A 57,671-nucleotide genomic window follows, 5' to 3' on the forward strand; every position below is an offset into this window, starting at 1 on the left:
AGTGCGACTCTCCAAAAGCCTCCCTGGTGAAATTAGCGCTGTGGAACCACCCGATCCCATCCCGAACTCGGAAGTGAAACGCAGCTGCGCCGATGGTAGTGTGGCTCAAGCCATGCGAGAGTAGGTCATCGCCAGGGTTTATACCCAAAACCCCGCTGCTCACGCAGCGGGGTTTTTCTTTGTGCGCAGAACATGCGGGTAGTGCCGGCCGCTGGTCGGCAACCCCATGGCCCGGCATCGTCCCGGGAGGTTCACGCGATGCGTGGAGGGGGCTCCACGCGCGACCCCAGTGCCCACCAAGGTTGGCGGCTACCGAGGGCAGGCGGATCAAGAGTAGATCCACGCCATGCGTGGATGGGGTGTTCCTGCAAAAAGCGATGCCAACCAAGGTTGGCAGCTACGCTTCGCAGGCCCAGCCGGCCAGCGGCCGGCACTACCGTTAGAACCACGTCATGCGTGCATGGGTTGTTCCTGCGACAAGCCTAAGCCATAAAAAAAACGGCGCCCTGCGGGCGCCGTTTTCCTCAACGTGCGACGCAGGGCCTCATCACGCCGCCCGCGACACTCCGTGCAGTTCCTGCTGGCGGAACACCGACACCGCCTCGGTGAGCGTGCCTGCCTGCGACTGCAGCTCGCGTGCGGCGGCGGTCGCTTCCTCCACCAGCGCGGCATTCTGCTGCGTGGCCTGGTCCATCTGCACGACGGTCTGGTTGATCTGCTCGATGCCGATCGACTGCTCCTGCGAGGCCGCGGAGATCTCATGCATCAAGTGGCTGACATTCTCCACGCCGCCGACAATGCCCTGCATGCGCAGGCCGGCATCGGCCACCAGCTGGGCACCCTCGCCGACCTGGCGGCCGGCCTCATCGATCAGCTTCTTGATCTCCTGTGCCGCGGCGGCCGATCGCTGCGCCAGCACGCGCACCTCACTGGCGACCACCGCGAAGCCGCGGCCCTGCTCACCGGCGCGTGCGGCCTCGACCGCTGCGTTGAGCGCGAGGATGTTGGTCTGGAACGCGATGCCATCGATGACGCCGGTGATGTCGCCGATCCGCTTCGAGGCGCCTTCGATCGCCTGCATGGTGTCGACCACCCGCTGCATGGCGACATTGCCGTCGCTGGCGGCGGCCTGGGTAGTGACCGCCAGCTGGCTGGCCTCGCGTGCATGGGCGGCATTCTGGCGCACGGTGGCGGTCAGCTCTTCCATCGACGCAGCGGTCTCCTGCAGATGCGCGGCCTGGCGCTCGCTGCGCTCGGACAGCGCGCCGTTGCCGGCAGCGATCTCGCTGGCCGCGGTACTGATCGAAGACGCGCATTCCTGGATGCGACCGACCATGCGTGCCAACTGGGCGGCGGTGGCGTTGGCATCACGCTGGATCGCGGCGAACGCACCGTGATACTCGCCATGCATGCGCCGATCAAGATCGCCGCTGGCCAGCGCCGAGAGCATCTGCCGCACTTCGTCGACAGTGCTGCCCAGCGTATCCAGCAGCTGGTTGATGCCACCGGTCAGGCCATCCAGGAAGCTGGCGCCCTCCGCTGGCTGCAGGCGCTGGTCAAGGTCGCCAGCGGCGGCGGCGGCGACGATGTCCGCGACGGCATTCTCCAGCTTGAGCTCCTGGGTGCGGTCATGCCACTCCACGGCAAAGCCCAGGCGCACGCCTTGCGCGTCGAACACCGGTGTGACCACCTGCGCGAAGTGCACCGGGCCGATCTGCACCTTGCCGTTGTGCGCGACCTGCAGGCCGTTGAGGATCGCGCGGATGCGGTCCGGGTTGGCGTGGAAGCGATGGATGCTGCTGCCGACCAGGCGCTCGGCATCGAAATCAGGAAAGGCCTGGCGCAACGTCGCCTGCTGGTTGCGCAGCAGTGCCACCACCGAGCGGTTCACATAGCGGATCACATGGTCGTTGTCGGCAATCATCATCGCGGTGCGCGACGCATCCAGCGCCTGGCGGATCTGCGCGTTCTCGGCATGCGACGCGGCTTCCCGTCCCCGCTGGGCCTGCACGTGGCGCGCAGTGTCGGCCAGGGCGTGGGCCAGCGAACCCGGTGCATAGGCGCCGGTATCGGCATGTGCCCCAAGATCGGCACCCGTGGCGATATCGCGTGCGAGTGCGGCAAGCCGACGCGGGCCATGGCCCAGTGCTTCGGTCTGCTGGCGCAGCCGCTGCGCGACCTGGCCGAGGAACAGGGTCAGCCCCGTGAGCATCGCGGCCTGCAGCAGCGTCGGCCACAGTGCAGCGCCCGCCTGCGGCGGTACCAGCAGCGCGAGCGTGCCGACGCTGCCGGCCAGCCACACCGGCCAACGATCGCGATGGCCGAGCAGCACCCCCAGCAGCACGGCGATCGGCAACGCCGGCGACAGGCCGACGATCGCGCATGCCAGGGCCAACTGCAGCGCGACCAGGACCGCCAGGCCGTTGCGGGCGATGCTGCGGCCGGCCAATGGACCTGCCAGCCACAGCGCCGGCAGCGCCGCAGCCGCCATGCACGCAGCGGCCACGACCTGCGGGCCACGCAGGGCCAACGCCAGGCCTGCGACGGCCAGTGTCGCGCTGCCGATCAACAGTCGACGGTCAGCGCCGCGGGCGAGTTGCTGCAGATGCGGCAGGCGGGCGGCATCGGGGGGACGGGAGGATGCAATGGACATCGGAGGCTCCTGGATCAGCAGACGACAACGACCACGCCGCAGCGCACGCAGCAGGGCGTGACCGGGGCATGTGTCGGGAATTCGAGGAATGCGGCGCGATCAGCGACGCGGAGACGGGACACCGTGGCCACTTCCTGTGGGTGACGGTGCAGCGGAGCGGGCATGCGGACTTCCTTGCAGAACCAGACACACGCCGCAGGCCCGACCGGGCCCGCGTGCAGCGGGCGCAAGGGCCCGCAACTGGTGTATCGGCCGCGAACGCGCAGAGTGAAGCGTGTGCTCGCCTGCGCTCAGCCGGCGTTGTCGTTGCTGAAGAAGCGCAGGATCACTTCGGCGACCTTGGCCGGGTCTTCCATGTGCAGGTGATGGTTGCCGGGAAACACCGCCAGCCGTCCATCGCGCAGGTGCCGCAGGCGATCGCTGCGCATCGGTTCGGGATAGTAGGGCTGCGCGGGAGTGGCGTAGATCACCTGCGTCGGGCAGGTGATCGCCTGCAGCAGGTTGTCGATCTGGCCCTCGCTGAGGCGGATCGCCGTGGGCAGCATCAACCGTGGATCACTGCACCAGCGATAGCCACCCTCGACGGGCTCCACGCCACGTTCGACCAGCAGCCGCGCGCAGTGTTCGCTGAGCTGATTGGTCATCATCCGCGCGCGGATCGGCGCAGCGAGGTCGGGGAACACGCGCAGCTGCTTGCGTGCCAGCGCCCGCGTCGCGTTCACGTGTTCGCGCAGGCGATGCGCGGTGTCCTCTTCGGGGCCACGCAGGCCACCGAGTGCTTCGATCGCCACCAGGCGCTCGACGCGGTCACTGACGGCGGCGGTGAGGCTGGCGATGCCGGCGCCCATCGAATGGCCGAGCAGGCTGAAGCGGTCCCAGCCCAACGCGTCGGCGACGTCGAGTACGTGGCAGATGGCAGCGGCCGTGGTGTAGCTTGCGCCGGCCGGAAGATGGGCGCTGTGGCCGTGGCCAGGCAGGTCGACCGCCACCAGCTGCAACGACGGCAGGTGCGGGGCCAGCGGCACGAAGCTGGCGGCGTTGTCGAGCCAGCCATGCAGGGCCAGCACGCGCGGGCCGTCACCGGCGGTGCGCAGGCCGGCGACGCGTGCGCCCCCGACCTGGAGTTCAAACGGTTGCAGACTCATGCCAGCGAGGACACGGCCAGCCGCGCCAGCGCGCGCGCGTGCTCCGGATCGGCGTTGAGGCAAGGAATGTAGCGCATCGTTGCGCCGCGCTCGGCCAGCGTTTCGGTGAAGCCCAGCGCGACCTCTTCCAGCGTTTCCAGGCAGTCGGTGGCGAATCCGGGGCAGACCACATCGATCTGCTTCACGCCGGATTCGGCCAGCGCCCACAGGCTGGGTTCGGCATACGGCTGCAGCCAGCGCTCGCGGCCGAAGCGCGACTGGTAACCCATCTGCCAGTCGTCCTTGCCCAGGCCCAGTGCATGGGCGATGGCCTGCGCGCTGGCCGCGCAGCGCTGCGGATACGGATCACCCGCGTCGGCCAGGCGCTGCGGGATGCCGTGGAAGGAGAACATCAGTTTCTGGCCGCGGCCGTGCTGTTCCCAGTAGCGGCGGATCGAGCCGGCAACGGCCTCGACCCAGCCCGGGTCGACCGAGTAGTCGCGTACCAGGCTGACGGTCACGCCCGGGTTGCGCCGCTGCCAGGCATCGACCCGGTCCTCGACCGAGGCGGTGGTGGTGGTGGAGTACTGCGGGTACAGCGGCAGCACCACGATGCGGCGTGCGCCTTCGGCGGCGAGGCGGTCGAGCTCGCCGGCCAGTGCCGGTTCGCCGTAGCGCATCGCATGGCGGACCTTCAGCGTCGGCAGCAGGGACTGCATCGCCTCCGCCAGTTGACGGGTATGAACCATCAACGGCGACCCGTCCGGTAGCCAGACCTGCGCATACTTGGCCGCGGACCGGCCGCTGCGCAGCGGCAGGATCAGGCCGCGCAGCAGCGGCTGCCACAGCAGCGCCGGAATCGCGACCACACGGGGATCGGACAGGAATTCGGCCAGGTAACGACGTACGGCGGGGGCCGTCGGCGTCTCGGGCGTGCCTAGGTTGACCGCCAGCACGGCGGTATCGGGTGCGTCGAGCATGGGAGCATTGTCGCCGATCCGGCGCCGCGCCGGGATGCAGGGTTCGGATGGCCGGCATAGGCCGCGTCAATGCGGGCAGGCAACGCTCATTGGCGATTCATGACAACGCCACTAATTTCAGTCACTTGCTATATCTTTCTATGGACTGACTTCTGGAGCCTGCCATGCGTCGCCCGATCCAAGCCCTGCTGATCGCCGCCAGCCTGCTGTCCAGCCAGGCCATGGCCGGACCGCAGGAAGACCAGCGCGCCCGCAACGCCGTGCGCGTGCTGGCCGAAATCCAGGAAATCCCTGAACAGGGTATTCCGGACAAATTGCTCGACGAAGGCCGCGCAGTCATCGTCATTCCCGACACGATCAAGGCCGGCCTGGTCATTGGCGGTCGTCGCGGCCACGGCCTGATGTCGGTGCGCATGCCCAACGGCGCGTGGTCGAGCCCGGTGTTCGTCAAGCTGACCGGTGGCAGCATCGGCTTCCAGGCCGGCGTCCAGTCTTCGGACGTGGTGCTGGTGTTCCGCAACGACCGCAGCCTGGACAACCTGGTCAACGGTAAATTCACCCTCGGTGCCGATGCCGGCGTTGCCGCCGGCCCGGTGGGCCGCAATGCCGCGGCGGCCACCGACGGCCAACTGAAGGCCGAGATCTGGTCGTGGTCGCGCGCCCGCGGCCTGTTCGCCGGTGTCGCCCTGGATGGCGCGGTGCTGCAGATCGACGATGCCGCCAACCTGGAGGCTTATGGCAGCAACACCACGCCGCGGATGATCTTCGAAGGGCGGGTTGCCGGTTCGCCGTCGATGGATGTGGTCGCCTTCCGCGATCGCCTGGAGGAGGCCACCTACGCCGCGCGCAACAACCGCAACGGCACGGCTGGCACTGCGCCGCGTCCGGCCCCGGCGGCGGCTCCTGTGCCTGTTCAGGCAGCCCCTGCGGCCCCGGCCGAAGCGACCACTGCGCCGCTGCAGAACGTGCCGCAGACGCCGCCGCCGCAGCAGCAGGGCTTCCAGCCGGTCAACGACGGCGAAATCCGCACGGAAACGCTGGGCGGGAACTGACTTTCGTCACGCGCGCCGGCTAACAGCCGGTGCGCTATGCTCGACAGCCTGATCACTAACGTAACGAGCGTCTTTATGGGCAGTTTCAGCATCTGGCATTGGTTGGTCGTGCTGGCCATCGTCCTGCTGGTGTTCGGCACCAAGCGCCTGACCAGCGGCGCCAAGGACCTCGGTTCGGCGGTCAAGGAATTCAAGAAGGGCATGCGCGACGACGACAAGCCGAACGCGCAGCTGGGCGATGAATCGCGCAGCCAGGACGCCTCGCGCACCGCGCAGGACGAGCACGACCGCAGCCCTCGCTGATCCGGAGCGGTCGCGGTGTTTGATATCGGCTTCAGCGAACTGCTGGTGATCGCGGTGGTCGCCCTGGTGGTGCTCGGTCCCGAGCGCCTGCCCAAGGCGGCCCGCTTCGCCGGCCTGTGGGTACGGCGTGCCCGCAACCAGTGGGATTCGGTGAAACAGGAACTGGAACGCGAACTGCAGGCCGAAGAGATCAAGCGGCAGATGCAGGACGTGCACCAGGGCATGCAGGACACCGAGAACCAGTTGCGTGCCAGCGGCGAGGCACTGCGTCGCGAAGCCCAGCAGGCGCAGCGGCAGGGCGATGAGCTGGTACAGGAAGTACGCGCACCCGCGCAGGCGGACGTTCCGCCGCACCTGGGCGGGCCTGCCGCGGAGGCACCCGCACAGGAGCCTGCTGCACCCGACGCGACCACCGCCGCTGACGCCGGTGCGGCGGCGCCGACGCAGCGCACGGAGCGCCAGCCATGAGCGAACAGGATTTCGGCGAGAGCTCGCTGGTCGAACATCTGGTGGAGCTGCGCGGCCGTCTGGTGCGCGCCCTGCTTGGCCTGGGCGTGGTGCTGCTGGCGCTGCTGCCGTTCACCCAGAAACTCTACAACGCCCTGGCCGAACCTCTGGTCTCGCAGCTGCCCAATGGGCAGACGATGATCGCGACCAATCCGGCCGGCGCCTTCTTCGCGCCCTTGAAGCTGACGTTCTTCGTGGCCCTGTTCGTGGCGGTGCCGTGGCTGCTGTACCAGCTGTGGGCCTTCGTCGCCCCGGGACTGTATGCGCGTGAGAAGCGCCTGGCGGTGCCGCTGCTGGTGTCTTCGGTACTGCTGTTCTACACCGGCTGTGCCTTCGCCTACTTCCTGGTGCTGCCGGCGGTGTTCCATTTCCTGACCACCTTCAGCCCGGACGTGATCGCGATCACCCCGGATGCGAACGCCTACCTGGATTTCGTGCTGGCGATCTTCTTCGCCTTCGGTGGCAGTTTCGAACTGCCGGTGGCGATGGTGATCCTGGTCCTGCTGGGCTGGGTGACGCCGCAGCAGTTCAAGGAAGGCCGCGGCTACGCGATCGTCGGCATCTTCGTGCTGGCAGCGGTGCTGACTCCGCCGGACGTGGTCTCGCAGCTGATGCTGGCGATCCCGATGTGCCTGCTCTACGAGCTGGGCATTCACGCCGCACGCTGGCTGGTGCCGTCATCGGCAGTCAAGAAGCCCGCCGCCTGAAAAGCCAAAAGGGGACGGAGGGGATTAAGTCGTTAGCTGCACACACTGGGCATAAACGACTTAATCCCCTCCGTCCCCTTTTCCCATCAGGCGTGGAAGATGTCGCTCGAGGTCGGGGTGGTCGGGATCGGCGGTGCGGCGCGGCTGCCGCGATGCACGAACATCTGCTTCCATGCGGCATAGACCGCACCGACGTACAGCGGCATCAGCACCGTGGTCAGCACCAGCTGCGCGATGAAGGCGGCCGCCAGCGGGCCACCGATCAGCATCGCGATCTGGATCACGATCACGAACAGGATGTAGATGCAGAACGCGGCGATCAGGCCAAGCACGGCGAACACGATCATCGCGCCGATGTTCTCGATGCAGCCCTGCAGGCTCAGGCGCAGCGCGTGCATGCCGCTCTGCTTGTCGAACACCACCAGCGCCGGCTGGGTGAACATTGCCAGCGACAGTGCGACCGCGCTCAGGAACACCAGCAGCATCCACAGTGCGATGCGCTTGGCCGGCAGGTTGGCCACCAGCGCCGCGGCATCGTCCGGCTTGATCTGCTGGCCACTGCGGCTGATCTCTTCCATCTTGGTCATGACCTCGCTGAAGGCGGTGAAGCCTTCGCGGCCGATCATCAGGAACAGCAGCGCGCCCAGCAGCAGCACCGCCAGCACCTGGATCGCCAGCGGCACCAGCAGGTGGCTGACGCGGTGGTCGCGGATCGGCTGCAGCAGGTGCGAGGACAGGCCCGGGCGGCCTTCGTCGATCTCGCCCACGGCGTACAGCATGCCGCCGAACATAATCGGCGAGATGGCCAGGGTCATCAGCTGCACGGCCATGCCGGCGGCGCCGGGAATCAGCGTCGACAACAGCGTGACCACCCAGCTCACCAGCAGCCAGGCCAGGCCGATCCGGGCCAGCTGCAGCGGCGCACGCCGGTACAGCGAGAACGTATCCAGCAACCACTGGGCGCCCGCCGAGGCCGGCAGCTTGCGAATCTCTTTCATGGACATCCGGGAAGGACAGGAGGGGCCGGGCGCTTGCCCGTGCCGCCGATTATCCCTGTTTTGCCGCCGGCTGGGCTGAAGACAGCCGCGCCTGGCGAACGAAGCGGCGCAGCAGCTGGCGGGCCAGCGGTGCGGCGCTGACCGCGCGCTCGATGCTGCGGGCGCAGCCGCCATGGCGGCCGATGCAGTCGGCGCGGGCACGCACGTAGCCGCGCATGTGGTGGGTGGCGAACTCGGGGTGGAACTGTACGCCCCAGGCCTGGCGCCCCCAGCGGAAGGCATGGCAGCCATCCAGCGGCGAGCGTGCCAGCACTTCGGCGCCGTCCGGCGCGCGCAGCACGGTCTGCAGGTGGGTGGCGTGGGCGGCAAAGTGCTGCGGCAGGCCCTGGAACAGCGGGTCCTGCGCCGCCTGCGGCTGCAGCTCCAGTTCGATCGTGCCGGACTCGCGCCCGGCCGGGTTGTAGGCCACCTCGCCGCCCAGCGCGTGCGCCAGCAGCTGGTGGCCATAGCAGATGCCGAACACCGGCAGGCCGGCGTGGGCGGTCTGGCGCAGCCATGCGGCGCTGCGCTCACTCCATTCGGCGTGGTCGGTGACGAAGGCGGCCGAGCCAGTCACCAGCACGCCGGCGAAGGCGTGCGGATCGGGCAGTGCGCCGCCGTGTTCGACGTCGACCACCACGGTCTGGTGTTCTTCCAGCCCGGCGGCCACGCGGATCCAGTGCGGAAAGCGCCCGTAGCGGCGCAGCGACGGCACCGGGCGGCCGGTTTCAAGGATCAGGAACGGGGCTGGGTTCATCCGGAGGCGGCAGGACTGACAGGACTTCCTCGATTGTAGTCAGCCCCTGCGCCACCTTTTCAAGCCCGGCCTGGCGCAGGGTTCGCAGCCCTTCAGCCCGCGCGGCACGGGTGAAACCGGCCAGATCCATGTCAGCGCGGATCTGCCCACGCAGCCGCGAGCCCAATGGCAGCAACTCATACAGGCCGATGCGGCCGAGGAATCCGGTGCGCCGGCACTCCAGGCAACCGACCGGACGACAGGGCGTGGCGGCATCTGGATATGCAGCTTGGCTATCAGCCAGCACCGCCCAGTCGGCAGCACCAAGGGTGTGCGGCTGCTTGCAGTGCGGGCACAGCGTGCGCACCAGGCGCTGGGCGAGGATGCCGTTGAGGGTGCTGGCCAGCAGGTAGTGCGGCACGCCCAGGTCGAGCAGGCGGGTGACCGCCGACGGCGCGTCGTTGGTATGCAGCGTAGACAGCACCAGGTGGCCGGTCAGCGAGGCCTGCACCGCCATCTGCGCGGTTTCCAGGTCGCGGATCTCGCCGATCATGATGATGTCCGGGTCCTGCCGCAGCAGCGTGCGCACGCCGCTGGCGAAATCCAGGTCGATGTTGGCCTGCACCTGCATCTGGTTGAACTCGGGCGCGATCATCTCGATCGGGTCCTCCACCGTGCACACGTTCACGTCGGGCGTGGCCAGCCGCTTCAGCGTCGAATACAGGGTGGTGGTCTTGCCCGAGCCGGTCGGGCCGGTGACCAGCACGATGCCGTGCGGGCGTTCGACCAGGGCGTTCCAGCCGGCGGCCTCCTGCGGGCTGAAGCCGAGCTGGTCGATGCTCTTGAAGGCGGCATCCGGGTCGAAGATGCGCATCACGCACTTCTCGCCGAAGGCGGTGGGCATGGTCGACAGGCGCATCTCGACTTCGCGGCCACCCGGCGAGCGGGTCTTGATGCGGCCGTCCTGCGGGCGCCGGCGTTCGGCCAGGTCCATGCGGCCGAGCACCTTGATGCGGCTGACCACGGCGGTCATCACCGCCGGTGGCACCTCGAACACCTTGTGCAGCACGCCATCGATGCGGAAGCGCATGCGCCCCATCTCGCGGCGCGGTTCCAGGTGGATGTCCGAGGCGCGCTGTTCGTAGGCGTACTGCAGAAGCCAGTCGACGATGTGCACGATGTGCTGGTCGTCGGCATTGACGTCGCCGGTGCGGCCCAGCTCGACCAGCTGCTCGAAGCTGGGCAGGGTGGTGCTGGCTTCGCCGCGGACATCGCCGCGCGCGCCACGCACCGAGCGGGTCACCCCGTAGAACTCCATGGTGTAGCGGTGCAGGTCGAGCGGATTGACCACCGCCAGCTCGATGCTGCGGCGGGTCAGGTGCTGCAGGTCGCGGCGCCACTCCTGCACCAGCGGCTCGCTGGTGGCCACCAGCACCCGTTCGGCATCCACCGCCAGCGGCAGGAAGCGATGGCGGCGGGCGTAGGCGTGGGAGACCAGCGCGGTGACCGCGGCGACGTCGACCCGGGTCGGATCGATGCGCAGGTAGCGGCTGCCGGTGCGCCGGGCCAGCCATTCGGTCAGGCGTTCCAGGGTCAGTTCGCCACCGTCGTGGGCGGCCAGCTTGAGGTTGGACAGCAGCACCAGCGGGTGCACTTCGCTGGCATTGCGGGCGCCCTGTGCGGAAAACCGCATGCGCTCGACATCGTGCTCGGCGACCAGGCCATCGGCCAGCAGCGCTGCGCAGACCTGTTCGAAATGCAGGCGTCCCCACGGCAGCGGGATGTCGCCTGGCTCGCCGGGCGTGCCCACCGGCAGCCGATGTTCCATCTGCCTGCTCCTCCCGGGTACGGAATGCCCCGCAGGTCGGCCGTTATACTAACGCACCCCCTTGCCGGCCAAGACTCGTACGCATGTCCGCGACCCCGACCGTTCCGATCACCTTCCAGGGCCTGATCCAGACCCTGAACCAGTTCTGGGCCCAGCAGGGCTGCGTGCTCATCCAGCCGCTCGACCTGGAGGTGGGCGCCGGTACCTTCCACCCGGCCACCTTCCTGCGTGCGATCGGTCCGGAACGCTGGAACGCGGCCTACGTGCAGCCCTCGCGCCGCCCGACCGACGGCCGCTACGGCGAGAACCCCAACCGCCTGCAGCGCTACTACCAGTACCAGGTGGCGATGAAGCCGGCGCCGGACAACATCCAGCAGCTGTACCTGGATTCGCTGAAGGCGCTGGGCATCGACCCGCTGGTGCACGACCTGCGTTTCGTCGAGGACAACTGGGAATCGCCGACGCTGGGCGCCTGGGGCCTGGGATGGGAAGTCTGGCTCAACGGCATGGAGGTGACCCAGTTCACCTACTTCCAGCAGGCCGGTGGCCTGGAGTGCCGCCCGGTGCTGGGCGAGATCACCTACGGCCTCGAACGCCTGTGCATGTACCTGCAGAACTGCGACAACGTCTACGACCTGGTCTGGACCTACGGCCCGGACGGGCAGCCGGTGACCTATGGCGACGTCTACCACCAGAACGAAGTCGAGCAGAGCACCTACAACTTCGAATACGCCGACGTGGACGAAATGTTCCACCGCTTCGATGCCTGCGAGCGTGAAGCGCAGAAGCTGGTCGAGGTGGGCCTGCCGTTGCCGGCCTACGAGCAGGTGATGAAGGCCAGCCACACCTTCAACCTGCTCGATGCACGCCGCGCGATCAGCGTGACCGAGCGCCAGCGCTACATCCTGCGCGTGCGCGCGCTGGCCCAGGCGGTGGCCAAGGCGTACTACGAGCAGCGCGAGAAGCTGGGCTTCCCGGGCGCGAAGAAGGCCTGACGGGCCGTCCGCAGCCACCCGCTTTTCATCAACTACCCGGGGCGCCGGACGCGTCGCGCGCTGCGCCCCCACCACAGGATCGAACCGATGAGCCAACTGTCCCCCCTGCTGATCGAACTGGGCACCGAGGAGCTGCCGGTCAAGGCGCTGCCGGGCCTGGCCCAGGCGCTCTTCGACGGTATTGTCGAAGGGCTGCGCACGCGCGGCGTCGCACTGGACCTGGGCGATGCACGCCCGCTGTCGACCCCGCGCCGGCTGGCCGTGCTGCTGCCGGGCGTTGGCCTGGAACAGCCCGAACAGCACAGCGAAGTGCTGGGCCCGTACCTGAACATCGCACTGGACGCCGAAGGCCAGCCGACCAAGGCGTTGCTGGGCTTCGCCGCCAAGGCCGGGATCGACTGGACCGCGCTGGAGAAGACCACCGACAACAAGGGTGAGCGCTTCGTGCACCGTGCGGTGACTCCGGGCGCACGCACCGCCAGCCTGTTGCCGGAGATCCTGCGCGAGGCGATTGCGGCGATGCCGATTCCCAAGCCGATGCGCTGGGGCGACCACACCTGGGGCTTTGCGCGCCCGGCGCACTGGCTGGTGCTGCTGCACGGTACCGAGGTGGTGGAGGCCGAGCTGTTCGGCCTGCAGGCCGGCCGTATCAGCCGTGGCCATCGCTTCCACCACGACCAGCCCGTGTCGCTGGCCCAGCCGCAGGATTACGTTGAAGCCCTGCGCGCCGCCTTCGTGCTGGTCGACCCGAGCGAGCGCCGTGCGCGCATCGTCGCCGAGGTCGAGGCCGCCGCGGCCAAGGCCGGTGGCAGCGCCCGCATCAGCGAAGACAACCTGGAGCAGGTGGTGAACCTGGTCGAGTGGCCGTCGGCGGTGCTGTGCAGCTTCGAACGCGCCTTCCTGGCAGTGCCGCAGGAAGCACTGATCGAAACGATGGAGATCAACCAGAAGTTCTTCCCGGTGCTGGATGCCGCCGGCACCCTCACCGAGAAGTTCATCGGCATCGCCAACATCGAATCGAAGGACGTGGCCGAGGTGGCCAAGGGCTACGAGCGGGTGATCCGCCCGCGCTTCGCCGATGCCAAGTTCTTCTTCGACGAGGACCTGAAGCAGGGCCTGGCGTCGATGGGCGACGGCCTGAAGACGGTGACCTACCAGGCCAAGCTGGGCAGCGTGGCCGACAAGGTGGCGCGCGTGGCGGTCCTGGCCGAGGTGATCGCGCCGCAGGTCGGCGCCGATCCGGTGCAGGCCAGGCGGGCTGCCGAGCTGGCCAAGAACGACCTGCAGTCGCGCATGGTCAACGAGTTCCCGGAGCTGCAGGGCATCGCGGGCCGCCACTACGCCGTGGCCGGTGGTGAGCCGGAAGAGGTGGCGCTGGCCATCGACGAGGCCTACCAGCCGCGCTTCGGCGGTGATGACATCGCGCTGTCGCCGCTGGGCAAGGTGCTGGCCATCGCCGAACGCGTCGACACGCTGGCCGGTGGTTTCGCCGCGGGCCTGAAGCCGACGGGCAACAAGGACCCGTTCGCCCTGCGCCGCAATGCGCTGGGCCTGGCCCGCACGATCATCGAAAGCGGCTTCGAGCTGGACTTGCGCGCGCTGCTGGCCAGCGCCAACGCCGGCCTGGCCGCGCGCAACGTGCAGGCCGATGTCGGCGAGCTGTACGACTTCATCCTCGACCGCCTGAAGGGCTATTACAGCGACAAGGGCGTGCCGGCCACGCACTTCAACGCGGTGGCCGAACTGAAGCCGGCCTCGCTGTACGACTTCGACCGCCGCCTGGATGCGATCGGCACCTTCGCCGCACTGCCGGAAGCCGAAGCACTGGCTGCGGCCAACAAGCGCATCCGCAACATCCTGCGCAAGGCCGAGGGCGACATTCCGGCGCAGATCGACCCGGCGCTGCTGCAGGAAGACGCCGAGCGCGCGCTGGCCGAAGCGGTCACCGCCGCCATCGACGACACCGGCGCCAGCCTGCAGCACAAGGACTACGTGGCGGTGCTGGCGCGCCTGGCCCGCCTGCGTCCGCAGGTCGACGCGTTCTTCGATGGCGTGATGGTCAATGCCGAGGATCCGGCACTGCGCGGCAATCGCCTTGCGCTGCTGACGATGCTGGGCGAGCGCCTGGGCAAGGTGGCGGCGATCGAGCATCTGTCGAGCTGATGCCCGTATCGGTAGTGCCGGCCACTGGCCGGCATTGCCACCGCGCATCGCATCGACCTGTGGTGCCGGCCAGCGGGCGGCACCACCGGAACACCGGCGGATGTCCATCGGGGTCATCGCCGGCATCGCGCACGATGCCGGCATCCTCGCCTGCGATTGCGATGATCGCCACAGAGGCGCGTATTTTGACCGCCACTTAACAACCGATCCCCAATGGCGTGATGCATTTCGCATCGTCACCTTCGGTCGGTATGCTGTCCCGCATGCAGCCAAAGAAATACGCCCTGCCGCTGATGGTCCTGTCGCTGGCCGCCACCTCCGTGGCCCACGCGCGCGGCACCATCGACAAGGTGGGCATCAAGGGATTGGACAAGGGCGACGACGCCGCAATCATCGAGAACATCCAGGAATCGCTGTCGCTGTACGACACGATCGGCAAGGAGCAGGGCGAATCGCGCCTGGAGTACCTGTTGTCGCAGGCCGAGCGGCAGACCCGCCAGGCGCTGGAACCGTTCGGGTACTACAACCCGGTGATCAAGGTCGAGGCGCCGCGCGAGGATGAGCATGTGCGCGTCTTGATCCATGTCGACAAGGGCACCCCGGTGACCGTGCGCCGCGAGCACATCGACATCACCGGGCCGGCGATGTACGACCAGTACCTGCAGGACGACCTGGCCGCCTTCAAGCCGCGCAAGGGCCAGCGCTTCGAGCACACCCAGTACGAAGCCAGCAAGATCACCATCACCCGGCGCCTGGCCGAGCGCGGCTACTTCGACGCCGACTACACCCAGCGCCAGGTGCAGATCACCCGCGCCGACAACGCCGCCGACATCGACCTGACCTGGGACAGCGGCCGCCGTTACAACATGGGCCCGGTACGCTTCCAGCAGGACTACTTCGTCGACAAGCTGTTCGATCCACTGGTCTACTGGGACCAGGGCAGTTACTACCACGAGGGCAAGCTGGACCGGTTGCGCGAGTCGCTGACCAAGCTGGACTACTTCAGCGTGATCGACATCCAGCCGCGCCCGGACCAGGCCGACGAGAACGGCGAAGTGCCGGTGGATGTGAAGCTGACGCGCGCCAAGCGCACCATCTACACCGCCGGCCTGAGCTACGGCAGCGAGAGCGGCCCGGGTGTGCGCGGTGGCATCGAGCGGCGCTTCCTGAACAACCGCGGCCACAAGATGAACACGCAGCTGGACTATGCGCAGAAGCGCAAGAGCCTGGTCACCAGCTATCGCATTCCGGCCTTCAACTGGCTCGACGGCTGGTACACCTTCGCCGCCAGCGCGTACGACGAGCAGACCGACTACATCGATCTGCGCAACTTCAAGCTGATCGCCAGCCGCAGCGGCGAGATCAACGAGCACTGGACCGCGATCGCCTCGATCAACGCACTGCGCGAGCGCTGGCGCTACGCGTCCGGCACCGAATTCACCGATGCCGTCTACAACACCTCGACGCTGGTGTACCCGCAGATGGTTGCCGACTACGTCAACGTCGACGACGAGATGTTCCCGCGCAAGGGCATCAGCGGCGCGGCGACGGTGCGTGCCGGCGTGGAAGGCGCTGGCTCGGATACCAGCTTCGTGCAGGCCAACGCCGTGCTGCGCTGGTACATCCCGGTGGGTGAAAGCAACCGCCTGATCCTGCGCGGTGAAGGCGGCACCACCTGGACCAGTGACCTGGTGGCGATGCCGCCGAGCCTGCGCTACTTCGCCGGCGGTGACCGCAGCATCCGTGGCTACGCCTACCGCGAAGTCGGCCCGCGCACGCCCAAACCCGACAAATACGCGCTGGGCGCCAAGAACCTGGTGATCGGCTCGGCCGAATACGAACACTATTTCAATGGCGGCCCCTGGGGCGCGGCGGTGTTCGTCGATACCGGCAGCGCCTTTGACAACACCATCGACCTGCACACCGGCGTCGGCTTCGGCGTGCGCTGGAAATCGCCGGTGGGCCCGGTGCGCATCGACGTGGCGCATGGCCTGAACAACCCGGATTCGCAGTTCCAGCTGTACCTGAACATCGGAGCGGACCTGTGAGCACGCCCGCACCGACCCCGAGCACGCCGCCGCCGCGCGTGCGCTTCTACCGCCGCCGCCGCTTCTGGGCGTGGTCCGGCGTGGGCGTGATCGGCCTGGTGCTGCTGGCCCTGCTGGCGGTGTACTGGCTGCTGCAGACCGTGGCCGGCCGCGATGTGCTGCTGGCCCAGGTGGTGGCGCGCCTGCCGGTGGGCGCCAGCTTCACCTGGGACAAGGTGGACGGCCCGGTGGCTGGCCCGCTGACCCTGTACAACGTCGACTTCCGCTACGACGACATCCACTTCCACGCCGAGCGCGCGCACCTGGAGCCGGACCTGCGCCCGCTGCTGGGCCGCAAGCTGCTGCTGGACAAGCTGGAGCTGACCAACGCGACGTTGAACCTGGCCAAGAGCGATGAGCCCTTCAAGCTGCCGTCGTGGCCCGATTCGCTGCCGCAGATCGAGATGCCGCTGGCGATCCAGGCCGATGTCATCGCCATCGATGGCTTCCGCATCAGCCAGGCCAACGAGCCGGTGATCGACATCAGCCGCGTGCGTGGCGGCATCGAGATCGCCAACGGCGAGTTCCAGGCGCACAAGCTGGTCGTGGACAGTGACCTGGGCAACTTTACGGCCCAGGGCCGCTACATCCCGGCCAAGGACTACGACACCGACGTGACCGTGACCGCAGTGCTGCCGGCGCCGCGCGGGCGCACCGCCGCTACGGTGGGCCTGGTCGCACGTGGCGACCTGTCGCACATGGAAGTGGCCGTAGCCGGGCGCGCGCCGAAGCCGCTGCAGGCGATGCTGGTATTCGACGGCCGCACCGACCCGACCTGGAATGCCACGGTACGCAGCGACGAACTGGATCTGTCGCTGCTCTCGCCGGCATTGGCGAGCTCGGCGTTTGCGCCGTTGTCGCTGGACTTCACCGCCGCCGGCAAGGGCGGCAATGCCAACCTGCGCGGCAGGGTGAAGCAGGGCGATCAGGAACTGGAACTGGCACCGTCGGTGGTGTCGCTGCAGGACCAGGTGCTGAAGGTCTCACCGCTGCTGGTGAAGGGCCTCGGCGGCGAAGCCCGCCTGGAGGGCACCGCTGACTTCAGCCAGGAAGGCCAGCAGAAACTCAATTTCTCCGTGGTCGCACGCGATCTGACCTACGTGCCGGCACCCGACCCGAACACGGCTGGCAGCGCACCGGTGCCGGTCACCCTGAAGGAAGCACGCTTCGGCCTGGCCGGTACCCTGAAGGCCTGGGCGGCGATCGGCCGTGCCGAGATCGAACGCGAGGCGCAGAAGGCGCAGCTGCAGTTCGACGTACGCGGCAATGACCAGGCCGCGTCGATCCACCAGCTGCAGGCGCAGACGCCGGGTGGCCAGCTGCAGGTGGAAGGGCAGGTGGCCTGGGCACCGCAGCTCGACTGGGATGCCAAGGCCACGCTGAAGGATTTCGACCCCGGCTACTTCGTGCCGGGCTGGAACGGCCGCCTGTCCGGCAACCTGGCCTCGAAGGGACGGCAGTTGCCGCCTCCAGCCAACGCTGCACCGGGCACGGCCGGCACGCTGGAAGCCACCGTCGACCTGCCGTCGCTGAAGGGCATCCTGCGCCAGCGCAACCTTGATGCACAGGGCAAGTTCGCACTGCAGGGCGCGCAGGGCCAGGGTGACCTGAAGCTGTCGCTGGGCAGCAGCCGGGTGACCGCGTCGGGCAAGGTCGGCGACCGCCTCGACATCGATGCACGTTTCGAACCGTTGCAGCTGAGTGATCTGCTGCCCGGTGCCGATGGTGGCCTGCGTGGCCAGGTACAGGTGAAGGGGCCGCGCGATGCGCCGGACATCACCGCCGACCTGGTCGGCAACAACCTCAACTGGGACGGCTACGGCGCCGAGAGCGTGAGCATCAAGGGCCACCTGCCGTGGCGCGGCGACAGCGGCGCGCTGGCGGTGCAGGGCCAGCAGGTCAACGCCGGCATGCTGCTGGAGCGCTTGAACGTGGATGCGCAGGGCAGTGTGTCCAACCTGCGCCTGGCTGCGCAGACCCGCAATGAGATGGGCGCGATCGAGCTGCAGGGCAGCGTGCGCCAGCAGGGTGTGCAGTGGCGTGGCGAGCTGGCCTCGCTGCGCGTCGCACCGGTGAAGGGCGATGCCTGGTCGCTGCGTGCACCGGCGGCGTTCGCGATCAACGGCAGCACCTACACCCTGTCCGAAGCCTGCCTGGCCGCCGCCAGCAGCGGCGCGCTGTGCGCACAGGCCAACTGGCCGCGCGAAGGCCTGGTGGTGCGCAGTGACGCGCTGCCGCTGGCGCTGGTGCAGCCGTGGCTGCCGCCGCAGTCCGGCCGCCGCATCTACCTGCGCGGCGACGTCAGCCTGGACGCGCAGATCCGCCCGCGTGGCGCGGCCTGGGAAGGCCATGTGGAAGTGCGCTCGAAGGAAGGCGGCGTGCGCCTGGGCGAGAACCGCAACACCGTGGGCGATACCACCCGTGGCGAGCTGGTGCGCTATGACCAGTTCTCGCTGAAGCTCGACATGACCCCGGCCAGCATCAAGGGCTACCTGGGCATGGGCTTCCAGGGCAATGGCTTCGTCGACGCCAAGATGCAGACCGGCTGGGAAGCCAGTGCACCGTTGAACGGTGAGCTCTACCTCAACATGTCGCGGCTGTACTGGCTGGAGCTGTTCTCGCCGGACATCGTGCGCCCGACCGGCCTGATCGAAGGCCACGTCAGCCTGCGCGGTACGCGCGGGCAGCCGTCGCTGGGCGGCGACGCGCAGCTGAGCAACTTCAAGGGCGAATTCCCCGCGCTGGGCCTGACCTTCGACCAAGGCAAGGGTAGTTTCGTGGCCCAGCCCGACGGTTCGGCCAAGATCACCGCGCAGGCCAATTCGGGCCAGGGCACGCTGTACGTGGATGGCGGCCTGTCGTGGTTCGGTGATGCACAGCCGCTGCAGCTGAAGATCCACGGCGAGAACGTGCTGCTGTCCAACACCAGCGAGCTGCGCATCGTCGCCAACCCCAACCTCGACTTCACCCTGGCCAAGGCGGCGATGGAGCTGCGCGGCACCGTGCACGTGCCCGAGGCCGACATCGACCTGGAGCGCCTGGACCGCGGCACCTCGGTGTCCGAAGACGTGGTGGTGCTGGACCCGGCCGATCCGGAAGAGTCGCGCACCTCGCCGCTGGACATGGACCTGACGGTCAGCCTCGGCGACAAGGTGAAGATGACCGGGTTCGGCCTGAAGGGCGCGCTGACCGGCAAGATGCAGGTCTGGGCCAAGCCCGGCCGCGAAATGACCGCCAATGGCGGCCTGGAAGTGAGTGGCCGCTACAAGGCGTATGGGCAGGACCTGACCATCACCCGCGGCAACCTCAACTGGAACTACAACGCGGTGTCCGACCCGCGCATCAACATCCGCGCCGAGCGCCGGATCGGTGATGTCACCGCCGGCATCGACGTGACCGGGCGTGCGCAGCAGCCGCGGGCGGACGTGTGGTCCGATCCGGCGATGTCGCAGTCCGAGGCACTGGCCTATCTGGTGCTGGGACGCAGCCTGACCGGTGCCAGCAGCGACCAGGCGCAGCAGGTTAACGCGGCCTCGGCGGCGCTCTCGGCCGGCAGTGGCCTGCTGGCGTCGCAGCTGGGTGCCAAGCTGGGCCTGGACGATGCCGGCGTGAGCCAGTCGCGCGCGCTGGGCGGCTCGGTGATCGGCGTCGGCAAGTACATCTCGCCCAAGCTGTACGTGGGTTACGGCGTGTCGCTGGTCGGTGCCGGTTCGGTGATCACGCTGAAGTACCTGCTGCGCCGCGGGTTTGATGTGGAAGTGGAGTCGAGCACGGTGGAAAACCGTGGTTCGATCAACTGGCGGCGGGAGAAGTAGAGCCACGCCATGCGTGGCTGCGGTGATTGCCGGCCAGCGGCCGGCACTACCGTGCGCGTCGCCCCAACCATCGGCCGTTGCCCCATCGGTCCCCAGCGGCTATGGTCCCGGGCTGTTCTGTACTGCCGGAAACGCCGATGTCTGCCCGCAAAGCCCTTCCCACCGCCCTGGCCCTGGGCCTGACCCTGACCCTCGCCGCCGGTGCCCACGCCGATGAAGGCATGTGGATGCCGACCCAGCTGCCGGACCTGGCCAAGCCGCTGCAGGCGGCAGGCTTCAAGGGCAATCCGGCCGACCTGGCCAATGTCACCGCGCCGCCGCTGAGCGCGGTGGTGCGCGCCGGTGGCGGCACCGGCTCCTTCGTGTCCGCCGACGGCCTGCTGCTGACCAACCACCATGTGGCGATGGGCGTGATCCAGTACAACAGCTCGCCCGAGCACGATTTGATCAACGGTGGCTTCATCGCCAACGGCCGTGCCGACGAGCGCCCGGCCAACCCGGACTTCCGCGTGCTGGTCACCGTCGGCTTCGACAAGGTGACCGACCAGGTGCTGGCGCAGGCGCGTGGCAAGACCGGCCGTGCCTACTTCGATGCCGTGGATGCGGCCAGCAAGCAGATCGTGGCCGAGTGCGAGAAGGACGGCAGCGTGCGCTGCTCGGTGGCCAACATGTACTACGGCACCGACTTCTACCGCATCGCCCAGCTGGAACTGAGCGACGTGCGCCTGGTGTACGCGCCGCCGCGTGCGATCGGCAACTACGGCGATGAGATCGACAACTTCATGTGGCCGCGCCACACCGGTGACTTCACCCTGCTGCGCGCCTACGTGGGCAAGGACGGCAAGCCGGCCCCCTACAGCAAGGACAACGTGCCCTACCAGGCGCCGGCGCACCTGCAGATGTCGGTCGAGGGCCCGAAGGAAGGCGACTACGCGATGCTGGCCGGCTACCCGGGCATCACCTATCGCCACCGCACCGCGGCCGAATTCGCCGGCCAGATCGATACCGTGCTGCCGCGCCGGGTGTCGGTGTTCCAGCAGATGATCGACACCATCGAAGCGGCCAGCGCCAAGGACGCGCAGGCCCGCACCCGCTACGCCTCGCAGCTGCAGTCGCTGAAGAACAACCGCAAGCGCGCCGCCGGCGAGCTGGAAGGCCTGCTGCGCAGCGACGCCAAGGCCCAGCGTGCCGCCGACGAGCGGGCCATGCTGGCCGCCACCGACCGCAGGTACCAGGGCGACATCAAGGCGCTGCTGGCCAACCTGTCGCAGGGCGCGGCGGTGGGCGAGCGCGACCTGCTGCTGGAACAGATGGCCGCACAGAGCCAGCTGCTGCGCTCGGCGCTGCTGCTGGAACGCCTGCGCATCGAATCGGCCAAGCCGGACGCACAGCGCGAGAGCGGCTACCAGCAGCGCGACCAGGCGATGATCGAAGGCGTGCTCAAGCAGGTCCAGCGTCGCTACGCGCCCGAGGTCGAGAAGGCCCTGCTGACCACCCTGCTGACCCGCTACCAGCAGCTGCCCGACGCGCAGCGCGTGGCCGAGTTCGACGCGGCCTTCGGCCGTACCCCGCAGCAGTTGGCCACGGCGCTGGACACCCTGTATGCCGGGACCCAGCTGGGCGATGAGGCGCAGCGCCTGTCGCGCTTCGCGGCTGCGCGCGAAGGCAAGGCCCTGGCCGCCGACCCGCTGATCGCCGTGGCCGGCCCGCTGGTGGCCGCGCAGCTGCGCATCGAGAACGAGAGCAAGACCCGCGAAGGCGAGCAGCTGCGCCTGCGCCCGGCGTACATGCAGGCGCTGTTCGCCTGGCGTGCCAAGCAGGGCCGCGCGGTGTACCCGGATGCCAACCGCACCCTGCGCATCAGCTACGGCAAGGTCGAGGCGCTGCACCCGCGCGATGGCGTGACCTACTCGCCGGTGACCACCGTGGCCGGCATCGTCGAAAAGAACACCAACGCCTATCCGTTCGATGCGCCCAAGCCGCTGCTGGCGGCGATCGCCAAGGGTGATTTCGGCAGCACCGCCGACCCGGCGCTGAACACCCAGACGGTCAACTTCCTGACCAACCTGGACACCACCGGCGGCAACTCCGGCTCGCCGGTGCTCAACGCCAAGGGTGAACTGATCGGCCTGAACTTCGACAGCAACTGGGAGTCGGTCAGCGCCAGCTGGTGGTTCGACCCGCGCTACAAGCGCGCCGTGCACGTGGACATGCGCTACCTGCGCTGGCTGCTGGCCAAGGTCTACCCGGCACCGGAACTGCTGAAGGAAATGGGCGTGCCGGCCCAGTAAGACGCCGGCCACGACCCACGGTCGTGGCCCGCACCACGTAGGCCCCCACCCTGGTGGGGGTGGTTGCCCCCAACGCGCCCGCACCCCCGGCCACGCCTGGCCTACACTGCGGGTTCTTCCGACGGAAACGCGCGCGTGGTCTCCAGCTGGATCCTGCTGCTGGTCTCGGTTGCCTATGCCGCGCTGCTGTTCGGCGTGGCGTGGTGGGGCGACCGTCGGCCGATGTACCCCGACCGGCCGTGGCTGCGGCCGGTGGTCTACAGCCTGGCACTGGCCGTGTACTGCTCGTCGTGGACCTTCTACGGCGCGGTCGGCACCGCCGTGCGCAACGGCGTGGGCTACCTGCCGATCTACATCGGCCCGCTGCTGCTGCTGCTGTTCGGCTGGCGCATCATCGAGCGCCTGGCGCTGATTGCGCGCAGCCAGAACGTGGTCTCCATCGCCGACTTCATCTCCTCGCGCTTCGGCCGCTCGCGGCGGCTGGCGGCGCTGGTGGCGATCATCGCGTTGATCGGCATCATTCCGTACCTGGCCCTGCAGTACAAAGCGGTGGCAATGAGCCTGCAGGTGCTGACCGGCAACACCGGTCCCACCGGCTTCTTCACCGATCCGGCGCTGTACGTGGCCCTGCTGATGGCGCTGTTCGCCACCCTGTTCGGTACCCGCCAGGTCGATGCCACCGAGCACCACCACGGCATGATGCTGGCGATTGCCTTCGAATCGGTGATCAAGCTGCTGGCGATGCTGGCCGTGGGCGTGTTCGCCTACCTGTGGCTGAGCAACCGCACCGACGCGGTGGTGCAGTCAGTGCATACGCTGTTCACCGGCCTGCCGCCGGTGGGCTTCATCTCGCAGACGCTGCTCAGTTTCCTGGCCATCATCTGCCTGCCACGCCAGTTCCACGTGGCCGTGGTCGAGTGCGGTGACGTGCGCGACGTGCGCCGCGCGCGCTGGATGTTCGGCGGCTACCTGGTGCTGATCTCCGGCATGGTGCTGCCGATCGCCACCGCCGGCGTGACCCTGTTCGGTACCGGTGGCAGCGTGGCCGACGACTCGATGGTGCTGGCCCTGCCGCTGGCCGAGGGCCGCAACGCGCTGGCGCTGATCGCCTACGTGGGCGGCTTCTCGGCGGCCACCGGCATGGTCATCGTCTCGTCCATCGCGCTGGCCACCATGGTCAGCAACGACCTGGTGATGCCGGTGCTGCTGCGTCGCAGCGGCGACCACCAGGAGGCGGCCGACGTTGCCTCGCGCGTGCTGTGGATCCGCCGCCTGGCGATCCTGCTGCTGGCGCTGATGGCCTACAGCTACTACCGCACCAGCAGCAACGACAGCACGCTGGCCTCGTACGGTCTGATGGCGTTTGCGGCGGTGGCGCAGTTCGCGCCCGGGCTGATCGGCGGCCTGTACTGGCGCGGTGCCAGCCGGCGCGGCGTCGAGGTGGGCATGCTGCTGGGCTTTGCCACCTGGCTGTACACCCTGCTGCTGCCGGCGATGACCATGGCCGGCTGGGTCGATGCCGCCTGGGTGCAGCACGGCCCGTTCGGCATCGAGTGGCTGCGCCCGCAGCAGCTGTTCGGCATGACCGGTTGGGATCCGCTGACCCACGGCACGTTCTGGTCGCTGCTGGTCAATGCGGCGACGATGATGCTGGTGTCCGCACGCTGGCGACCCGGTGTCGACGAGCGCCTGCGCGCCGCACCGTTCCTCGACCCGTATGCCGAGCGCCCATCGGTGGCCGGTGGCTGGCCCGGCCACGTGCACGTGGGCGACCTGCTGGCGCTGGCCTCGCGCGTGGTCGGCGAGCGCCACGCACGGCGCTCGTTCTTCGAGCAGGCACAGTCGCTGCGCCGCGAGCTGCAGTCTTCGGCGCCTGCGGACCGACCGTGGGTGCAGTTCACCGAGCGCCTGCTGGCCGCGTCGATTGGTGCGGCCTCGGCGCGCCTGCTGCTGACCAGCCTGCTGCGTGGTTCGGGCATGGACCTGGGCGAAGTGGTGGCGGTGCTCGACGAAGCCGGGCAGGAGCTGCGCTTCAACCGCGAGATCCTGTCGACCACGCTGGAGAACATCAGCGCCGGGGTCAGCGTGGTCGATCCGGACATGCGCCTGACTGCGTGGAACCGCCGTTACCAGGACATGTTCGGCTACCCCGACGGCATGCTCTATGTGGGCCGCCCGGTCGCCGACCTGATCCGCTACAACGCCGAGCGCGGCGAGCTGGGCGAGGGCGATATCGAAGTGCAGATCAACCGTCGCATCGGCTACATGCGCGCCGGCTCGCCGCACGTGTTCGAGCGCACGCGCAGCGACGGCAAGGTGATCGAGATGCGCGGCCAGGCGCTGCCCGGTGGCGGTTACGTGACCAGCTACAACGACATCACCGACTACAAGCACGCGGAAAAAGCACTGCTGGAAGCCAACGAAACGCTGGAACAGCGCGTGGCCGAGCGCTCGCATGAGGCCGAGGTCGCGCAGCAGTCGAAGACCCGCTTCCTGGCGGCGATCAGCCACGACGTGCTGCAGCCGCTGAACGCTGCGCGCCTGTTTGCTTCCGCACTCCGCGACAGCGACCACGTGAGCGATGAACAGAAGCACCTGGCCGAACGCGTGGATGCGTCGCTGCGTGCGGCCGAAGAACTGCTCGATGGCCTGCTGGATGTCTCCCGGCTCGACGCCGGTGGCCTGCACCCGGTGATCGGCGAATTCGACGTGAGTGCGTTGATGCGCGAGCTGGCGGCGCAGTACACCCCGGTCGCCGCCGGCCGTGGCCTGCGCCTGGACCTGTTTGCGCGCCCGGCCTGGGTGCGCAGTGACCGCCGCCTGCTGCGGCGCGTGCTGCAGAACTTCCTGGCCAACGCGCTGCGCTATACCCGCCAGGGTCGCATCGTGCTGGCGGTGCGCCAGCGTGGCGATGAAGTGGAGTTGCAGGTCTGGGATACCGGCCCGGGCATTCCCGAGCACCACATGCGGCAGATCTTCGATGAGTTCCACCGCTACCAGCAGCCGTTCGACTGGGGTGAGCAGGGGTTGGGCCTGGGCCTGTCGATCTGCCAGCGCATCTCGCGCCTGCTCGACCATCGCCTCAGCGCGCGCAGCCGGGTCGGCAAGGGCTCGATGTTCTCGATCATCCTGCCGCGGGTGGCAGCGCTGCCGGGCTATACGGACCTGGCCGCGCCGGTACAGGCTGTAGCCGCACCCGTGCGCAGCGACTCGCTGGCGGGCCTGCGCGTGCTCTGCGTGGACAACGACGAGGAGATCCTCGACGGCATGCGCGCGCTGCTCGGTCGCTGGCAGGTGCAGGTGATCACCGCCGCCACCGTTGACCAGGCACTGGAGAAGATCGCCGAGCGCCCGCAGGTGATGCTGGTGGACTACCACCTGCACGACCGCATGGACGGCCTGGATGCGCTGGTGGCGTTGCGCCAAGCAGCCGGTTACCCGCTGCCGGGTGCGCTGCTGACCGCCGATGGGCGTGACGAACTGAAGCGGATGGCACGCGAACGCGGCTACCGCGTGCTGACCAAGCCGATCAAGCCGGCCTCGCTGCGTGCCTTCCTGGGCGCGCTGCGCGACGCGCAGTAGTGCCGGCCGCTGGCCGGCAACCACGACGTGAAACCATGCCGGGCAAGCCTGGCATCTACCAGAGCTTCATCAGCCCGGCAGTAGATCCACGCCATGCGTGGATGTGACGTCTGGTAGTGCCGGCCGCTGGCCGGCAACCACGCAATCGCTCGCTCTCGGCGTTTTACCCCACGCCGTGCAGGTGCTCGTACAGGATCGTCGCGCCGATGATCACCAGGATCACGCCACCGATGATCTCGGCACGCTTGCCGACCATGCTGCCCAGCACGCGGCCGAGCATGATGCCGACGGTGACCATGGTCAGCGTGCACAGGCCGATGACCGTGGCCATCACGCCGATATGCACGTCCATGAAGGCCAGGCCGATACCCACCGCCATCGCGTCGATGCTGGTGGCGAAACCGGTCAGCGCCAGCTTCCAGAAGCCGTGATGCTGCGAGGGGTCTTCGTCGTCCTCGGCACTGTCCGGGCGCAGGCCGTTGTAGATCATGTGGATGCCCAGCGCGCCGAGCAGGCCGAAGGCGATCCAGTGGTCGAAGGCTTCGACGTACTGCAGCGCGGCGCGGCCCAGCAGCCAGCCGATGATGGGCGTGATCGCCTCGATGACGCCGAAGATGATGCCGGCACGCAGTGCGTCGCGGAACACCGGCTTGCGCATGGCCGCACCCTTGCCGATCGCCGCAGCGAAGGCATCGGTGGACATGGCAAAGCCGATCAGGAGGATCGAAATGGGGGACATGGACAGCTGCTGAGGTCGGGCAAGGACGGACGCACGGCTCGCGCTCGCGCCCAACCTGACGTTGCGCGCGCGGGCCGCTGGTCTCGCCAACCATCATGGTTGTCCACGCCACGGCGCACTGGCCGAGTATGTTGACGTGGACGATTCCTGCGAAGGAATCCGGCTACTCCCCAAGGGGACGCGAAGCTTAGCACCGCGATTCGCGCGTGGCGCATTTCCAGTGAAACGCGCAGGCAGGGCTGGTTTGTATAGCGATGGCTATATCGCGAGCGCAGCGGTGCCGGGTAGTGCCGGCCGCTGACCGGCAGCTGCGTCGGTAGACGCGTGCCAAGCAAGCTTGGCACCTACCAGGGCGTTTTCAGGCGTTCCAGGTGACTGCCGGCCAGCGGCCGGCACTACCTCAATCTTCTTCCGGCGGCAGCACGATGGCGTCGTCATCGATCGCCAGCTTGCCGGCCATCAGCACGGCCTGGGTGCGGTTGGTCACGCCGAGCTTGCGCAGGATGGCGGTGACGTGAGCCTTGATCGTTGCTTCGGAGACATTGAGGTCGTAGGCGATCTGCTTGTTCAAGCGGCCGGCGCCGAGCATCTGCAGGACGCGGAACTGCTGCGGGGTCAGTTCGCGCAGGCGCTGGCCGACTTCGCGTTCTTCGCTGCCGGTGGGCGGCACGTTGTGCGCCTCCGGCGGCGCCCAGGTTTCGCCATCGAGAATGGTGCCCAGTGCGTGGCCGATGGTGTCCGAGTCGGCGGACTTGGGGATGAAGCCGAGCGCGCCGTGGTCGAGCGCGCGGCGCATCACCGTGGCTTCTTCGCGCGCGGACACCACCACCACCGGCAGGTGCGGATGCAGCGAACGCATGTGCACCAGCGCGTTGAAACCCTGTGCGCCAGGCATGTTGAGGTCCATCAGGACCAGGTCGGCGTCGTTGTGCTGGTCGGCCAGTGCATACAGCGCTTCCACGCTGTCGGCCTCGAACAGCTGCACGCCGGGGATGACCCGCTGCACGGCCCCGCGCAGGGCTTCGCGGAACAGCGGGTGGTCATCGGCAATCAGGAGGGTGGTCATGGTCGGGGGGAACCGTGGGGGGAAACTGCATGGGGCCAGACCCTCCGGGGGGCAGAGCCCGTTCCTGGCGGAACGGGATCCGACCCCGGGGTCCGGCCCCGGGTCGTACGTCAGCGCACCTTGCGTTCGTCCACCAGCGAGGCCACCACCGACGGGTCGGCCAGGGTCGAGGTGTCGCCCAGCTGGTCCGGCGCGTTCTCGGCGATCTTGCGCAGGATGCGGCGCATGATCTTGCCCGAGCGGGTCTTCGGCAGGCCCGGCGCCCACTGCAGGTGGTCCGGCGTGGCGATCGGGCCGATCTCCTTGCGCACCCAGGCGATCAGCTCCTTGTGCAGCTCGTCGCTCGGCGCCTCTTCGGCCACCAGCGTGACGTAGGCGTAGATGCCCTGGCCCTTCACGTCGTGCGGGAAGCCCACGACCGCCGCTTCGGCCACCTTCGGATGCGAGACCAGCGCGCTTTCCACTTCGGCAGTGCCGATGCGGTGGCCGGACACGTTGATCACGTCGTCGACGCGGCCGGTGATCCAGTAGTAGCCGTCTTCGTCGCGGCGGCAACCGTCGCCGGTGAAGTAGCTGCCCGGGTAGGTGCGGAAATAGGTGTCGATGAAGCGCTGGTGGTCGCCGTAGACCGTGCGCATCTGGCCCGGCCAGGAATCACGGATGATCAGGTTGCCTTCGGTCGGGCCGTCCTGGATCTCGCCATCGGCATTGACCAGCGCCGGCTGCACGCCGAAGAAGGGCAGGGTGGCCGAACCGGGCTTGAGATCCATCGCGCCGGCCAGCGGCGAGATCAGGATGCCGCCGGTCTCGGTCTGCCACCAGGTATCGACGATCGGGCATCGGCTGTCGCCGACCACTTCGTAGTACCAGCGCCAGGCTTCCGGATTGATCGGCTCGCCGACGCTGCCGAGCAGGCGCAGCGACGCGCGCGAGGTCTTCTTCACCGGCTCCTCGCCTTCGCGCATCAGCGCGCGGATGGCGGTCGGGGCGGTGTAGAAGATGGTCACCTTGTGCTTGTCGATGACGTTCCAGAAACGCGAGGTGTCCGGGTAGTTCGGCACGCCTTCGAACATCAGCGAGGTCGCGCCGTTGGCCAGCGGCCCGTACACGATGTAGCTGTGGCCGGTAACCCAACCGACGTCGGCGGTGCACCAGTAGATATCGTCTTCGCGCAGGTCGAACACCGCTTCATGGGTGTAGGCCGCGTACAGCAGGTAGCCGCCGGTGGTGTGCAGCACACCCTTCGGCTTGCCGGTGGAACCGGAGGTGTAGAGGATGAACAGCGGATCTTCCGCGTTCATGCGTTCCGGTTCGCAGGTGGACGGCTGGCTGTCCACCACATCGTGGAACCAGCGGTCGCGCGGGGCCTGCATGTCCACCGCGCCGCCGGTGTGGCGCACCACCAGCACGGTCTCCACGGTGTTCGTGCCCGGCAGCTTCAGCGCGGCATCGACGTTGGCCTTCAGCGGAATCCTGCGACCACCGCGCAGGCCTTCGTCGGCGGTGATGATCAGCTTGCTCTGGCAGTCGCTGACACGGTCGGCGATCGAGTTCGGCGCGAAGCCACCGAACACCACCGAGTGGATCGCACCGATGCGCGCGCAGGCCAGCATGGCCACCGCGGCGTCGACGATCATCGGCAGGTAGATGGTGACCCGGTCGCCCTTCTTGACGCCGAGGTTGCGCAGCGCGTTGCCGAGGCGGCAGGTGCGCTCGTACAGCTCGCGATAGGTCACATGCTGGGCCGGTGCATCCGGGCCGTCCGGCTCGAACAGCAGGGCGGTCTTGTCGCCGCGCGTTTCCAACTGCCGATCCAGGCAGTTCACGCTGGCATTGAGCTCGCCATCTTCGAACCACGTGATGTGGAAGTTGGACAGGTCATAGCTGACGTTCTTGATCTTCGTCGGCTTGCGCATCCATTGCAGGCGCTCGGCGGCCTTGCCCCAGAAACCATCCGGGTCGGTCACCGATGCCTGGTACTGCTGTTCGTACGACGTCTTGTCGATGCGTGCCTTGGCGGCGAACTGCGGATCGACGGGGTAGATATCAGCCATGGCACCCTCACTTGCACGTTGACTTTGTATGTGCGGTCGCAGCATCGCAGCGACCGATCCCCCTCAGTTTGCCCCATCCACCCCCGGTCGCGTCACCACCCTGGTTAGACCATGGTCGAAAGTGAGCGCCCAGCAGGGGCGGGTTCGACCAATGGCGAATAGCCGCTGTACATAATCGCCCCGCAGTCTCGGCTCGACCGTGCCCCACGCGCGGCATCACCTTGCCACTTGGGAGAGAGGGCAACATGAGCCACCGTACGTTGAAAGCCGTGCGCACACCTTTGGCGGCCTGCCTGCTGGTCGCCCTGGTCGCACCGGGCATGGCGTTCGCAGAGACCGCCAAAGAGAAAGCACTGGAAGCACGCGTTGCCGAACTGGAACGCCAGGTCCAGCTGCTGCTGTCTTCGCAGCAACAACAACAGACCCAGATCAGCCAGACCCAGCAGGCGGTGACCGAAGTGCGCACGGTGCAGGCCGGGCAGAAGCCGGTCGCACAGGTGCCGGCCGGCAAGCAGCCGATCCAGGTCACCACCCTCACCCCGGGCGCTGCACCGGGCACCACGGTCAAGATCGGCGGCTTCATCAAGGCCGACTTCCTGGCCACCCAGACCAGCGATGGACAGCTGGCCGACGACGCCACCGGCCGCTCGCTGTACCTGCCGGGCCAGACCCCGGTGGAAGGCGCCGGCGGCAGCGGCAAGCGGTCGGGCACCGACTTCAACGCCCATGCCAAGTTCTCGCGCTTCAACCTGGGCATCGACAACGTGAGCGAATCGGGCAACAAGGCCGGTGCGTTCTTCGAGATGGACTTCTTCGGCAACTCGCTGGGCAACCAGACCGCCACCAACACCTATGGCGTGACCCTGCGCCACGCCTACATGTACTGGAACAACTGGCTGGCCGGCCAGACCTGGTCCAACTTCATGGACGCGGCCGCACTGCCCGAAGCGGTCGACTTCGTCGGCCCCACCGACGGCGTGATCTTCGTGCGCCAGGCCCAGGTGCGCTACACCCAGGGCGGCTTCAGCGTCGCGCTGGAAAACCCGGAAACCACCACCCTCACCGGCACCCGCAACCCGGTCACCGGTGCCTGGACCAACGCCAGCGCCAACTCCGACCGTGGCAGCCTGCCCGACCTGACCCTGCGCTATGGCTGGAAGGGCGACTGGGGCACCTTTGGTGTCGGTGGCATCGTCCGCCAGTTGAAGGTGGACAACCAGGCCACCGGCGCGAAGGCCGACAAGGTGGCCGGCGGCCTGACCCTGGGCGGCAAGTGGGTGATGGGTGACAGCGACTCGCTGCACTACCAGCTGACCGGCGGCGAAGGCATCGCCCGCTACATCGGCCTGGGCATCACCGCCGACAGCGCCTACGACGTGGCCCGCGATGAGCTCAACCCGACCGGCGTGCTGGCCGGCTATGTCGGCTGGCGGCACGCGTTCTCGCCGAAGCTGCGCACCAACCTGATCTACGCGCGCAGCGACTACGACAACGACAGCATCCTCGGCCCGCTGGTGACCAAGAGCGTGCAGAGCATCCGCGGCAACATCTTCTATTCACCACTGCCCAAGGTCGATATCGGCGCCGAGCTGATGTACGGCCGTCGCGAAGTGGAGAACGGCAACAAGGGTGACATCACCCGGTTGCAGTTCACCACGAAGTACAGCTTCTAAGAGCGTGCCGGCCAGCGGCCGGCACCCACCCAAAGCGGAGCCGGTCCCGTGACCGGCACCTACCGAGATTGAGTGCCGACCGGTGGTCGGCACCTACAGAGGGAAAACGTCCCATGTCCAGTACACCCAGCACCGCACATAAAGCGGGCACCCTGACCAAGGGCCACAAGAAGGTCATCTTCGCCTCGAGCCTCGGCACGGTCTTCGAGTGGTATGACTTCTTCCTGTACGGCTCGCTCGCGGCCATCATCGCCAAGCAGTTCTTCAGTGGCGTCAATGAAACCACGGGCATGATCTTCGCCCTGCTGGCGTTCGCCGCCGGCTTCTTCGTGCGCCCGTTCGGTGCGGCCTTCTTCGGCAGCCTCGGCGACCGCATCGGCCGCAAGTACACCTTCCTGGTCACCATCCTGATCATGGGCATCTCGACCTTCCTGGTCGGCGTACTGCCCAACTACGCTTCGATCGGTTTCGCCGCGCCGGTGATCCTGATCATCCTGCGCCTGGCCCAGGGCCTGGCGATGGGCGGCGAGTACGGCGGTGCCGCCACCTACGTGGCCGAGCATGCGCCGGACGACAAGCGCGGCCTGTACACCAGCTTCATCCAGTGCACCGCCACGCTCGGCCTGTTCATGTCGCTGCTGATCATCCTGGCCTGCCGCTACTTCCTGGGCAATGAAGCCTTCGAAGCCTGGGGCTGGCGCATCCCGTTCCTGGTATCGATCCTGCTGCTGGGCGTGTCGGTATGGATCCGCCTGCAGCTGAGCGAGTCGCCGCTGTTCCAGCAGATGAAGTCGGAAGGCAAGGGCTCCAAGACGCCGTTCCGTGACAGCCTGAAGGGCGGCAACCTGAAGCTGATGCTGCTGGTCCTGCTCGGTGCGGCGGCCGGCCAGGCCGTGGTCTGGTACGGCGGCCAGTTCTACGCGTTGTTCTTCCTCAGCAGCATGCTGAAGGTTGATGCCACCACCTCCTACCTGCTGATCGCGGCGGCACTGGCGCTGGGCGTGCCGTTCTTCATCTTCTTCGGCTGGCTGTCCGACCGTATCGGCCGCAAGAAGATCATCCTGGCCGGCTGCCTGCTGGCGGCTGTTACCTACATCCCGATCTTCAAGGGCCTGACCCACTTCGCCAACCCGGCCATCGAAGAAGCCCGCAGCAGCTCGCCGGCGCTGGTCGTGGCCGATCCGAACACCTGCTCGTTCCAGTTCGATCCGGTGGGCCTGCGCAAGTTCACCAGCTCCTGCGACGTGGCCACCGCCGCGCTGACCAAGGCCGGTGTGCCGTACGACGTGCAGCCCGCCGCCGCCGGTTCGCTGGCGATGGTGAACGTGGGCAGTGCCAGCGTCACCTCGTATGAGGCCGCTGGCCTGACCAAGGAAGAAGGCAAGGCCAAGGCCGATGCGTTCGGTGCGGAACTGAAGACCGCCCTGACCACCGCCGGCTACCCGGCCAAGGCCGACGGCGCCCGCATCAACATCGCCGGCACCATCTTCATGCTGTGGCTGCTGGTGCTGTACGTGACCATGGTCTACGGTCCGATTGCCGCTTATCTGGTCGAACTCTTCCCGACCCGCATCCGCTACACCTCGATGTCGCTGCCGTACCACATCGGCAACGGCTGGTTCGGTGGCTTCCTGCCGGCGATCTCGTTCGCGCTGGTGGCCGGTACCGGCAACCTCTACTACGGCCTGTGGTACCCCATCATCATCGCGCTGATGTCGGTGGTGATCGGCGGCCTGTTCCTGCGTGAGACCAAGGACGTGGATATCACCCAGTAACCGGTGGGTTCCATGCAGTGAAGGAAAGGCCGCGGTGCAGACCGCGGCCTTTCTGTTTATGGACCGTGCCCACTCGGCCCGCATCCGGTAGTGCCGGCCGCTGGCCGGCAACCTCGTGAATCGCCGCGCACAAGAAGCCCTTGCCGGCCCGCGGCCGGCACTACCATTGCGTCGCGCGGCACCCCGTATAGTCGGCCCATGACCACCACTACGCCGGAAGATCTCCCCGCCCTCCTACACACCCTGCGCAGCACCTGGCAGTCGCAGCGGCCCACGCTCGACCAGCGCGAAGCCGACCTGCGCCGCTTGCGCGAAGCGCTGAAGCCACGCCTGGATGAAATGGCCCAGGCCATCGCCGAAGACTTCGGCCACCGCGCCCACGTTGAATCGAAGCTGGCCGATGGCATGAGTGTGCTGTCGGCCATCGACCACCTGCGCCGCCACCTGCGGCGCTGGTCGAAGCCGCAGCGGGCATCGGCGGGCTGGAAGCTGTGGCCGGCGCGCGCGCAGCTGCGGCCGACGCCGCTGGGCGTGGTCGGGGTGATCTCGCCCTGGAACTACCCGGTCACGCTTGCCCTGGTGCCGTTGGCCACCGCGATTGCTGCCGGCAACCACGTGCTGCTGAAGCCGTCCGAACACACGCCGCGCACCAGCGCGTTCCTGGCCGATCTGCTGGCCAGTGTGTTCCCGCCCGAGCGCGTGGCGGTGGTGCAGGGTGGGGCGGACCTGGCGGCTGCGGTGTCTTCGCTGCCGCTGGACCATCTGCTGTTCACCGGCTCGACGGCGGTCGGCCGCAAGGTGATGGCCGCCGCGGCTGAGCATCTGGTACCGGTCACGCTGGAACTGGGCGGCAAGTCGCCGGCCATCGTCTGCCGTGATTTCCCGCTGGACAAAGCCGCCGCACGGCTGGCCACCGGCAAGTGGTTCAACGCGGGCCAGACCTGCATCGCGCCGGATTACGTGCTGATCGATACCGCGCGCCAGCGCGAGTTCGTGCAGGCGCTGCAGCAGCAGGTGCGCGAGCGCTATGGCGACTTCAGCGATGCCGACGACTACACCCGCATCATCAATGAAGGCCAGTACCGGCGCCTGCAGGGCTATCTGGCACAGGCGCGGCAACGCGGGGTGCCGGTGATTCCGCTGGCGCAGGTGGATGAGGCGCGTGCCGACCGCGAGCGCCTGCTGGTGCCGACCGTGGTGCTGGACCCGCCGGACGACCTGGAACTAATGCGCGAGGAGATCTTCGGGCCGATCCTGCCGGTGCGGGCCTATCCGGACCTGGAGGCGGCGCTGGCCGACGTGCTGTCCCGCGACCGGCCGCTGGCGCTGTATCCCTTCAGCCACGACACGGCGACGGTGGAGCGCATCCTCGGCCAGGTGGTGGCCGGTGGGGTGACGGTCAATGACACGCTGCTGCACTTCGCCGCCGATGGATTGCCGTTTGGCGGGGTCGGGGCCAGCGGCATGGGCGCGTACCATGGCCGGGCCGGGTTCGATGCGATGAGCAAGCGGCTGCCGGTACTGTGGCAGTCGCGCTGGGCCGCCAGCGACCGGCTGCGCCCGCCGTACTCGAAGATTGCGGGGTTGTTGAAGCTGCTGCTTCGGTAGTGCCGGCCGCTGGCCGGCAACTGCGGGGTCTTGCCGACGGTTATGGGGTTGCCGGCCAGCGGCCGGCACTACCGGTGGGTGCCCACCTGGGGTGGCACGCGTGCCAAGCCCACCCGGGTAGAATGCCCGCATGAAAATCGCCTCGTGGAACGTCAATTCGCTCAATGTCCGCCTGCCGCACCTGGAGCAGTGGCTCAAGGACTTCAGCCCGGACATCGTCGGCATCCAGGAAACCAAGCTGGAGGACCACAAGTTCCCCGATTCGGCGCTGATCGCCGCCGGCTACCGCAGCGTGTTCGCTGGCCAGAAGACCTACAACGGCGTGGCGCTGCTGTCGCGTGAGCCGGCGCAGGACGTGCAGATCGGCATTCCCGGTTTCGAGGACGAGCAGAAGCGCGTCATCGCCGGCACCTTCGGCGACCTGCGGGTGATCAACCTGTACGTGGTCAACGGCCAGGATATCGGCACCGACAAGTACGCGTACAAGCTGCGCTGGCTGGAAGCGGTGCATGCGTGGGTCGCGCAGGAGCTGCAGCGCCACCCGAAGCTGATCGTGATGGGCGACTTCAACATCGCCCCGGACGCCCGCGACGTGCACGACCCGGAGGTGTGGAACGACAACCACATCCTGACCTCCACCGCCGAGCGCGGCGCGCTCACCAAGCTGCTGCAGCTGGGCCTGCACGATGGCTTCCGCCTGCACAACGACGAGGCGGGTACCTTCAGCTGGTGGGATTACCGGGCGGCCGGTTTCCGCCGCAACCTGGGCCTGCGCATCGACCTGACCCTGGTCTCAGAGGCGCTGAAGGGCAGTGCGGTGGCCTCGGGCATCGACCGCGAGCCGCGCACCTGGGAACGCCCGAGCGACCACGCGCCGGCGTGGGTGCAGATCGGTTGAACGAACGGGGCCCGACGATTGCCGGGCCCGTTCTGGAACATCTGCCGGCCAGCGGCCGGCACTACCCTCAGATCACCGTATGCTCTTGCGGGTGAACAGATTGACGATCGCCAGCAGGATCACCGCACCGATCAGCGAGAACAGGAAGGTGCGAATGGTGATCGCTTCGTTGATGCCGCCGCCGAACAGCCAGCCGGAAATCAGCGCGCCGACGATGCCGACCACGATGTTGAGGATGATGCCCTGCTGGGCATCGCGCTTCATGATGATGCTGGCCAGCCAGCCTACGATGCCGCCGACGATCAGCCAGATGATGATGCCCATGATCGAACCTCCGGTGGGGAACTGTGACCAGTTGACGCGCACGGCCGTGAACCCGTCGTGCAATTGCGTGACGGGCGCGTGCGCATGAGCCTGCCAGCCACCCTCGACGGCCCGTGGCGCTTCGGTCCGGTGACGGTCTGGCGGCGCCCCCATGTGCCCGGCCAGCGGGGTGAACCGCAGGCGCGCCAGGTGCTGGCGCAGGCCCTCGGGGCCGATCCGGAGACGCTGCCGCTGGTCCGCGATGACAAGGGCCGGCCGGAGCTGAGCGGCCCGTTGGCCCACTACGGCACCGGCTGGAGCCACAGCGGCGAGGTGCTGCTGGTGGCGCTGGGCGAAGGCGTGCGGCTGGGCGTGGACCTGGAGCTGCTGCGGCCGCGGCCGCGCCTGCTGGAGATCGTGCGGCGCTTCTTCCACCCCCAGGAGGTGGCCTGGCTGGAACGCCTGGACGAGGCCGACCGTGAGCACTGGTTCTTCCGCGTGTGGTGCGTCAAGGAGGCCATCCTGAAGGCGCACGGGCAGGGCATCTCGTTCGGCCTGCACCGCCTGCAGCTGGCGCCGGGGGCCGATGGCGCCCTGCACCTGCACTGGTGCGACCCGGAGCTGGGCGAGGCCGCGCGCTGGCACCTGCACGAGTGGCAGGCCAGCGGCCAGTTCCGCGCCGCATTGGCCTGGTATCCGCACTGAAGCGGGGAATCGGCGTGCAAAACCGGCGATAATGCCGGCATGAGCGAACACCCACTTCCCGCCAGCGTGGCCGCCACGCTGGAACAGGGCCTGGCCAGCATGGGCCTGGATGCCGCGCTGGCACCGCCGCTGCTGCGCTACCTGGCCCTGCTGCACCGCTGGAACGGCACCTACAACCTCACCGCCATCCGCGACCCGCAGGAGATGGTCACCCGCCACCTGCTCGACTCGCTGGCGATGCAGCCGTTCGTGGCCGATGGCAGCCTGGCCGACCTCGGCACCGGCCCCGGGTTGCCCGGCATCCCGCTGGCGATCGCCTGCCCGGGCCTGCAGGTCACCCTGGTCGAGAGCAATGGCAAGAAGGCGCGCTTCATGCGCGAGGCCGTGCGCCAGCTCGGCCTGGACAACGCCCGCGTGGCCGAATCGCGCGCCGAGGCGCTGGACGAGGCCGGTCGCTACGACCAGCTGACCGCGCGCGCGATGGACACCCTGGCCGGCATCGTCCGCGTCGGTGGCCACCTGCTGCGCCCCGGCGGCGTGCTGCTGGCCATGAAGGGCGTCTACCCCCATGAGGAGATCGCAGACCTGCCGGCGGGCTGGCAGGTGCGCGAGGTGACCCCGCTGAACGTGCCCGGCCTGGCCGGCGAACGCCACCTGGTCACCGTTACAGGCCCCTGATTCCCGGCGCCAGCCCCTTGTGGAACAACGGGTTGGCGATCCACGATTTCCGCAAGGGGCCGGTTGTACGCATAATGACCGGTCCCAGCACACGTCGACGAGGCACACCCGCATGGCCCGCATCATCGCCATCGCCAACCAGAAGGGTGGCGTCGGCAAGACCACGACCGCCGTCAACCTGGCCGCTTCCCTGGCCAACGCACCCAAGCGCGTGCTGTTGGTCGACCTGGATTCGCAGGGCAACGCGACCATGGGCAGTGGCGTGGACAAACGCGAGCTGGCCGCCTCCACCTGTGACCTGCTGTTGGGCGAGAACAGTGCCGCCGACGTGCGCGTGCAGACCGCCGAGGGGTACGACCTGCTGCCCGGCAACATCGACCTGACCGCCGCCGAGATCCAGCTGATGGGCCAGAGCGAGCGCGAGCAGCGCCTGAAGCGCGCGCTGGCGCCGATCCGCGACGAGTACGACTACATCCTGATCGACTGCCCGCCGGCGCTGTCGCTGCTGACGCTCAACGCGCTGGCCGCCGCCGATTCGGTGATCGTGCCGATGCAGTGCGAGTACTACGCACTGGAAGGCCTGAGCGCGCTGGTGGAAACCATCGAAGCGCTGCGCACCAGCCTGAACCCGGCGCTGGAGATCGAAGGCGTGCTGCGCACCATGTTCGACGTGCGCAACAACCTGGCCAACGCAGTGTCGGCCGAGCTCACCGAGCACTTCGGCGACCGCGTGTTCCGCACCATCGTGCCGCGCAACGTGCGCCTGGCCGAGGCGCCCAGCCATGGCCAGAGCATCGTCGGCTACGACCGCGCCTCGCGCGGCGGCGTGGCCTACCTGGGCCTGGCCGGCGAGATCATCCGCCGCAACAACGAACGCAACAAGGCCGGCAAGGCCGTGGAGATCGTCTGATGACCAGCAGCAAGCCGGCAGCCAAGAAGCGAGGCCTCGGCCGTGGCCTGGACGCGCTGCTGGGCCCGAAAGGCGCGGTCAGCCAGGTGCAGGCCACCACTGCGGTGATCGAGCCGCTGCCGGGTGAAGTGCTGCGCAAGTTGCCGGTCGGCCAGCTGCAGCCGGGCAAGTACCAGCCGCGCCGCGAGATGGACGAGGGCAAGCTGTCCGAGTTGGCCGACTCGATCAAGTCGCAGGGCGTGATCCAGCCGATCCTGGTGCGCCAGCTGCCGGCAGGCAACTACGAAATCGTCGCCGGTGAACGCCGCTGGCGCGCATCGCAGCTGGCCGGGCTGGATGAAGTGCCGGTGGTGGTGCGCGAGCTGGAAGACCGCACCGTCATCGCGATGGCGCTGATCGAGAACATCCAGCGCGAAGACCTCAACCCGCTGGAAGAAGCCGAAGCGCTGCAGCGCCTGATCAGCGAGTTCACCCTGACCCATGCCGAGGCCGCCGAGGCCGTCGGCCGCTCGCGCGCGGCGGTGTCCAACCTGCTGCGCCTGCTGGAGCTGCCGGTGGCCATCCGCCTGCTGCTGGAAACCCGCCGCCTTGAAATGGGCCACGCCCGTGCGCTGCTGACCCTGGCCCCCGAGCTGGCCGGCAAGCTGGCCCAGGAAGCGGCCGATGAAGGCTGGTCGGTACGCGAGGTCGAGCGCCGTGCGCAGGCCTTCGCCGCCGGCAAGGTGCCGAGCAACCGCCCGGCGGCCACGCCGAAGGTGCAGCAGGCCGACATCGCCTCGCTGGAAACCGAGCTGTCCGAAGCATTGGGCGCCAAGGTGGCGATCAATCATGGCCGCGGCGGCAAGGGCAAGCTGATCATCCACTACACTGACCTGGACACCCTGGACGGCGTGCTGGAGAAGCTGCGTACGCGCCAGGGCTGAGCCCGGCGCCGCGACAGGGGATGCGGCCTGTTCCTGCCGCGTCTGTAGATGACAGGGAACGCACCGCCGCGCGCACCGGGGGATGCACTGCTCTCCGGTCCGTGGCTTCATCCAGGGAGCAGGACATGAGCAACCCATTCGACGACGTCAGCCCGGGCGGCAGCCCGATCCTGGTGCACAGCCGCCAGAAGGACTTCGCGCTCGCCATCGGCGAAGAACAGCACATCGAGGCGATCAGCGCCCACCTAGAACGCCATCTGGGCCCGGTGTCCGGTGTCTTCCACGAGATCATCTCCGACCTGGTGCACATCGACGTGCACGTGGTGCCGGCCAATGACCAGTTCCCGTACCTGCGCCTGGTCACTTCCGGCATGAGCGACCTGCCGATGACCGTGCCCGCCGAAGTCGGTGCGGACGTGCCGCGCTACATGGAGCTGATGGTGACCCTGCCGGCCGACTGGCCGATCTCCCAGGACGCCTTCGAGGACGAACGCAACTACTGGCCGGTGCGCCTGCTGAAGGGCATGGCGCGGCTGCCGCACGAGTACGACACCTGGCTGGGCTTCGGCCACACCATTCCCAACGGCCATCCCAGCGAGCCCTATGCGCCGGGCGTGGGCTTCGACGGCGCCATCGTGCTGCCGCCGGTGACTACCCCGGATGACTTCGCCACGCTGGAACTGGACGACGGCAGGACCATCAGCTTCATGACCCTGGTTCCGCTGTATCCGGAAGAGATGGACCTGAAGCTGAAGAAGGGCGCCGAGGCGCTGCTCGACCGCTTCGATGCGAAGAAGATCCAGGACGTGATCGAACCCGGCCGCACCAACGTGGCCAGGAAGCGTTTCGGGCTGTTCTGAGCCTGCGGCGTATCCTCTGCACCTGTCCTCATTGAAATCCAGGCAACTGCAATGACCCTCCTGCTCACCGGCGCTGCCGGCTTCATCGGTGCCTACACCGCCCGCGCCCTGCTGGAGGCCGGCCAGTCGGTGGTCGGCCTGGACAACTTCAACGATTACTACGATCCGCAGATCAAGCGCGACCGCGTGGCCGCGCTGTGCCCGTCGCTGGACCTGCGCACCCTGGACCTGACCGACCGCGAAGGCCTGGCCGCACTGTTCGATGAAGTGAAGCCGAGCGCGGTGATCCACCTGGCCGCGCAGGCCGGCGTGCGCTATTCGCTGGAAAACCCGCACGCCTACGTCGACAGCAACCTGGTCGGCTTCGTCAACATGCTCGAGCTGTGCCGCCACGGTGGCGTGCAGCACCTGGTGTACGCCTCCAGCAGCTCGGTCTACGGCGATTCGGCCACGCCGCCGTTCTCCGAGGACCAGCGCGTGGACCAGCCGCGCTCGCTGTACGCGGCGACCAAGGCCGCCAACGAGCTGATGGCCCATACCTACGCGCAGCTGTACGGCCTGCATGCCACCGGCCTGCGCTTCTTCACCGTCTACGGCCCGTGGGGCCGGCCGGACATGGCGCCGCTGCTGTTTTCGCGCGCGGTGCTGGCCGGGCGCCCGATCGACGTGTTCAACGAAGGCCGCATGCAGCGCGATTTCACACATGTCTCCGACATCGTGTCGGGTATCCTCGGCGCGCTCGCGCATCCGTCCGATGGCCCGGTGCCGCACCGGGTGTTCAACCTCGGCAACCATACGCCGGTCGAGCTGGAGCGCTTCATCAGCGTGATCGAGCAGGCTGCCGGCCGCCCCGCGCAGAAGGTCTACAAGCCCATGCAGCCCGGCGACATGGTGCGCACGATGGCCGATACCCGGCGCGCGCATGACGCTTTCGGCTTCGATGCGGTGACCCCGATCGAAGCAGGGCTGCCGCCGGTGGTGCAGTGGTGCCGCGAGTATTTTGGTGATCGCGCCTGAGGACGGATCCTCACGCTGCCGGGTTCATCTTCGGATAACCTCGGCTGCGGAGAATGCGCGGTCTTTGTCCCCCCTTTGGCCGAGTGCCTTATGAGCCAACCCGAGCTTTCCGTTGTCGTCCCGGTGTTCAACGAGCGCGACAATGTCGCCCCGCTGGTCGCCGAAATCACCGCTGCGCTGCGTGGCCGGCTGCCGTTCGAGATCGTCTACATCGACGATCACTCGCGCGATGACACCCTGGCGGTGCTGCAGGGACTGAAGGCGACCACGCCGGAACTGCGGGTACTGCATCACGTGAACCAGAGCGGGCAGAGCACCGCCGTGCGCACCGGCGTCAAGCATGCGCGGGCGCCGTGGATCGCGACCCTGGATGGCGATGGCCAGAACGATCCGGCCGATATCCCCAAGCTGCTGGCCGCGCGCGACGCTGCCGATGCGCAGGTGAAGCTGTTCGCCGGCTGGCGCGTCAACCGCCAGGACAGTGGCAGCAAGCGCTGGGCCAGCCGCTGGGCCAACCGCATCCGCGCCCGCATGCTGCGCGATGACACGCCCGACACCGGCTGTGGCATCAAGCTGTTCGAGCGCAGCGCGTTCCTCGACCTGCCGTACTTCGACCACATGCACCGCTACCTGCCGGCGCTGATGCAGCGCGCCGGCTGGAAGACCACCAGCGTGCCGGTCAACCACCGCCACCGCACCGCTGGCGTGTCCAAGTACAACAACCTCGGCCGCGCGCTGGTCGGCATCCGTGACCTGCGTGGCGTGGCCTGGCTGATCACCCGCAGCAAGCGCACCGCGGTGGAGGAGCGTTGATGGATCTGGAGCTGCATTGGCTCGACCAGCCGCTGACCTGGCTGTACTGGACCGGCCTGCACGTTACCGGCTGGAAGCTGATCGGCTATACCGGCGCGCTGATGTTCGGCGGCCGCTGGCTGGTCCAGTTCGTCGCGTCCAAGCGCGCCGGCAAGCCGGTGATCCCGCGCCTGTTCTGGTACATGAGCGTGCTGGGCAGCCTGATGACGCTGAGCTACTTCCTGTTCTCGGCCAAGCAGGATTCGGTGGGCGTGCTGCAGAACCTGTTCCCGGCGTTCACCGCGCTGTACAGCCTGCACCTGGACATCAAGCACCGCGGCTGGAAGCGCGACAAGGCCAGCCACTGAGGCCTGCGGGGTCGGATCCCTTTCCGCAGGCAAGGGCTCTGACCCCGTCCGGATCTGCGGTGCATCCACGCATGACGTGGATCTACTGCATGTTCGGCGGCCGGTTCCCGGCCCTGCCTGCCGTGCGTAGCGTCGACGGTCAGTCGGCTTTCGCGCGGAGCGCGGGCTTTGCTACATGTGGCGGAAGAGCAGCCGACTGACAGTCGGCTCTACCCAGTCGGCTCTACCACGCGCCTCCGGCGCTGCAGGCAGGACCTTCGTCCCATGCCACGGGCCGTGGGGGGTGCCATCATCGGGGCCTGCCTTCCCGGGAACCTGTGCTCGTGAAAACCCGTCTTGCTGTAGCCCTGCTGCTCGCCCTGTCCGCCCCCACCGTGGCCTTGGCCGCCGCGCCGTCCGCCACTGCCGCACCGGCCAGCGTGGCCACCGAATCGCCCGCCGACGCCGCCTTCCGCGCGCTGTACGAGAAGGAGTGGAAGTGGCGCCAGCAGGGAGGTGGCGAGGCCAGCGAGGATGAAGACGCGCCCGCCAACGCCACCCGCATGCCTGACGTCGGCCCGGCCGCGCAGCAGGCGCGCCTGAAGGTGTGGGACGAGACCCTGGCCGCGCTGAAGAAGATCGACCCGAAGACCCTGTCGGCTGACAACCAGGTCAACTACGCGATCTACCACGACCAGGTGTTCAACCTGGCCGAAGAAGTGCGCCTGCGCGCCTACGAGATGCCGTTCAACGCCGACTCCTCGTTCTGGTCCAACCTGTCCTTCATGGCGCGGCGCGAGATGAAGACCGTGCAGGACTACCAGAACTACATCGCGCGCCTGAACGATGTGCCGCGCTACTTCGGCCAGCAGACCGAGAACATGCGCGCCGGCCTGAAGCGTGGCTTCAGCGTGCCGCGCGCGGTGCTCGACGGCCGCGAAGTGTCCATCGCCACCGTCGCCGAGCTGAAGGACCCGACCGAATCGCCGCTGTACGCGCCGTTCAAGAAGCTGCCCAACAGCATCCCGGCCGCCGAACAGGCCAGGCTGCAGGCGCAGGCGCGTGCGGCGATCAGCGGCAAGGTAGTGCCGGCGTTCCAGCAGCTGCGCACCTTCTTCGTCAACGAATACGTGCCGCAGGCGCGTACCACCCTGGCCGCCGAAGCGATGCCCGATGGCAAGGCGTACTACCGGCAGCAGATCCACGAATACACCACGCTGGACCTGTCGCCGGACGAGATCCATCGGATCGGCCTGGAGGAAGTCGCCCGCATCCAGAGCGAGATGAACGACATCATCAAGCAGGTGAAGTTCAAGGGCAGCTTCGCCGAGTTCCTGACCTTCCTGCGCACCGATCCGCAGTTCTATGCCAAGACGCCGGAAGAGCTGCTGTCGCGTGCCGCGTGGATCTCCAAGCGGGCGGACGGCCAGCTCGGCAAGTACATGACGTTGCCGCGCGCACGCTTCACCATCGTGCCGGTGCCGCCGGACATCGCACCGTTCTGGACGGCCGGCCGCGGTGGCATGGGTACCTACTGGCTCAACACCTACAACCTGCCGTCGCGCCCGCTGTACAACCTGCCGGCGCTGACCCTGCATGAATCCGATCCGGGCCATTCGCTGCAGGGCGCGATCGCCGCCGAGCAGAAGAACCTGCCCGAGTTCCGCCGCAACGCCTACATCTCCGCCTATGGCGAAGGCTGGGCGCTGTACTGCGAGAAGCTGGGCGTGGAGATGGGCATCTACGAAACCCCGTACGAGGATTTCGGCCGCCTGACCTACGAGATGTGGCGCGCGGCGCGCCTGGTGATCGACACCGGCGTGCACAGCAAGGGCTGGACCCGCGAGCAGGCGCTGGCCTACCTGCGTGACCACACCGCGCTGAGCGAGCATGAAGTGACCACCGAAGTGGACCGCTACATTTCCTGGCCGGGCCAGGCGCTGAGCTACAAGCTGGGCGAGATCGCCATCGTGCGCCTGCGTGCGCAGGCCGAGAAGGAGCTGGGCGACAAGTTCGACATCAAGGGGTTCCATGACACCCTGCTCAAGCAGGGCTCGGTGCCGCTGCCGGTGCTGGAACAGCAGATCCAGGCCTACATCGCCGAACGCAAGAAGGCCTGACCGTTACCGGGTAGTGCCGGCCGCTGGCCGGCAATCCGTCCCGGTCACGGGGTCGGATCCCTTTCCTGTGGAAAGGGCTCCGACCCCCTCTCACCTCAACCCACCGCCCGCGGCTTGGCTACCCGCGCCGCGAAGGTCGGCAGCACCAGCAGGGTCAGCACGGTGGCGGTGATCAGGCCACCGATCACTACCGTGGCCAGCGGCTTCTGCACCTCCGCACCGGAACCGCTGGCAATCGCCATCGGGATGAAGCCGACGATGGCCACCAGCGCCGTGGTCAGCACCGCGCGGATGCGGCTCGAGGCACCGTTGATCGCCGCCTGCAGCGGCAGGTCACCGGCGTCCAGGCGTTCGCGGATTGCCTGCATCAGCACCAGCCCGTTCAACGTGGCCACGCCGGAGACGGCGATGAAGCCAACCGCCGCCGATACCGAGAACGGCATGCCCCGCAGCAGCAGCGCGAGGATGCCGCCGACCAGCGCCAACGGCACGCAGCTGAACACCAGAATGGCTTCCTTGCCGCTGCGCAAGGCCATGAACAGCAGGCTGCCGATCAGCAGGAACACGACCGGTACCACCGTCGCCAGCCGCTTCTCCGCGCGCTGCAGGTTCTCGAACTGGCCACCCCAGGTCAGGTAGGCCCCCGGTGGCAGCGCCACGTCGGCCACCGCGGCCTGCGCCTCGCCGACGAAGCCGCCCAGGTCGCGACCGCGCACGTTGGCCTGCACCACCACGCGGCGGCTGCCGTTGTTGCGGCTGATCTGGTTCGGTCCTTCACTGACCGTGATGCGCGCCACCGACGACAGCGGAATCACCAGCCCAGATGGCGTAGCGATCGGCAGCGACGCCAACTGGTCCGGATCGTTGCGCGAGGCATCGTCCAGGCGCACCACCACGTTGAAGCGGCGATCGCCCTCGAAGATCTTGCCGGCCGCCGTGCCACCAATGCCGGTGGACAGCGCATCACTCACGTCTGCGGCGGTCAGCCCGTACTGTGCCGCCGCTACGTGGTCGATGGCCACGTTGAGCGTGGGCAGGCCGGAGATCTGTTCCACCCGCACGTCGGCCGCGCCGTTCACCGCACGCAGCTTCAGCGCCACCTGGTCGGCCACCTTCTGCAGCTGGCTGAAGTCATCGCCGAAGATCATCACCGCCAGGTCGGTACGCACGCCGGAAATCAGCTCGTTGAAGCGCAGCTCGATCGGCTGGCTGAACTCGAAGCTGTTGCCCAGCTGCTGCCCGGCCAGTTTCTCGAAGCGCGCCACCAGTGCGTCCTTGGCCAGCGTCGGATCGGGCCAGTCCTTGCGCGGCTTCAGTACGATCACGCTGTCGGAGATGTTGGTCGGCATCGGGTCGATGGCCGCCTCGGCGGTACCGGTGCGCGAGAACACGGTTTCCACTTCCGGCTCTTTGGCGATCGCCTTCTCCAGCGCCAGCTGCATTGCCAGTGACTGCTCCAGCGAGGTCGACGGCACGCGCAGGGCCTGCATCGCGACGTTGCCTTCATCCAGCGTCGGCATGAACTCGCGGCCCAGCAGCGAGAACGCGCCGATGCCCACCACCACCATCATCACCGCACCGGCCAGCACCGTGCGCGGGTGCGCCACGGCCTTGCGCACCACCGGTTCGATGCGCGCACGCAGCACGCGGATCAGCCTGGTTTCGTGCTCGCCGTCGTCCGCATGCGCATCGCCGTCCTTCACCTTGGGCTCGCGCACCAGCAGCGCGGCCATCGCCGGCACGAAGGTGAAGGAGAACAGGAAGGCACCCACCAGGGCCAGCATGAACGTGGCCGCCATCGGGTGGAACGTCTTGCCCTCCACGCCTTCCAGGGTGAGGATCGGTGCGAACACCAGCAGGATGATCAGCTGGCCGAACGCCGCCGGTCGCGCCATTTTCAGCGCTGCATCGGCGGCCACGCGCAGCCGCTCCATCGCGGTCAATGCACGGCCCAGTTCGGCGCGGCGCTGGCCCAGCATCAGCAGCGTCGACTCGACCACGATCACCGCACCGTCCACCAGGATGCCGAAATCCAGCGCACCCAGGCTCATCAGGTTGCCGCTGATGCCGAAGCGGTTCATGCCGATCACTGCGAACAGGAACGACAGCGGAATCACCAGCGCGGTGATCGTCGCCGCACGCAGGTTGCCCAGCAGCAGGAACAGCACCACCACCACCAGCAGCGCGCCCTCGGTGAGGTTCCTGGCCACGGTCTTGATGGTGGAATTGACCAGCACGCTGCGGTCCAGCACCGGTGCCGCCACGATGTCGGCCGGCAGCGACTTGTTCACCTGCTCCAGGCGCGCGGCAGCTGCCTGCGCCACGGTGCGACTGTTGCCACCGGCGATCATCAGCGCGGTACCCAGCACGGCTTCATGGCCGTTGCGGCTGGCCGCGCCCAGCCGCGGCGCGCGGCTCAGTTCCACCGTGGCCACATCGGCCACGCGCACCACCACGCCATTGCGGGTGGCCACCGGTGCCTGCGCCAGGTCGTCGGTGGTCAGCGCCAGGCCATCGGCACGCACCACCAGGCCTTCGCCGGCACGCTGCACGAAGCCGGCGCCGGCCTGCACGTTGGAACGCTGCAGGGCGGTGACCAGGTCGGCCAGGCCGAGGCCATGCGCGGCCAGTCTGGCGCTGTCCGGATGCACGCCGTACTCCTTGACGTAGCCGCCAACCGTATCGACCCCGGCCAGCCCCGAGCTGGAACGCATCTGCGGCGCGATGATCCAGTCCTGCACGGTGCGCAGGTAGGTCGCACGTTCTTCCGGTGTACGCAGCAGGTTGCCTTCCGGCGTGCGGTAGACCTCGCCAGCCTGCCAGCCCGCTTCACCGGGCTTGGCCACCTTGGCCGGATCGAACGCGGTGAAGTCCACCGTCCACATCAGCACCTCGCCAAGCCCGGTGGTGACCGGCGACAGCATCGGCGATGCACCGTCGGGCAGGTCTTCGGACGCCTCGCGCATGCGCTCGGCCACCTGCTGGCGGGCGAAGTAGATGTCGGTGGCATCGGTGAAGATCGCGGTGACCTGCGAGAAGCCATTGCGCGAAAGCGAACGCGTGGTGGTCAGGCCGGGAATGCCGGCCAGCGCGGTTTCCAGCGGATAGGTCACCTGCCGCTCGATCTGCTCCGGGGTCAACGCCGGTGCCACCGTGTTGATCTGCACCTGGCGGTTGGTGATGTCCGGCACCGCGTCGATCGGCAGCTTGCCCAGCTGGAACAGGCCCACGGCGGCGATCAGCGCGGCCATGAACACCACCAGCCAGCGGTGGCGCACCGCTGTTTCAATGATCAGCTTGAACATGGTCGCCTCCTCAGTGGCCGTGCTCGGCTTCGCCCTTGGCCAGTTCGGCCTTGAGCAGGAAGGCATTGGCACCGACGATGCGCTCGCTGCCGGTCAAGCCACCAAGGATCTCGATGCGGTCACCGGCGCGGCGCCCGGCCAGGACCGGCTGCGCCTTGAAGCCGCCTTCGACGGCGACGAACACCGCGCTGCTGCCATCGACGTTCTGCACCGCATCGGCCGGCACGCTGAGCGAGCCATCCTGGCCTTCGGTAACGACCACGGCCGATACCGGCGAACCGGCCGGCGGCAGCGCCGCATCCACCGGCGTGGCGCGGATCACCGCGACACCGCCCTGCTGGCGCACATCGGCGGCCGAACCGGTGACGGTGGCGGTGAAGCTGCCACCCGGCGCGCTCACTTCCAGCGTCATGCCCGGCGTGACCTGTGCCGCCAGCGCTGGCGGTGCGGTGAACACCAGTTCGTTCATCGTCGGGTCGGCGACATCGGCCACCGCGCTGCCGGCGGCGACTACGCCACCCGGCGTGACCTGCACGTTGCCGACGATGCCGGCCACCGGACTGGTGATGCGCACACGGCCGCTGCTGTCCGGCGAACCATTGGCGGCGGCCTGGGCCTGCGCGGCGGCGGCCTGGGCCTGTGCCGCCAGCGAACGTGCGCGCGAGGCTTCCATTTCCTGGCGGGCGACCACGCCCTGGTCGACCAGTGCCTTGTCGCGGCCATAGGCCAGGCGCGCAGCCTCGGCTTCGGCCGATGCGGCCAGCGCATTGGCGCGGAACACCGCCGCTTCGCCACTGACTACGATGGCCAGTGCCTGGTTCTGCTTCACCGCGGTGCCCGGCGCGACCAGCACGCGTTCGACGCGGCCGGTCACGGTCGAAGCCACCGAGGCACGTGCACCGACCGACGGTTCGACGCGGCCGGACAGGCGCGTGGAACCACCGCCACCACGACCGACCGCGACCACTTCGATACCGGACGCCTTGATCTGCTCGGGGGTCAACTGCACGACACCCTCATCCGCATCGGCGGGCGCCTTTGCGGATTCGGCCTTGGCTTCCTTGCTGTCGGACGCGTGGCCATGGCCATCGTCGGTGCCCGCCTTGGCCGCGGCGGGGTCTTCATTTGCAGGCGTCTGTGCATTGCCAGCGCAGCCGGCCAGCAGCACGGCCAGCAGCACGCCGCCGATCAGCGGGAAAGTACGGGAGAGAGTCATGGGGCCTCCACAAAGGGTGCGCGCCCTTCCAGGCGGGCAAGATCGATTTCCGCGGCGACGCGCGACAGGCGCGCATCCACGGCGGTGCCGCGGGCGGCGATGAGGGCGCTGCGCGTGCTGCGCAGTTCCAGCTGCGAGATGCGTCCGGCGTCGAAGCCAATGCGAGCCAGGCGATACGCCTCCTCGGCGGCGACCACGCTTTCATCGGCGGCGCGGGTACGGCTGCTGGCGGCCTTCAACCCGGCCACCGCGGAGAGGCGCTCGGCCTCGCTGTCGCGGCGCTGCTGGTCCAGGCGTGCCTCGGCTGCGCGCTGGTCGGCAGTGGCGGCGCGGATGCCCCCGCGGTTGCGGTCGAACAGCGGGATGCTGAGGCTGACCCCGAGGTTGTAGGCACGCTCGCCCCCCTCGCGAAAGCGGGTCTGCGCGGCGGTGACGCTCAGATCGGGCAGGGCGCGCTTGCGCTCCACGTCGACCAGCTTGCCCGCCGCATCGGCCTCGGCTTCCGCGATGCGCACCGCCAGTGCGGTATCGATGGCACCGCGTGGAAGCGGCGGCGCACGGTCGAGCAGGCTGTCGCCGATCGACTGCACCGGCGCATCCAGCAGCGCGGCACCGGCCAGGCGGGCCAGCGCGGCATCGCGGAAGGCCTGCGCCTCATCCAGCGCGGCGCTGGCGTTGGCGACTTCGCTCTGCGCCTGCACGGCGCGCAGCTGCGGCTCGCGGCCCTGCTTGACCATCGCGTTGACCGCGTTGGCGTCAGCGCGGGTGAGGCTCAGTGCTTCTTCGGCCAGGGTGTAGCGGCGCAGTGCACTTTCCGCCTGTGCATAGATCACCGCCAGCTGGCTGGCCACGTCGCTGCGGCTTTGGGCACCACGCAGGTTGGCGGCCTGTGCCTCGGCACGGGCGGCACGGACACGCGCGCCACGCTGGCCCCAGACCTCCAGCGGCTGGGACAGGGTGAGCACGGTATCGGCCTTGCCCATGCCGCCATAGGAGCCGGTGCCCCAGGCGTTCTCGGCCGACCAGGACAGGGAAGGGTTGGGCAGTGCGCGGGCCTGGTCGGCGCGCGCATCGGCGGCCTCGGCCAGCGCCGCACCGACGCGGGTGCCGGGCAGCTGGTCCAGGCGTTCAAGCAGGGTGTCATAGGAAGGGGCGGCTTGCGCCATCACCGCTGCCGCTGGGGCCAGGCCCAGCAACACGGCGACGACCCGCCCGGCCGCACGCAGCGACCGAGGTGTCAGGATCGACATAGGGGGATTCCGGTTGTGAGTGAAACGGGAGCCCGCAATCGCGGGACGCGCTCAACTCACGCCCGGGGGGGACGCGTCAATTCATCCTGGGCGACCGCATAGGTCGCCGCGTCGCCGGCATTCATCCAGCGCGCCGGCAGCGGCGCACCGAAGGCGGCGAGGGTGCTGGCCGGCAGGCTCAGGTTGGAGTGGTGGCAGTGGTTGTGGCTGCAGGCACCGGTGTGCTTGCCGTCACTGTCACCCTCGGCATCATTGGCGTTGCTTTCCACGTGCACCGCCGTGGTGTCGTGCGGTTCGACCGCGCAGGCCAGCACGTCGGCCACCGGCACGACCACGAATGCCGCCATCAGCAGCATCAGCAGGGTCGAGCGGAGGTGGCGGGCGATCCGGCGCATGGACGGGAGGCTAGCAAGCGGTTTTCGACGGATACAATATCAATGGCCGCTTCGGGAATTCGTCGGAATCTCCCGTTCAGCTGGGCCGGGCGCGGGGTCGGATCCCTTTCCTCCGGAAAGGGCTCTGACCCCACCACATCGTTCGGGTGCGCCGCGCACATGTGCTCTGGTAGGTGTCGACCTTGGTCGACACGCTTTTCGACCCCACCGCGTTGCCGGCCAGCGGCCGGCACTACCCGTATCACGGCAGCTTCGCGATCACCTTGATCTCGAACTGGAACCCATACAGCCAGGTCACGCCGATACCGGTCAGGGTCGGGTGCGGCGCCTCGCCCCAATACTCCGGCACGATCGCCCAGGCCTTCTCAAAGTTCTTCTCTGGATCGACCAGGAACACGGTCACGTCGATCACGTCATCGAACGTGCAGCCCGCAGCAGCCAACACGGCGTTGAGATTCTCGAAGGCGCGGCGCACCTGCGCCTCGAAGTCCGGCTCGGGCGAACCGTCCTCGCGGCTGCCGACCTGGCCGGAGACGAACAGGAAACCGTTGGATCGGATCGCCGGCGAGTAGCGGTTGCGCTCGTACAGGGCCTGGCGGCCGGTGGGGAAAACGACATCACGCTGTGACATGGGGAAGATCCCTTGGGAGAGAACGCCATCCTCCGCGCCAGTGCTGTCTGGATAAACCGCGATGATCGGCCTAGATTGATTGTCAATTCCAACCAATCATGGCCCGCCATGGACCGTTTCGAGGCGATGCGGGCGTTTGCCCGGGTCGTGGAAACCGGCAGCTTCACCCGCGCCGCGCACACGCTGCAGATCAGCCGCACCACGGTCACCCAGCTGGTGCAGCAGCTGGAGGCACACCTGCGGCTGCGCCTGCTCAACCGCACCACGCGCCGGGTCAGCGTCACCGCCGACGGCGCGGCCTACTACCCGCGCATCGCCCGCCTGCTGGCCGAGCTGGAAGAGGTGGAGGGCGGGCTGGGTGACGCAGCCAGCCAGCCGCGCGGCCGCCTGCGGGTGGATGTGCCCGGACCCTACGCGCGGCTGCGGCTGGTGCCGGCGCTGCCGGACTTCCAGGCGCGCTACCCGGACATCCAGCTGGACGTCGGCGTCAGCGACCGCGAAGTCGATGTCATCGCCGACAACGTCGACTGTGTGATCCGGGGTGGCACCCCGACCGACCCGGCACTGGTGGCGCGGCCGCTGGCGGCGCTGCCGATCGGTTTCCACGCCAGCCCCGGTTATGTGCAGCGTTTCGGCCTGCCGACCGATCCGCGCGCGCTGCAAGGCCCCGACCACCACATGGTCGGCTTCCTCAGCCCGCGCAGTGGCCGGGCGCGGGTGTTCAGCGCGCAGCGCGGCGATGAACGCGTCGAGGTGCAGGGCCGCTATACGGTCGGCTTCGATGACGGCAACGCCTATCTGGCCGCAGCGCTGGCGGGCCTGGGCGTGGTGGCGCTGCCCAGTTACATGGCCGAACCGCACGTGGCGCGTGGCGAGTTGCTGCCGGTACTGGAGGACTGGCAACTGCCGTCGATGCCGATGCACGTGATGTTCCCGCCGAACCGGCACATGAGCCAGCGGTTGCGGGTGTTCATTGATTGGGTGGTGGAAGCGCTGGGGTGAGTGCATCGGTCGCGTGCAAAAATCACCACCGCACGTAACAGGAAACATCGCCACACATGAGCCGCATCGTCGCACTGGATACCGAAACCACCGGCATCTCCCACCGCCTGGGGCATCGGGTGATCGAAATCGGTGCCGTCGAACTGATCGATGGCCAGCTCAGCGGCCGCCAGTTCCACACCTACCTGCAGCCGCAGCGCAGGGTCGACTGGGGCGCACAGCGCGTGCATGGCATCAGCGATGCGATGCTGGTGGGCAAGCCACTGTTTTCCAGCAAGGCTGCTGAACTGCTCGACTTCCTGCGCGGCAGCGAGATGGTCGCGCACAACGCCACCTTCGATGTGGGCTTCCTGGACAACGAGCTGCGTCTGTCCGGTATCCCCGGCACGCTGGCCCAGCACTGCCGCATCACCTGCAGCCTGAAGCTGGCGCGCGGGCGCTGGCCGGGCCAAGGCAACAAGCTGGATGATGTGCTGCAGCGCCTGCGCATTCCCAGCCAGCGCGGCCTGCACGGCGCGCTCAAGGATGCCCATCTGCTGGCGCAGGTGATTCCGCACCTGCGCTGAGGCCTGGCCGCTGTTACACCGGCCGCAACCAGCGCTCGATCATTGCCACGCCACGTGCCACCCCGTCCTCATGGCTCATCGCCGCGCCCAGGGCCGCCGCGCGTGCGCGTGTTGCGTCGGTTTCAGCGATGGTGATGGCTGCCGCCAGCGTTGCTGCATCCAGTCGCTTCGGTGACAACGGTGCCGGTGCCACGCCCAACCGATGCAGGCGATCGGCCCAGAAGAACTGATCCGCGGCGAACGGCATCACCAGCGAGGGAATGCCGGCGCGGCAGGCCGAATGCGTGGTGCCGCTGCCACCATGGTGGATGGCGAGTGCGCAATGCGGGAACAGTGCTTCGTGTGGCGTCGGGCCGAGCACGAACACATCTGCTGGCAGCGCGCCCGTCGGCAGCCCGGCCCAACCTGGAAACAGCAGCACCCGGCGCGGTGCCAGCGCCTGCAGCAGGGCCGGCAGCACGCGCTCGCGATCAAACCCGGTCATGCTGCCAAAGCCCAGGTACACCGGCAGCGGCCCGGCATCCAGGAAGGCCTGCAGATCGACCGGGGGCGTCCACGGCGCATCAGGAAGCCGCCACTGGCCACAGACGATGTGGTCGGCCGGCCAGTCCGCCGGTGGCGGCAGCAGCTGCGGCGAGATGCCATAGAGCATCGGCAGGCCGGACCACAACGCGCGGCGCGGCGATTGCCCCAGTTGCTGGCGTGCCGCGTTGATCGGCCGGCGGAACTGGCGCCAGATCAGGCCGTTGACCAGCCCATAGCTGGCGCGGTTCAACCAGCCCGGCGAACGTCCGGGCGGCAGGAACGGAGAGCGGAAGGCCCGTGTCGGGGTCAGCGGGATCATGCCGGTGCCGATGACCGGCATTCCGCGGCGTTCGCCCACGCTCATGCCGACGAAGGCCGCCAGTCCGCCGGTCAGCATCGCATCGCAGCCTTCTGCGGCCGCATCGGCCTGGCGCATCCAGCCGCTGACATGCTGCAGCGCCATCCGTGCCAGACCGGAACTGGCGGCGGCAACACCGTTGCCACGCGACACCAGGGCGACCACTTCGTCATGGATGTCACCTTCAAGGGCTGCATGGGGCACATCCAGGGCCTGCGCGCTGCCCAGGGTGCCGCCATCGGCCAGCAGTGTCACCGCGTGGCCTGCGCCGATCAGCCCATGGCAGAGCATGGCCAGCGGGCGCGTATCGCCTTCGGTTCCGTAGGTCAGGGCCAGCAGCCGCATGGAAAGCTCCGCAGTGATCCGGGCCAGTATGCCGGTTGGCGGAGTGCCCCCGGCCCTGCCGGTTCAGTCCCCGCCTGTGGGTAACTTGCGCAAGTGCTTGAACCCGTGCATAATGCGCGGCTCGCTGTGTCCGGTTTTCTATCGGGCGGCGCCCCCGGGAGCACGTCCCCGGCCGCCCAACGCCAGCGTAACCCTTTGATTCTCTTGACGTGTGGTGGGCAACCATCGAGGCCGCCGTCGCCCGGGCTACGGGCTGACAACTACTACTATCGAGGTGCGCAATGTCCCGCGTATGCCAGGTTTCCGGCAAGCGAGTGCAGACGGGTAACAACGTCTCGCACGCCAACAACAAGACCCGTCGTCGTTTCCTGCCGAATCTGCACGAGCGCCGTTTCTGGGTGGCCAGCGAGAACCGCTGGGTCAAGCTTCGTGTTTCCGCGCATGCACTGCGCACCATCGACAAGAACGGCATCGATTCCGTTCTGGCTGAGCTGCGTGCGCGCGGCGAAAAGGTCTGAGGAGTAAAGCATCATGGCAGGCAAGCGCGATAAGGTCCGTATGATTTCCTCGGCCGGTACCGGCCACTTCTACACGACCGACAAGAACAAGAAGAACACCCCGGGGAAGATGGAATTCCTGAAGTACGATCCGGTCGTGCGCAAGCACGTCCTGTACAAGGAAGGCAAGATCAAGTAATCCGCACGGATTGCTGGTCCCCGCGAAGAAACCCGCCCTTGTGGCGGGTTTTTTCATGCCCGGCATCCAGGTGGTGGGTGCCGACCGTTGGTCGGCACTGGGCAGTCCCTGCGCACGCTGTCGCCAATGGCGTCATGTCTGGAGCTAAGGGCTGAATGCGATAAGTGATTGTTCCTACCGGTTCCGGCGCCTCGCACGGTTCAAATCGATTGGAACGACGGGCGTGGCCGTGCCCATGATGGCGAGCCGCTGCGGTTGCAGCGGTCGGGCTTGCAATCCCGTGAAGTCAATCAATCAGTAGACTCGCCCGCCGTCGCCGGAGATCCCTCCGGCGACGGTTGGTGACCTATCCGCCTCTATGGCGGACGGTGCGAGGGGGCCTTGCGCCCGCCGGTTCGTTTGCTGATTGATTGCTTCCCGGTATTGCAACCACGCATCGTCCGCCACCTTCATCGGTGGCCAGATCCGTTGAAGGAGGTTGCATGAACACCCCATCACACCGGCAGGACCTGGAACTGGGCTGGCTGCGCCTGCAGCGCATGCTGGAAGGCATCGAGGGCATGGCGCTGCTGCTGTGCGACCACCACCTGGCACTGGCCAACGGCGCGCCGTCGCCGCTGCCGGAGGCGCAGCTGGAGCGGGCCGCACAGGCCATTGCCTGCATGGCGCTCAACGGCCGCCGCCATGCCGACGCGGTGCGGCAGCTGTGCGAGGTGCCGGTGCGGCATTGAGCCGTCCTGTAGAGCCGCCCCCACGCTCGGCTGCTGTGCCGCCGGACCGGAAGGCCGTCGAGCGCGGCTCGACTCGACAAGGGCCGGTGGGCAGAATGGCCCATCACCTCCCGACGGGCGACACGATGCTGTTCGAGTGGTTGCTGGGTTCCTACCTGCTGCTGATCGACTGGCTGATCCGGCTGGTCGCGCTGTGCTGGATTCCCACCCGCACCACGCCGGGGGCGGCGCGCAGCTGGCTGCTGCTGGTCGGCTTCGTGCCGCTGCTGGGCCTGCCGCTGTACCTGCTGTTCGGCCACCCATGGCTGTCGCGCGAGCGCATCCGCCGCCAGGCCGAGGCCTCGCAGGTCATCCGCGAGGAACAGGCGCTGCAGCATCGCCTGCGCTGGACACCGCAGCCGGACACCGCCAGCGCCGAGATCGTGCCGCTGGTGCAGCGCCAGGGCGACTTCATGCCGGTGCACGGCAACGCGGTCGACCTGCTGACCGACTACGACGAATCGCTGCACACGCTGATCGCCGATATCGACCAGGCCGAAGACCGCGTGCACCTGCTGTACTACCTGATGTTCGACGACGCGGTGGGCGAGGCGATCGTCGAGGCCCTGCAGCGTGCGGCTGCACGTGGCGTGCAATGCCGTGTGCTGCTCGATGCGGTAGGCGCCAAGCGCGGACTGCGCGCCTATCGCAAGCGCCTGGAAGCGCGCGACATCGAGGTGCGCGCGATGCTGCCCGGTGGCCTGCGCTGGCGCCGCAGCGGGCGCATGGACCTGCGCAACCACCGCAAGATCGCGGTGATCGACAACGAAGTGGCCTATGTCGGTTCGCAGAACCTGGCCGGCCCGCAGTTCGTGCCCGGCCACCCGAACCGCGAACTGGTGGCGCGCGTGCGCGGCCCGGCGGTGGCGCATCTGGAAGCGGTCTTCGCCAGCGACTGGTACATGGAAACCGGCCAGCGCCTGGACGTGATCGCCGATGTGCCCGAGTGCAGCGACGACATCGCCACCCAGCTGCTGCCCAGCGGCCCGGCTTATCCGTACAGCAACGCACGCGATGCGGTGGCGGCGCTGATCCACCTGGCGCGGCGCCGGCTGGTGATGGTTACCCCGTACTTCGTGCCTGACGAAGCCACGCTCAGCGCCTTGCGTATTGCGGCGTTGTCCGGCGTGCAGGTGCAGCTGATCCTCTCGGCCAGCAACAACCAGCGGCTGACGTCGTGGGCGCAGGAGGCCTACTACGACGAACTGCTGCGCTGCGGCGTGCGCATCGCGCTGTACGAGCCGCAGTTCCTGCATGCCAAGCACATGAGCGTGGACGAGGACATCGCCGTGCTCGGCTCGATCAACATGGACATCCGCTCGTTCGCGCTGAATGCCGAGATCGGCCTGGTCTGCTACGACCGCGCGCTGGTGCAGCAGCTGTGCGCGATCGAGGATGGCTACCTGCGCGAGTCGCGGCAGCTGGACCTGCAGCAGTGGCGTAGCCGCCCTACGTGGCGGCGCAGCCGCGAAGGCATCGCACGACTGGCCGATGCGTTGATGTGAGAAAAATCAGCCTCCAGATCGCCGTTCGTGTTCACCGCGACCGCTATGTCTACAAGGAGCAAGAGGGGGGGGTATGGGTAGCAAGAAGTACGGATTGCGGATATCCGACGACGATGGAAACATGATGATTGAGGTTGGATCACATGTTGTTGCCGAGCTTCCAGGTTTTGCGGAAGCAATAGGCACTATTGCCTCGAACTGGGCTCAGGCGGAAGTCAATCTCTACTGCCTGATCGCGGTTTTGATGAACACAACGCCGGAGCTGGCAGAGAAGAAAGCCGCTTCGTACGCAATCGCAAAGAGTGCAACTGCCGGGGCACGGAGGATCGCAGCCGAGCATCTGACTGGATCGGAGCTACAAGGTGTCAATGAGGCACTGGATTCGTTGGATGCTGTGCGTCCCCTCCGTAACAGGGTGCAGCACGACACTTGGGGGCGAAAGTCAATGGATAGCGGTCGCCTCTATCGAATTCACCGCAACCAGTACCTTGCATTCACTCTGAAGTTGCTGGACGTGCAGAAGATGATTGGTACGCCAGCCGAGGCAGGGGCGAAAGAAAGCGCCTGGAACTTCGTGGAAGAGATATCCGAGGGATACTCGATTTCTGAACTCGAAAGGATTGCCGAAGATATCGATGCTGCTAGCAAGCTCCTGCTGGGGGCAATGTTTGTCATTAGGGCTCGTCAGTTGAGGACATCACCCCAAGTTTGGCCTTGCGAAACCTGACCCACTGCACCTCCGGATTTTCTGGCGCTTTGCGGAAGACCAACCATCCCGC

The 57,671-nt window shown here is 67.8% G+C and carries 46 protein-coding genes, 1 rRNA gene and 1 riboswitch; of the genes, 31 read left to right on the forward strand and 16 right to left on the reverse strand.

Features of this window, described 5'->3' with window-relative positions:
- Positions 1-22 precede the first annotated feature (22 nt).
- Positions 23-137, forward strand: a 5S ribosomal RNA gene (rrf, locus tag AC5P9I_RS08315).
- A gap of 410 nt (positions 138-547) precedes the next feature.
- Here the strand turns inward: rrf and AC5P9I_RS08320 are convergent.
- The 3 genes from AC5P9I_RS08320 to hemH form a co-directional block, all read right to left on the reverse strand.
- Positions 548-2,653: a methyl-accepting chemotaxis protein gene (locus AC5P9I_RS08320; RefSeq protein WP_049471490.1), complete on the reverse strand. Its 2,106-nt coding sequence runs from the start codon at positions 2,651-2,653 to the stop codon at positions 548-550.
- Between the two features lie 290 nt (positions 2,654-2,943).
- Positions 2,944-3,798 carry an alpha/beta fold hydrolase gene (locus AC5P9I_RS08325; RefSeq protein WP_088476028.1) on the reverse strand — a complete coding sequence of 285 codons (855 nt, stop codon included), beginning with the start codon at positions 3,796-3,798 and terminating at the stop codon, positions 2,944-2,946.
- Entirely contained in the window at positions 3,795-4,757 is a 963-nt protein-coding gene (gene hemH / locus AC5P9I_RS08330) for a ferrochelatase (RefSeq protein ID WP_049471084.1), read from the reverse strand. Before hemH ends, AC5P9I_RS08325 begins: the two co-directional genes overlap by 4 nt.
- Before the next feature lie 164 nt (positions 4,758-4,921).
- On the opposite strand from hemH, the gene AC5P9I_RS08335 reads away from it, so the two are divergent.
- The 4 genes from AC5P9I_RS08335 (at position 4,922) to tatC (ending at position 7,326) form a co-directional block, all read left to right on the forward strand.
- The gene (locus AC5P9I_RS08335) at positions 4,922-5,809 is read left to right on the forward strand and encodes a lipid-binding SYLF domain-containing protein (RefSeq protein ID WP_049471086.1); all 888 of its coding nucleotides are present in this window, start codon (positions 4,922-4,924) and stop codon (positions 5,807-5,809) included.
- A gap of 75 nt (positions 5,810-5,884) precedes the next feature.
- On the forward strand, positions 5,885-6,112 hold the full coding sequence (gene tatA / locus AC5P9I_RS08340; protein WP_049471087.1) for a Sec-independent protein translocase subunit TatA: 228 nt from the start codon (positions 5,885-5,887) through the stop codon (positions 6,110-6,112).
- Positions 6,113-6,127: 15 nt separating this feature from the next.
- The gene (tatB, locus tag AC5P9I_RS08345; protein WP_130768312.1) at positions 6,128-6,580 is read left to right on the forward strand and encodes a Sec-independent protein translocase protein TatB; all 453 of its coding nucleotides are present in this window, start codon (positions 6,128-6,130) and stop codon (positions 6,578-6,580) included.
- Positions 6,577-7,326: a twin-arginine translocase subunit TatC gene (gene tatC / locus AC5P9I_RS08350; RefSeq protein ID WP_005420449.1), complete on the forward strand. Its 750-nt coding sequence runs from the start codon at positions 6,577-6,579 to the stop codon at positions 7,324-7,326. Before tatB ends, tatC begins: the two co-directional genes overlap by 4 nt.
- An 86-nt stretch (positions 7,327-7,412) precedes the next feature.
- On the opposite strand, the gene AC5P9I_RS08355 is transcribed toward tatC, so the two are convergent.
- From AC5P9I_RS08355 to AC5P9I_RS08365, 3 genes are read right to left on the reverse strand one after another with little or no spacing between them, the layout of a single operon-like run.
- On the reverse strand, positions 7,413-8,324 hold the full coding sequence (locus tag AC5P9I_RS08355; RefSeq protein WP_049471093.1) for a BPSS1780 family membrane protein: 912 nt from the start codon (positions 8,322-8,324) through the stop codon (positions 7,413-7,415).
- 49 nt (positions 8,325-8,373) lie between these two features.
- Positions 8,374-9,120: a glutamine amidotransferase gene (locus AC5P9I_RS08360; RefSeq protein ID WP_049471095.1), complete on the reverse strand. Its 747-nt coding sequence runs from the start codon at positions 9,118-9,120 to the stop codon at positions 8,374-8,376.
- The gene (locus tag AC5P9I_RS08365; RefSeq protein WP_049471097.1) at positions 9,092-10,927 is read right to left on the reverse strand and encodes a GspE/PulE family protein; all 1,836 of its coding nucleotides are present in this window, start codon (positions 10,925-10,927) and stop codon (positions 9,092-9,094) included. The genes AC5P9I_RS08360 and AC5P9I_RS08365 overlap by 29 nt, the downstream gene beginning before the upstream one ends.
- A gap of 83 nt (positions 10,928-11,010) precedes the next feature.
- Between AC5P9I_RS08365 and glyQ the strand changes: the two genes are divergently transcribed.
- The 6 genes from glyQ (at position 11,011) to AC5P9I_RS08395 (ending at position 25,860) form a co-directional block, all read left to right on the forward strand.
- A complete protein-coding gene (gene glyQ, locus AC5P9I_RS08370) occupies positions 11,011-11,922 on the forward strand; it encodes a glycine--tRNA ligase subunit alpha (protein WP_014648902.1) in 912 nt (303 codons plus the stop codon).
- Positions 11,923-12,009: 87 nt separating this feature from the next.
- The gene (gene glyS / locus AC5P9I_RS08375; protein WP_130768311.1) at positions 12,010-14,085 is read left to right on the forward strand and encodes a glycine--tRNA ligase subunit beta; all 2,076 of its coding nucleotides are present in this window, start codon (positions 12,010-12,012) and stop codon (positions 14,083-14,085) included.
- Between the two features lie 251 nt (positions 14,086-14,336).
- Positions 14,337-16,133, forward strand: coding sequence for an autotransporter assembly complex protein TamA (locus AC5P9I_RS08380; protein ID WP_130768310.1), 1,797 nt, complete (start codon positions 14,337-14,339; stop codon positions 16,131-16,133).
- Positions 16,130-19,987 carry a translocation/assembly module TamB domain-containing protein gene (locus AC5P9I_RS08385; protein WP_130768309.1) on the forward strand — a complete coding sequence of 1,286 codons (3,858 nt, stop codon included), beginning with the start codon at positions 16,130-16,132 and terminating at the stop codon, positions 19,985-19,987. Before AC5P9I_RS08380 ends, AC5P9I_RS08385 begins: the two co-directional genes overlap by 4 nt.
- A 137-nt stretch (positions 19,988-20,124) precedes the next feature.
- Positions 20,125-22,278: a S46 family peptidase gene (locus AC5P9I_RS08390; protein ID WP_130768308.1), complete on the forward strand. Its 2,154-nt coding sequence runs from the start codon at positions 20,125-20,127 to the stop codon at positions 22,276-22,278.
- A gap of 135 nt (positions 22,279-22,413) precedes the next feature.
- The gene (locus AC5P9I_RS08395; protein ID WP_130768307.1) at positions 22,414-25,860 is read left to right on the forward strand and encodes a hybrid sensor histidine kinase/response regulator; all 3,447 of its coding nucleotides are present in this window, start codon (positions 22,414-22,416) and stop codon (positions 25,858-25,860) included.
- 163 nt (positions 25,861-26,023) lie between these two features.
- Here the strand turns inward: AC5P9I_RS08395 and AC5P9I_RS08400 are convergent, their stop codons facing one another.
- From AC5P9I_RS08400 to acs, 3 genes are all read right to left on the reverse strand, one after another.
- The gene (locus tag AC5P9I_RS08400) at positions 26,024-26,599 is read right to left on the reverse strand and encodes a manganese efflux pump MntP (RefSeq protein ID WP_049471108.1); all 576 of its coding nucleotides are present in this window, start codon (positions 26,597-26,599) and stop codon (positions 26,024-26,026) included.
- 88 nt (positions 26,600-26,687) lie between these two features.
- A riboswitch (yybP-ykoY riboswitch) is annotated at positions 26,688-26,777 on the reverse strand.
- A 222-nt stretch (positions 26,778-26,999) separates the two neighbouring features.
- Positions 27,000-27,665 (reverse strand): response regulator transcription factor, encoded by a 666-nt coding sequence (locus tag AC5P9I_RS08405; protein WP_006477308.1) that lies wholly within the window; start codon positions 27,663-27,665, stop codon positions 27,000-27,002.
- 110 nt (positions 27,666-27,775) lie between these two features.
- Positions 27,776-29,719, reverse strand: a complete 1,944-nt coding sequence (gene acs / locus AC5P9I_RS08410) for an acetate--CoA ligase (protein WP_130768306.1) — start codon at positions 29,717-29,719, stop codon at positions 27,776-27,778.
- A 245-nt stretch (positions 29,720-29,964) separates the two neighbouring features.
- Between acs and AC5P9I_RS08415 the strand changes: the two genes are divergently transcribed.
- The 4 genes from AC5P9I_RS08415 (at position 29,965) to xth (ending at position 35,673) form a co-directional block, all read left to right on the forward strand.
- Entirely contained in the window at positions 29,965-31,392 is a 1,428-nt protein-coding gene (locus AC5P9I_RS08415) for a DcaP family trimeric outer membrane transporter (RefSeq protein ID WP_057494015.1), read from the forward strand.
- A gap of 113 nt (positions 31,393-31,505) precedes the next feature.
- A complete protein-coding gene (locus AC5P9I_RS08420) occupies positions 31,506-33,167 on the forward strand; it encodes an MFS transporter (protein WP_049471113.1) in 1,662 nt (553 codons plus the stop codon).
- Between the two features lie 198 nt (positions 33,168-33,365).
- Positions 33,366-34,775, forward strand: a complete 1,410-nt coding sequence (locus AC5P9I_RS08425; RefSeq protein WP_187756864.1) for a coniferyl aldehyde dehydrogenase — start codon at positions 33,366-33,368, stop codon at positions 34,773-34,775.
- Between the two features lie 130 nt (positions 34,776-34,905).
- Entirely contained in the window at positions 34,906-35,673 is a 768-nt protein-coding gene (gene xth, locus AC5P9I_RS08430; RefSeq protein ID WP_130768304.1) for an exodeoxyribonuclease III, read from the forward strand.
- Between the two features lie 72 nt (positions 35,674-35,745).
- Here xth and AC5P9I_RS08435 read toward each other — a convergent pair whose 3' ends face one another.
- Positions 35,746-35,997 (reverse strand): GlsB/YeaQ/YmgE family stress response membrane protein, encoded by a 252-nt coding sequence (locus AC5P9I_RS08435; RefSeq protein ID WP_005411656.1) that lies wholly within the window; start codon positions 35,995-35,997, stop codon positions 35,746-35,748.
- An 84-nt stretch (positions 35,998-36,081) separates the two neighbouring features.
- On the opposite strand from AC5P9I_RS08435, the gene AC5P9I_RS08440 reads away from it, so the two are divergent.
- From AC5P9I_RS08440 to AC5P9I_RS08480, 9 genes are all read left to right on the forward strand, one after another.
- Positions 36,082-36,681 carry a 4'-phosphopantetheinyl transferase family protein gene (locus AC5P9I_RS08440; protein ID WP_049471120.1) on the forward strand — a complete coding sequence of 200 codons (600 nt, stop codon included), beginning with the start codon at positions 36,082-36,084 and terminating at the stop codon, positions 36,679-36,681.
- Positions 36,682-36,720: 39 nt separating this feature from the next.
- Entirely contained in the window at positions 36,721-37,359 is a 639-nt protein-coding gene (gene rsmG / locus AC5P9I_RS08445) for a 16S rRNA (guanine(527)-N(7))-methyltransferase RsmG (RefSeq protein ID WP_053504783.1), read from the forward strand.
- 112 nt (positions 37,360-37,471) lie between these two features.
- Entirely contained in the window at positions 37,472-38,269 is a 798-nt protein-coding gene (locus AC5P9I_RS08450) for a ParA family protein (RefSeq protein WP_014648884.1), read from the forward strand.
- On the forward strand, positions 38,269-39,192 hold the full coding sequence (locus tag AC5P9I_RS08455; protein WP_014648883.1) for a ParB/RepB/Spo0J family partition protein: 924 nt from the start codon (positions 38,269-38,271) through the stop codon (positions 39,190-39,192). Before AC5P9I_RS08450 ends, AC5P9I_RS08455 begins: the two co-directional genes overlap by 1 nt.
- A 125-nt stretch (positions 39,193-39,317) precedes the next feature.
- On the forward strand, positions 39,318-40,052 hold the full coding sequence (locus AC5P9I_RS08460; RefSeq protein WP_074725658.1) for a suppressor of fused domain protein: 735 nt from the start codon (positions 39,318-39,320) through the stop codon (positions 40,050-40,052).
- A gap of 51 nt (positions 40,053-40,103) precedes the next feature.
- Positions 40,104-41,069 carry an NAD-dependent epimerase/dehydratase family protein gene (locus AC5P9I_RS08465; protein WP_049471125.1) on the forward strand — a complete coding sequence of 322 codons (966 nt, stop codon included), beginning with the start codon at positions 40,104-40,106 and terminating at the stop codon, positions 41,067-41,069.
- 90 nt (positions 41,070-41,159) lie between these two features.
- Positions 41,160-41,882, forward strand: coding sequence for a glycosyltransferase family 2 protein (locus AC5P9I_RS08470; protein ID WP_049471128.1), 723 nt, complete (start codon positions 41,160-41,162; stop codon positions 41,880-41,882).
- Positions 41,882-42,229, forward strand: coding sequence for a lipid-A-disaccharide synthase N-terminal domain-containing protein (locus AC5P9I_RS08475; RefSeq protein ID WP_014648879.1), 348 nt, complete (start codon positions 41,882-41,884; stop codon positions 42,227-42,229). The genes AC5P9I_RS08470 and AC5P9I_RS08475 overlap by 1 nt, the downstream gene beginning before the upstream one ends.
- Before the next feature lie 323 nt (positions 42,230-42,552).
- Positions 42,553-44,328 (forward strand): DUF885 domain-containing protein, encoded by a 1,776-nt coding sequence (locus AC5P9I_RS08480; RefSeq protein ID WP_130768303.1) that lies wholly within the window; start codon positions 42,553-42,555, stop codon positions 44,326-44,328.
- 95 nt (positions 44,329-44,423) lie between these two features.
- Here AC5P9I_RS08480 and AC5P9I_RS08485 read toward each other — a convergent pair whose 3' ends face one another.
- The 5 genes from AC5P9I_RS08485 to AC5P9I_RS08505 form a co-directional block, all read right to left on the reverse strand.
- Entirely contained in the window at positions 44,424-47,633 is a 3,210-nt protein-coding gene (locus tag AC5P9I_RS08485) for an efflux RND transporter permease subunit (RefSeq protein ID WP_130768302.1), read from the reverse strand.
- 10 nt (positions 47,634-47,643) lie between these two features.
- Positions 47,644-48,849 (reverse strand): efflux RND transporter periplasmic adaptor subunit, encoded by a 1,206-nt coding sequence (locus tag AC5P9I_RS08490; RefSeq protein WP_130768301.1) that lies wholly within the window; start codon positions 48,847-48,849, stop codon positions 47,644-47,646.
- Positions 48,846-50,099, reverse strand: a complete 1,254-nt coding sequence (locus AC5P9I_RS08495) for a TolC family protein (RefSeq protein WP_130768300.1) — start codon at positions 50,097-50,099, stop codon at positions 48,846-48,848. The genes AC5P9I_RS08490 and AC5P9I_RS08495 overlap by 4 nt, the downstream gene beginning before the upstream one ends.
- 56 nt (positions 50,100-50,155) lie before the next feature.
- The gene (locus AC5P9I_RS08500; RefSeq protein ID WP_049471140.1) at positions 50,156-50,494 is read right to left on the reverse strand and encodes a hypothetical protein; all 339 of its coding nucleotides are present in this window, start codon (positions 50,492-50,494) and stop codon (positions 50,156-50,158) included.
- Positions 50,495-50,735: 241 nt separating this feature from the next.
- Positions 50,736-51,125, reverse strand: a complete 390-nt coding sequence (locus tag AC5P9I_RS08505; protein ID WP_065177819.1) for a RidA family protein — start codon at positions 51,123-51,125, stop codon at positions 50,736-50,738.
- A 108-nt stretch (positions 51,126-51,233) separates the two neighbouring features.
- Here AC5P9I_RS08505 and AC5P9I_RS08510 point away from each other — a divergent pair, with 108 nt between their 5' ends.
- Positions 51,234-52,127, forward strand: a complete 894-nt coding sequence (locus tag AC5P9I_RS08510) for a LysR family transcriptional regulator (RefSeq protein ID WP_130768299.1) — start codon at positions 51,234-51,236, stop codon at positions 52,125-52,127.
- Between the two features lie 56 nt (positions 52,128-52,183).
- Entirely contained in the window at positions 52,184-52,693 is a 510-nt protein-coding gene (gene dnaQ, locus AC5P9I_RS08515; protein ID WP_058979216.1) for a DNA polymerase III subunit epsilon, read from the forward strand.
- A gap of 13 nt (positions 52,694-52,706) precedes the next feature.
- Here dnaQ and AC5P9I_RS08520 read toward each other — a convergent pair whose 3' ends face one another.
- Positions 52,707-53,921, reverse strand: a complete 1,215-nt coding sequence (locus tag AC5P9I_RS08520) for a glycosyltransferase (protein WP_130768298.1) — start codon at positions 53,919-53,921, stop codon at positions 52,707-52,709.
- A 281-nt stretch (positions 53,922-54,202) separates the two neighbouring features.
- On the opposite strand from AC5P9I_RS08520, the gene rpmB reads away from it, so the two are divergent.
- The 5 genes from rpmB to AC5P9I_RS08545 all read left to right on the forward strand — a co-directional run bounded on the left by rpmB (position 54,203) and on the right by AC5P9I_RS08545 (position 57,619).
- Positions 54,203-54,439 (forward strand): 50S ribosomal protein L28, encoded by a 237-nt coding sequence (gene rpmB / locus AC5P9I_RS08525; protein ID WP_005411638.1) that lies wholly within the window; start codon positions 54,203-54,205, stop codon positions 54,437-54,439.
- A 10-nt stretch (positions 54,440-54,449) separates the two neighbouring features.
- Positions 54,450-54,617 carry a 50S ribosomal protein L33 gene (rpmG, locus tag AC5P9I_RS08530; RefSeq protein ID WP_169411268.1) on the forward strand — a complete coding sequence of 56 codons (168 nt, stop codon included), beginning with the start codon at positions 54,450-54,452 and terminating at the stop codon, positions 54,615-54,617.
- A gap of 482 nt (positions 54,618-55,099) precedes the next feature.
- Positions 55,100-55,348: a hypothetical protein gene (locus tag AC5P9I_RS08535; RefSeq protein ID WP_053461674.1), complete on the forward strand. Its 249-nt coding sequence runs from the start codon at positions 55,100-55,102 to the stop codon at positions 55,346-55,348.
- A 125-nt stretch (positions 55,349-55,473) separates the two neighbouring features.
- A complete protein-coding gene (cls, locus tag AC5P9I_RS08540; protein WP_049471149.1) occupies positions 55,474-56,892 on the forward strand; it encodes a cardiolipin synthase in 1,419 nt (472 codons plus the stop codon).
- Positions 56,893-56,965: 73 nt separating this feature from the next.
- Positions 56,966-57,619: a hypothetical protein gene (locus AC5P9I_RS08545; protein WP_130768297.1), complete on the forward strand. Its 654-nt coding sequence runs from the start codon at positions 56,966-56,968 to the stop codon at positions 57,617-57,619.
- Positions 57,620-57,671 lie beyond the last annotated feature (52 nt).

The organism is Stenotrophomonas sp. YJH_SMC_29 (assembly GCF_059371235.1).

Bases quoted from the DNA above. Each gene is read 5' to 3' on its own strand.
- AC5P9I_RS08320 (WP_049471490.1), bottom strand. From the start codon at position 2,653: ATGTCCATTGCATCCTCCCGTCCCCCCGATGCCGCCCGCCTGCCGCAT.
- AC5P9I_RS08325 (WP_088476028.1), bottom strand. From the start codon at position 3,798: ATGAGTCTGCAACCGTTTGAACTCCAGGTCGGGGGCGCACGCGTCGCC.
- hemH (WP_049471084.1), bottom strand. From the start codon at position 4,757: ATGCTCGACGCACCCGATACCGCCGTGCTGGCGGTCAACCTAGGCACG.
- AC5P9I_RS08335 (WP_049471086.1), top strand. From the start codon at position 4,922: ATGCGTCGCCCGATCCAAGCCCTGCTGATCGCCGCCAGCCTGCTGTCC.
- tatA (WP_049471087.1), top strand. From the start codon at position 5,885: ATGGGCAGTTTCAGCATCTGGCATTGGTTGGTCGTGCTGGCCATCGTC.
- tatC (WP_005420449.1), top strand. From the start codon at position 6,577: ATGAGCGAACAGGATTTCGGCGAGAGCTCGCTGGTCGAACATCTGGTG.
- AC5P9I_RS08355 (WP_049471093.1), bottom strand. From the start codon at position 8,324: ATGAAAGAGATTCGCAAGCTGCCGGCCTCGGCGGGCGCCCAGTGGTTG.
- AC5P9I_RS08360 (WP_049471095.1), bottom strand. From the start codon at position 9,120: ATGAACCCAGCCCCGTTCCTGATCCTTGAAACCGGCCGCCCGGTGCCG.
- AC5P9I_RS08365 (WP_049471097.1), bottom strand. From the start codon at position 10,927: ATGGAACATCGGCTGCCGGTGGGCACGCCCGGCGAGCCAGGCGACATC.
- glyQ (WP_014648902.1), top strand. From the start codon at position 11,011: ATGTCCGCGACCCCGACCGTTCCGATCACCTTCCAGGGCCTGATCCAG.
- glyS (WP_130768311.1), top strand. From the start codon at position 12,010: ATGAGCCAACTGTCCCCCCTGCTGATCGAACTGGGCACCGAGGAGCTG.
- AC5P9I_RS08380 (WP_130768310.1), top strand. From the start codon at position 14,337: ATGCTGTCCCGCATGCAGCCAAAGAAATACGCCCTGCCGCTGATGGTC.
- AC5P9I_RS08390 (WP_130768308.1), top strand. From the start codon at position 20,125: ATGTCTGCCCGCAAAGCCCTTCCCACCGCCCTGGCCCTGGGCCTGACC.
- AC5P9I_RS08400 (WP_049471108.1), bottom strand. From the start codon at position 26,599: ATGTCCCCCATTTCGATCCTCCTGATCGGCTTTGCCATGTCCACCGAT.
- AC5P9I_RS08405 (WP_006477308.1), bottom strand. From the start codon at position 27,665: ATGACCACCCTCCTGATTGCCGATGACCACCCGCTGTTCCGCGAAGCC.
- acs (WP_130768306.1), bottom strand. From the start codon at position 29,719: ATGGCTGATATCTACCCCGTCGATCCGCAGTTCGCCGCCAAGGCACGC.
- AC5P9I_RS08415 (WP_057494015.1), top strand. From the start codon at position 29,965: ATGAGCCACCGTACGTTGAAAGCCGTGCGCACACCTTTGGCGGCCTGC.
- AC5P9I_RS08420 (WP_049471113.1), top strand. From the start codon at position 31,506: ATGTCCAGTACACCCAGCACCGCACATAAAGCGGGCACCCTGACCAAG.
- AC5P9I_RS08425 (WP_187756864.1), top strand. From the start codon at position 33,366: ATGACCACCACTACGCCGGAAGATCTCCCCGCCCTCCTACACACCCTG.
- xth (WP_130768304.1), top strand. From the start codon at position 34,906: ATGAAAATCGCCTCGTGGAACGTCAATTCGCTCAATGTCCGCCTGCCG.
- AC5P9I_RS08435 (WP_005411656.1), bottom strand. From the start codon at position 35,997: ATGGGCATCATCATCTGGCTGATCGTCGGCGGCATCGTAGGCTGGCTG.
- AC5P9I_RS08440 (WP_049471120.1), top strand. From the start codon at position 36,082: ATGAGCCTGCCAGCCACCCTCGACGGCCCGTGGCGCTTCGGTCCGGTG.
- rsmG (WP_053504783.1), top strand. From the start codon at position 36,721: ATGAGCGAACACCCACTTCCCGCCAGCGTGGCCGCCACGCTGGAACAG.
- AC5P9I_RS08450 (WP_014648884.1), top strand. From the start codon at position 37,472: ATGGCCCGCATCATCGCCATCGCCAACCAGAAGGGTGGCGTCGGCAAG.
- AC5P9I_RS08455 (WP_014648883.1), top strand. From the start codon at position 38,269: ATGACCAGCAGCAAGCCGGCAGCCAAGAAGCGAGGCCTCGGCCGTGGC.
- AC5P9I_RS08460 (WP_074725658.1), top strand. From the start codon at position 39,318: ATGAGCAACCCATTCGACGACGTCAGCCCGGGCGGCAGCCCGATCCTG.
- AC5P9I_RS08465 (WP_049471125.1), top strand. From the start codon at position 40,104: ATGACCCTCCTGCTCACCGGCGCTGCCGGCTTCATCGGTGCCTACACC.
- AC5P9I_RS08470 (WP_049471128.1), top strand. From the start codon at position 41,160: ATGAGCCAACCCGAGCTTTCCGTTGTCGTCCCGGTGTTCAACGAGCGC.
- AC5P9I_RS08475 (WP_014648879.1), top strand. From the start codon at position 41,882: ATGGATCTGGAGCTGCATTGGCTCGACCAGCCGCTGACCTGGCTGTAC.
- AC5P9I_RS08485 (WP_130768302.1), bottom strand. From the start codon at position 47,633: ATGTTCAAGCTGATCATTGAAACAGCGGTGCGCCACCGCTGGCTGGTG.
- AC5P9I_RS08490 (WP_130768301.1), bottom strand. From the start codon at position 48,849: ATGACTCTCTCCCGTACTTTCCCGCTGATCGGCGGCGTGCTGCTGGCC.
- AC5P9I_RS08495 (WP_130768300.1), bottom strand. From the start codon at position 50,099: ATGTCGATCCTGACACCTCGGTCGCTGCGTGCGGCCGGGCGGGTCGTC.
- AC5P9I_RS08500 (WP_049471140.1), bottom strand. From the start codon at position 50,494: ATGCGCCGGATCGCCCGCCACCTCCGCTCGACCCTGCTGATGCTGCTG.
- AC5P9I_RS08505 (WP_065177819.1), bottom strand. From the start codon at position 51,125: ATGTCACAGCGTGATGTCGTTTTCCCCACCGGCCGCCAGGCCCTGTAC.
- AC5P9I_RS08510 (WP_130768299.1), top strand. From the start codon at position 51,234: ATGGACCGTTTCGAGGCGATGCGGGCGTTTGCCCGGGTCGTGGAAACC.
- dnaQ (WP_058979216.1), top strand. From the start codon at position 52,184: ATGAGCCGCATCGTCGCACTGGATACCGAAACCACCGGCATCTCCCAC.
- AC5P9I_RS08520 (WP_130768298.1), bottom strand. From the start codon at position 53,921: ATGCGGCTGCTGGCCCTGACCTACGGAACCGAAGGCGATACGCGCCCG.
- rpmB (WP_005411638.1), top strand. From the start codon at position 54,203: ATGTCCCGCGTATGCCAGGTTTCCGGCAAGCGAGTGCAGACGGGTAAC.
- AC5P9I_RS08535 (WP_053461674.1), top strand. From the start codon at position 55,100: ATGAACACCCCATCACACCGGCAGGACCTGGAACTGGGCTGGCTGCGC.
- cls (WP_049471149.1), top strand. From the start codon at position 55,474: ATGCTGTTCGAGTGGTTGCTGGGTTCCTACCTGCTGCTGATCGACTGG.
- AC5P9I_RS08545 (WP_130768297.1), top strand. From the start codon at position 56,966: ATGGGTAGCAAGAAGTACGGATTGCGGATATCCGACGACGATGGAAAC.